Source organism: Mesorhizobium sp. B2-4-12 (assembly GCF_006441575.1).
GTDB lineage: Bacteria > Pseudomonadota > Alphaproteobacteria > Rhizobiales > Rhizobiaceae > Mesorhizobium.
Window position 1 is genome coordinate 57,672 of the sequence record NZ_VFVC01000011.1, and the last position, 55,331, is coordinate 113,002.

General features: G+C 63.4%; 58 protein-coding genes, 2 pseudogenes and 1 riboswitch (2 of these 61 cut by a window edge). Of the genes and pseudogenes, 14 read left to right on the plus strand and 46 right to left on the minus strand.

All coding sequences use genetic code 11. From position 1 onward, the window contains the following. A protein-coding gene (locus FJ934_RS09340) for an MFS transporter (RefSeq protein ID WP_140608998.1) crosses the window boundary here: on the minus strand, positions 1 to 777 show its 5' portion. 453 nt of this gene lie to the left of the window's left edge; only the first 777 of its 1,230 coding nucleotides appear in the window; it begins with the start codon at positions 775 to 777; its stop codon lies beyond the left edge, outside the window. A 160-nt stretch (positions 778 to 937) separates the two neighbouring features. On the opposite strand from FJ934_RS09340, the gene FJ934_RS09345 reads away from it, so the two are divergent. Further along, entirely contained in the window at positions 938 to 1,228 is a 291-nt protein-coding gene (locus FJ934_RS09345) for a DUF3175 domain-containing protein (protein ID WP_140609000.1), read from the plus strand. Positions 1,229 to 1,242: 14 nt separating this feature from the next. Here the strand turns inward: FJ934_RS09345 and FJ934_RS09350 are convergent, their stop codons facing one another. Further along, on the minus strand, positions 1,243 to 2,019 hold the full coding sequence (locus FJ934_RS09350; protein WP_140609002.1) for a FadR/GntR family transcriptional regulator: 777 nt from the start codon (positions 2,017 to 2,019) through the stop codon (positions 1,243 to 1,245). A 102-nt stretch (positions 2,020 to 2,121) separates the two neighbouring features. Further along, positions 2,122 to 3,018: an NAD(P)-dependent oxidoreductase gene (locus tag FJ934_RS09355; RefSeq protein ID WP_140609004.1), complete on the minus strand. Its 897-nt coding sequence runs from the start codon at positions 3,016 to 3,018 to the stop codon at positions 2,122 to 2,124. Between the two features lie 118 nt (positions 3,019 to 3,136). On the opposite strand from FJ934_RS09355, the gene FJ934_RS09360 reads away from it, so the two are divergent. Next, the gene (locus tag FJ934_RS09360) at positions 3,137 to 4,075 is read left to right on the plus strand and encodes an NAD(P)-dependent oxidoreductase (RefSeq protein WP_140609006.1); all 939 of its coding nucleotides are present in this window, start codon (positions 3,137 to 3,139) and stop codon (positions 4,073 to 4,075) included. A 230-nt stretch (positions 4,076 to 4,305) separates the two neighbouring features. Here FJ934_RS09360 and FJ934_RS09370 read toward each other — a convergent pair whose 3' ends face one another. Both FJ934_RS09370 and FJ934_RS09375 read right to left on the minus strand, forming a co-directional pair. Then, positions 4,306 to 5,088 carry a FadR/GntR family transcriptional regulator gene (locus FJ934_RS09370; protein ID WP_140609008.1) on the minus strand — a complete coding sequence of 261 codons (783 nt, stop codon included), beginning with the start codon at positions 5,086 to 5,088 and terminating at the stop codon, positions 4,306 to 4,308. Between the two features lie 189 nt (positions 5,089 to 5,277). Beyond that, a complete protein-coding gene (locus FJ934_RS09375) occupies positions 5,278 to 6,267 on the minus strand; it encodes a sugar-binding protein (RefSeq protein ID WP_140609010.1) in 990 nt (329 codons plus the stop codon). Positions 6,268 to 6,721: 454 nt separating this feature from the next. Here FJ934_RS09375 and FJ934_RS09380 point away from each other — a divergent pair, with 454 nt between their 5' ends. The 4 genes and pseudogenes from FJ934_RS09380 (at position 6,722) to FJ934_RS28330 (ending at position 9,007) form a co-directional block, all read left to right on the plus strand. Then, positions 6,722 to 7,465 carry an ATP-binding cassette domain-containing protein gene (locus tag FJ934_RS09380; protein ID WP_140609134.1) on the plus strand — a complete coding sequence of 248 codons (744 nt, stop codon included), beginning with the start codon at positions 6,722 to 6,724 and terminating at the stop codon, positions 7,463 to 7,465. 60 nt (positions 7,466 to 7,525) lie between these two features. Further along, complete coding sequence (locus FJ934_RS09385; protein WP_140609012.1) at positions 7,526 to 8,524, plus strand: ABC transporter permease; 999 nt, start codon at positions 7,526 to 7,528, stop codon at positions 8,522 to 8,524. Positions 8,525 to 8,610: 86 nt separating this feature from the next. Beyond that, positions 8,611 to 8,661: pseudogene (locus tag FJ934_RS28745) on the plus strand (hypothetical protein); the annotation flags it as partial. Positions 8,662 to 8,773: 112 nt separating this feature from the next. After that, a complete protein-coding gene (locus FJ934_RS28330; protein WP_246671471.1) occupies positions 8,774 to 9,007 on the plus strand; it encodes an amidohydrolase family protein in 234 nt (77 codons plus the stop codon). A 56-nt stretch (positions 9,008 to 9,063) separates the two neighbouring features. On the opposite strand, the gene FJ934_RS09395 is transcribed toward FJ934_RS28330, so the two are convergent. From FJ934_RS09395 to FJ934_RS09425, 7 genes and pseudogenes are all read right to left on the minus strand, one after another. Next, positions 9,064 to 10,329: an ABC transporter substrate-binding protein gene (locus FJ934_RS09395; protein WP_140609014.1), complete on the minus strand. Its 1,266-nt coding sequence runs from the start codon at positions 10,327 to 10,329 to the stop codon at positions 9,064 to 9,066. Positions 10,330 to 10,353: 24 nt separating this feature from the next. Then, a complete protein-coding gene (locus tag FJ934_RS09400; protein ID WP_140609015.1) occupies positions 10,354 to 11,190 on the minus strand; it encodes a carbohydrate ABC transporter permease in 837 nt (278 codons plus the stop codon). Then, positions 11,187 to 12,110 (minus strand): sugar ABC transporter permease, encoded by a 924-nt coding sequence (locus FJ934_RS09405; RefSeq protein ID WP_140609017.1) that lies wholly within the window; start codon positions 12,108 to 12,110, stop codon positions 11,187 to 11,189. Before FJ934_RS09405 ends, FJ934_RS09400 begins: the two co-directional genes overlap by 4 nt. After that, complete coding sequence (locus FJ934_RS09410) at positions 12,103 to 13,260, minus strand: ABC transporter ATP-binding protein (RefSeq protein ID WP_140609019.1); 1,158 nt, start codon at positions 13,258 to 13,260, stop codon at positions 12,103 to 12,105. The genes FJ934_RS09405 and FJ934_RS09410 overlap by 8 nt, the downstream gene beginning before the upstream one ends. Then, positions 13,257 to 14,093 carry a metallophosphoesterase gene (locus FJ934_RS09415; protein ID WP_140609021.1) on the minus strand — a complete coding sequence of 279 codons (837 nt, stop codon included), beginning with the start codon at positions 14,091 to 14,093 and terminating at the stop codon, positions 13,257 to 13,259. Before FJ934_RS09415 ends, FJ934_RS09410 begins: the two co-directional genes overlap by 4 nt. Positions 14,094 to 14,278: 185 nt before the next feature. Continuing rightward, a pseudogene (locus FJ934_RS09420) lies at positions 14,279 to 14,520 on the minus strand (carboxymuconolactone decarboxylase family protein); the annotation flags it as partial. Positions 14,521 to 14,596: 76 nt separating this feature from the next. Further along, positions 14,597 to 16,042 carry a DHA2 family efflux MFS transporter permease subunit gene (locus tag FJ934_RS09425; RefSeq protein ID WP_140609023.1) on the minus strand — a complete coding sequence of 482 codons (1,446 nt, stop codon included), beginning with the start codon at positions 16,040 to 16,042 and terminating at the stop codon, positions 14,597 to 14,599. 117 nt (positions 16,043 to 16,159) lie between these two features. Here FJ934_RS09425 and FJ934_RS09430 point away from each other — a divergent pair, with 117 nt between their 5' ends. Then, positions 16,160 to 17,161 carry an ornithine cyclodeaminase family protein gene (locus tag FJ934_RS09430; RefSeq protein WP_140609025.1) on the plus strand — a complete coding sequence of 334 codons (1,002 nt, stop codon included), beginning with the start codon at positions 16,160 to 16,162 and terminating at the stop codon, positions 17,159 to 17,161. Further along, positions 17,158 to 18,669, plus strand: a complete 1,512-nt coding sequence (gene hutH, locus FJ934_RS09435) for a histidine ammonia-lyase (RefSeq protein WP_140609027.1) — start codon at positions 17,158 to 17,160, stop codon at positions 18,667 to 18,669. Before FJ934_RS09430 ends, hutH begins: the two co-directional genes overlap by 4 nt. Here the strand turns inward: hutH and FJ934_RS09440 are convergent. The 16 genes from FJ934_RS09440 to FJ934_RS09515 all read right to left on the minus strand — a co-directional run bounded on the left by FJ934_RS09440 (position 18,634) and on the right by FJ934_RS09515 (position 33,467). Next, entirely contained in the window at positions 18,634 to 19,434 is an 801-nt protein-coding gene (locus FJ934_RS09440) for a 3-methyl-2-oxobutanoate hydroxymethyltransferase (protein WP_140609029.1), read from the minus strand. The two genes, hutH and FJ934_RS09440, sit on opposite strands and share 36 nt — an antisense overlap. 45 nt (positions 19,435 to 19,479) lie before the next feature. Next, positions 19,480 to 19,794: a MocE family 2Fe-2S type ferredoxin gene (locus FJ934_RS09445; protein ID WP_140609031.1), complete on the minus strand. Its 315-nt coding sequence runs from the start codon at positions 19,792 to 19,794 to the stop codon at positions 19,480 to 19,482. Positions 19,795 to 19,822: 28 nt separating this feature from the next. Then, positions 19,823 to 20,902: a fatty acid desaturase family protein gene (locus FJ934_RS09450; RefSeq protein WP_140609033.1), complete on the minus strand. Its 1,080-nt coding sequence runs from the start codon at positions 20,900 to 20,902 to the stop codon at positions 19,823 to 19,825. 18 nt (positions 20,903 to 20,920) lie between these two features. Continuing rightward, on the minus strand, positions 20,921 to 21,835 hold the full coding sequence (locus FJ934_RS09455) for a sugar phosphate isomerase/epimerase (RefSeq protein WP_140609035.1): 915 nt from the start codon (positions 21,833 to 21,835) through the stop codon (positions 20,921 to 20,923). Between the two features lie 57 nt (positions 21,836 to 21,892). Further along, a complete protein-coding gene (locus FJ934_RS09460; protein WP_140609037.1) occupies positions 21,893 to 22,981 on the minus strand; it encodes a Gfo/Idh/MocA family oxidoreductase in 1,089 nt (362 codons plus the stop codon). A gap of 160 nt (positions 22,982 to 23,141) precedes the next feature. Then, positions 23,142 to 23,591, minus strand: coding sequence for a DUF126 domain-containing protein (locus FJ934_RS09465; protein ID WP_140609039.1), 450 nt, complete (start codon positions 23,589 to 23,591; stop codon positions 23,142 to 23,144). Then, complete coding sequence (locus FJ934_RS09470) at positions 23,588 to 24,838, minus strand: aconitase X (RefSeq protein ID WP_140609041.1); 1,251 nt, start codon at positions 24,836 to 24,838, stop codon at positions 23,588 to 23,590. The genes FJ934_RS09465 and FJ934_RS09470 overlap by 4 nt, the downstream gene beginning before the upstream one ends. Positions 24,839 to 25,070: 232 nt before the next feature. Then, positions 25,071 to 26,138, minus strand: coding sequence for an ABC transporter ATP-binding protein (locus FJ934_RS09475; RefSeq protein ID WP_140609043.1), 1,068 nt, complete (start codon positions 26,136 to 26,138; stop codon positions 25,071 to 25,073). Beyond that, on the minus strand, positions 26,138 to 26,926 hold the full coding sequence (locus tag FJ934_RS09480) for an ABC transporter permease (RefSeq protein ID WP_140609136.1): 789 nt from the start codon (positions 26,924 to 26,926) through the stop codon (positions 26,138 to 26,140). The genes FJ934_RS09475 and FJ934_RS09480 overlap by 1 nt, the downstream gene beginning before the upstream one ends. Then, positions 26,926 to 27,795 (minus strand): ABC transporter permease, encoded by an 870-nt coding sequence (locus tag FJ934_RS09485; RefSeq protein WP_181165567.1) that lies wholly within the window; start codon positions 27,793 to 27,795, stop codon positions 26,926 to 26,928. Before FJ934_RS09485 ends, FJ934_RS09480 begins: the two co-directional genes overlap by 1 nt. Before the next feature lie 67 nt (positions 27,796 to 27,862). Continuing rightward, positions 27,863 to 28,924, minus strand: coding sequence for an ABC transporter substrate-binding protein (locus FJ934_RS09490; RefSeq protein WP_140609045.1), 1,062 nt, complete (start codon positions 28,922 to 28,924; stop codon positions 27,863 to 27,865). 40 nt (positions 28,925 to 28,964) lie between these two features. Then, a complete protein-coding gene (locus FJ934_RS09495) occupies positions 28,965 to 29,939 on the minus strand; it encodes a PfkB family carbohydrate kinase (RefSeq protein WP_140609047.1) in 975 nt (324 codons plus the stop codon). Beyond that, the gene (locus FJ934_RS09500) at positions 29,936 to 30,976 is read right to left on the minus strand and encodes an ADP-ribosylglycohydrolase family protein (RefSeq protein WP_140609049.1); all 1,041 of its coding nucleotides are present in this window, start codon (positions 30,974 to 30,976) and stop codon (positions 29,936 to 29,938) included. The genes FJ934_RS09495 and FJ934_RS09500 overlap by 4 nt, the downstream gene beginning before the upstream one ends. A gap of 3 nt (positions 30,977 to 30,979) precedes the next feature. Beyond that, positions 30,980 to 31,705: a GntR family transcriptional regulator gene (locus tag FJ934_RS09505; protein WP_140609051.1), complete on the minus strand. Its 726-nt coding sequence runs from the start codon at positions 31,703 to 31,705 to the stop codon at positions 30,980 to 30,982. Positions 31,706 to 32,120: 415 nt separating this feature from the next. After that, a complete protein-coding gene (locus tag FJ934_RS09510; protein WP_140609053.1) occupies positions 32,121 to 32,285 on the minus strand; it encodes a DUF3309 family protein in 165 nt (54 codons plus the stop codon). Positions 32,286 to 32,831: 546 nt separating this feature from the next. Next, a complete protein-coding gene (locus FJ934_RS09515) occupies positions 32,832 to 33,467 on the minus strand; it encodes an isoprenylcysteine carboxylmethyltransferase family protein (protein ID WP_246671472.1) in 636 nt (211 codons plus the stop codon). Between the two features lie 378 nt (positions 33,468 to 33,845). Here FJ934_RS09515 and FJ934_RS09525 point away from each other — a divergent pair, with 378 nt between their 5' ends. Further along, a complete protein-coding gene (locus FJ934_RS09525) occupies positions 33,846 to 34,685 on the plus strand; it encodes a hypothetical protein (protein WP_181165568.1) in 840 nt (279 codons plus the stop codon). Between the two features lie 153 nt (positions 34,686 to 34,838). Here FJ934_RS09525 and FJ934_RS09530 read toward each other — a convergent pair whose 3' ends face one another. The 4 genes from FJ934_RS09530 to FJ934_RS09545 all read right to left on the minus strand — a co-directional run bounded on the left by FJ934_RS09530 (position 34,839) and on the right by FJ934_RS09545 (position 38,363). Beyond that, a complete protein-coding gene (locus FJ934_RS09530; protein ID WP_140609057.1) occupies positions 34,839 to 35,864 on the minus strand; it encodes an ABC transporter substrate-binding protein in 1,026 nt (341 codons plus the stop codon). Between the two features lie 27 nt (positions 35,865 to 35,891). Further along, positions 35,892 to 36,656 carry an ABC transporter ATP-binding protein gene (locus FJ934_RS09535; RefSeq protein WP_140609059.1) on the minus strand — a complete coding sequence of 255 codons (765 nt, stop codon included), beginning with the start codon at positions 36,654 to 36,656 and terminating at the stop codon, positions 35,892 to 35,894. Next, a complete protein-coding gene (locus tag FJ934_RS09540; RefSeq protein ID WP_140609061.1) occupies positions 36,653 to 37,489 on the minus strand; it encodes an ABC transporter permease in 837 nt (278 codons plus the stop codon). The genes FJ934_RS09535 and FJ934_RS09540 overlap by 4 nt, the downstream gene beginning before the upstream one ends. Positions 37,490 to 37,754: 265 nt before the next feature. Next, positions 37,755 to 38,363 (minus strand): YkoF family thiamine/hydroxymethylpyrimidine-binding protein, encoded by a 609-nt coding sequence (locus FJ934_RS09545; protein ID WP_140609063.1) that lies wholly within the window; start codon positions 38,361 to 38,363, stop codon positions 37,755 to 37,757. Further along, positions 38,354 to 38,467: riboswitch (TPP riboswitch) on the minus strand. It overlaps the preceding gene by 10 nt. A gap of 183 nt (positions 38,468 to 38,650) precedes the next feature. Here FJ934_RS09545 and FJ934_RS09550 point away from each other — a divergent pair. Beyond that, positions 38,651 to 38,959, plus strand: a complete 309-nt coding sequence (locus FJ934_RS09550; protein WP_140609065.1) for a hypothetical protein — start codon at positions 38,651 to 38,653, stop codon at positions 38,957 to 38,959. Between the two features lie 172 nt (positions 38,960 to 39,131). On the opposite strand, the gene msrA is transcribed toward FJ934_RS09550, so the two are convergent. Both msrA and FJ934_RS09560 read right to left on the minus strand, forming a co-directional pair. Next, positions 39,132 to 39,650 (minus strand): peptide-methionine (S)-S-oxide reductase MsrA, encoded by a 519-nt coding sequence (gene msrA, locus FJ934_RS09555; RefSeq protein ID WP_140609067.1) that lies wholly within the window; start codon positions 39,648 to 39,650, stop codon positions 39,132 to 39,134. Between the two features lie 156 nt (positions 39,651 to 39,806). After that, the gene (locus FJ934_RS09560) at positions 39,807 to 41,321 is read right to left on the minus strand and encodes a glycosyltransferase family 39 protein (RefSeq protein ID WP_140609069.1); all 1,515 of its coding nucleotides are present in this window, start codon (positions 41,319 to 41,321) and stop codon (positions 39,807 to 39,809) included. A gap of 196 nt (positions 41,322 to 41,517) precedes the next feature. Here FJ934_RS09560 and FJ934_RS09565 point away from each other — a divergent pair, with 196 nt between their 5' ends. Beyond that, positions 41,518 to 42,225 carry a hypothetical protein gene (locus FJ934_RS09565; RefSeq protein ID WP_140609071.1) on the plus strand — a complete coding sequence of 236 codons (708 nt, stop codon included), beginning with the start codon at positions 41,518 to 41,520 and terminating at the stop codon, positions 42,223 to 42,225. Between the two features lie 158 nt (positions 42,226 to 42,383). Here the strand turns inward: FJ934_RS09565 and FJ934_RS09570 are convergent, their stop codons facing one another. The 5 genes from FJ934_RS09570 to FJ934_RS09590 form a co-directional block, all read right to left on the minus strand. Continuing rightward, complete coding sequence (locus FJ934_RS09570; protein ID WP_140609140.1) at positions 42,384 to 42,701, minus strand: hypothetical protein; 318 nt, start codon at positions 42,699 to 42,701, stop codon at positions 42,384 to 42,386. Positions 42,702 to 42,803: 102 nt separating this feature from the next. Further along, a complete protein-coding gene (locus tag FJ934_RS09575; RefSeq protein ID WP_140609073.1) occupies positions 42,804 to 42,998 on the minus strand; it encodes a hypothetical protein in 195 nt (64 codons plus the stop codon). Continuing rightward, complete coding sequence (locus FJ934_RS09580) at positions 42,983 to 43,222, minus strand: ABC transporter permease (RefSeq protein WP_140609075.1); 240 nt, start codon at positions 43,220 to 43,222, stop codon at positions 42,983 to 42,985. The genes FJ934_RS09575 and FJ934_RS09580 overlap by 16 nt, the downstream gene beginning before the upstream one ends. Next, entirely contained in the window at positions 43,219 to 43,419 is a 201-nt protein-coding gene (locus FJ934_RS09585; RefSeq protein WP_140609077.1) for a hypothetical protein, read from the minus strand. The genes FJ934_RS09580 and FJ934_RS09585 overlap by 4 nt, the downstream gene beginning before the upstream one ends. A 2-nt stretch (positions 43,420 to 43,421) precedes the next feature. Continuing rightward, entirely contained in the window at positions 43,422 to 44,174 is a 753-nt protein-coding gene (locus FJ934_RS09590) for a glycosyl hydrolase 108 family protein (RefSeq protein WP_246671473.1), read from the minus strand. A gap of 313 nt (positions 44,175 to 44,487) precedes the next feature. Here FJ934_RS09590 and FJ934_RS27940 point away from each other — a divergent pair, with 313 nt between their 5' ends. Both FJ934_RS27940 and FJ934_RS09595 read left to right on the plus strand, forming a co-directional pair. After that, positions 44,488 to 44,625, plus strand: coding sequence for a hypothetical protein (locus FJ934_RS27940; protein ID WP_181165570.1), 138 nt, complete (start codon positions 44,488 to 44,490; stop codon positions 44,623 to 44,625). Continuing rightward, positions 44,615 to 44,857 (plus strand): hypothetical protein, encoded by a 243-nt coding sequence (locus tag FJ934_RS09595; RefSeq protein ID WP_140609079.1) that lies wholly within the window; start codon positions 44,615 to 44,617, stop codon positions 44,855 to 44,857. Before FJ934_RS27940 ends, FJ934_RS09595 begins: the two co-directional genes overlap by 11 nt. Here FJ934_RS09595 and FJ934_RS09600 read toward each other — a convergent pair. Together FJ934_RS09600 and FJ934_RS09605 are read right to left on the minus strand one after the other, a co-directional pair. Continuing rightward, positions 44,854 to 45,576 carry a hypothetical protein gene (locus FJ934_RS09600; RefSeq protein WP_140609081.1) on the minus strand — a complete coding sequence of 241 codons (723 nt, stop codon included), beginning with the start codon at positions 45,574 to 45,576 and terminating at the stop codon, positions 44,854 to 44,856. The genes FJ934_RS09595 and FJ934_RS09600 overlap by 4 nt on opposite strands. Before the next feature lie 25 nt (positions 45,577 to 45,601). Beyond that, positions 45,602 to 47,899, minus strand: coding sequence for a hypothetical protein (locus FJ934_RS09605; RefSeq protein WP_140609084.1), 2,298 nt, complete (start codon positions 47,897 to 47,899; stop codon positions 45,602 to 45,604). Between the two features lie 49 nt (positions 47,900 to 47,948). Between FJ934_RS09605 and FJ934_RS09610 the strand changes: the two genes are divergently transcribed. Beyond that, positions 47,949 to 48,353, plus strand: a complete 405-nt coding sequence (locus FJ934_RS09610) for a hypothetical protein (RefSeq protein ID WP_140609086.1) — start codon at positions 47,949 to 47,951, stop codon at positions 48,351 to 48,353. Positions 48,354 to 48,621: 268 nt separating this feature from the next. Here the strand turns inward: FJ934_RS09610 and FJ934_RS09615 are convergent, their stop codons facing one another. The 5 genes from FJ934_RS09615 to FJ934_RS09635 form a co-directional block, all read right to left on the minus strand. Further along, positions 48,622 to 49,242, minus strand: coding sequence for a T6SS immunity protein Tdi1 domain-containing protein (locus FJ934_RS09615; RefSeq protein WP_140609088.1), 621 nt, complete (start codon positions 49,240 to 49,242; stop codon positions 48,622 to 48,624). Next, the gene (locus FJ934_RS27945; RefSeq protein WP_181165571.1) at positions 49,242 to 51,872 is read right to left on the minus strand and encodes a hypothetical protein; all 2,631 of its coding nucleotides are present in this window, start codon (positions 51,870 to 51,872) and stop codon (positions 49,242 to 49,244) included. Before FJ934_RS27945 ends, FJ934_RS09615 begins: the two co-directional genes overlap by 1 nt. A 1-nt stretch (position 51,873) precedes the next feature. Continuing rightward, on the minus strand, positions 51,874 to 52,386 hold the full coding sequence (locus tag FJ934_RS09625; protein WP_246671474.1) for a hypothetical protein: 513 nt from the start codon (positions 52,384 to 52,386) through the stop codon (positions 51,874 to 51,876). 2 nt (positions 52,387 to 52,388) lie between these two features. Continuing rightward, positions 52,389 to 53,048, minus strand: a complete 660-nt coding sequence (locus FJ934_RS09630) for a hypothetical protein (protein WP_140609090.1) — start codon at positions 53,046 to 53,048, stop codon at positions 52,389 to 52,391. A 311-nt stretch (positions 53,049 to 53,359) separates the two neighbouring features. Continuing rightward, positions 53,360 to 55,331, minus strand: partial view of a hypothetical protein gene (locus FJ934_RS09635; RefSeq protein WP_140609092.1) — the 3' portion only. The gene runs 497 nt beyond the window's last position; 1,972 of the gene's 2,469 nt are visible here — the last part of the coding sequence; its start codon lies beyond the right edge, outside the window — the gene reads right to left on this strand; its stop codon occupies positions 53,360 to 53,362.

Sequence of the window (55,331 nt, forward strand, 5' to 3'; positions counted from 1 at the left end):
GCCGTGCGCCACGCCGTAGCCGAGATCCATGCAATAGGCGACGATGTGCACCTGCGGCATCGACATCGCCACGCAGCAGCCCAGGCCGGCGACGACCAGCAGCACCTGCAGCGCCGCGGGCGACAGGGAGATCGGCTGCACCAGCCGGCTTCCTGGCGAACCGGCGGCGGCCGCTTCCGGAGCGCCGCGCCGCAGCATCAGCACCAGTGGCACCATGGTCACCAGGCAAACGATACCGATCGCCGCATAGGTGAAACGCCAGCCTTCCGCCTTCATCAGCGTGGGCATGATGGTCGGCCAGATCGTCCCGGCAAGATAGTTGCCGGCCGCGGCCGCGGTCACCGCGACACCGCGCCGACGGTTGAACCAGTGCGAGATGTCGGCAATCAGCGGGCCGAAGATCGCTGACGTACCGACACCGATCAGCAACCCCTGGGCAAGGGTGAATTGCAGGATCGATGTCGACAGCGCCGCGAGCAGGAAGCCGGCGGCGAGCGCGACAGACGAGAGCAGTGCCGGCATCCAGTAGCCCATGCGGTCGATGGCCCGACCGACCAGCACGTTGCCGGCGGCGAAGCCGACCATGGTCGCGGTGTAGGGCATGGATGCCGCGGCGCGGTCGATGCCGAACTCGGCCTGCACGGCGGGCAGCACCACGACAACGGCCCACATGCCGACGCCGCCGATCGTCGCCAGCAGCATCGAGATGGCGAGCCGCATCCAGGCATAGGAGCTGTCGATACCGGGGAGTGGCCGGCTCAAGTCGGTTCGGGTCAAGGCGTTTCCTGTCGGCTGCCGTTGCCGCCACTATCGGCGCATTCTGGGTCTACAGCAGCGCCACGGCGGGCAAATCGGTGGCTCCAGAGCAGGCGGGACGCGGGAACCGACGCCAATCCATGGAGTTTTGCGACCAGCAACCCTGCAAAGGAGCCCCGTCATGACCGCAACCAAGAAGAAATGGTCGGCCGAAGTGACCGAGCACAGCAACGCGATGGATCTCGAGGATCACATCTTCGAATCCGACGATGCCAAGAAGATCGCCGCCTCGCTCAAGCGCTCGGCCGAACACAGTCATCGCCGCAAGGCCGAACCATTCCAGTCCGCCATGTCGATGCTGAATTTCTACATCAACCGCGCCGGCAAGAACCTGCCCGCCGCACGCAGACAAGTGCTCGAGCGCGCCAAGGACGAACTTCGCGTAGCCTTCGGCCGCGAAAAAGAGGATTAGCGGTCAGCTCGGGCTTAGCGTGATTTGATCACGTGGTCGGTGTTGGCGAGCAGTTTCCGCACCGCGGCGCGCGCCGCGTCCGGCCGCTGCAGGCGGATGTTCTTCTCGATCGCCTCATGCAGTTTCTGCGCGTAGTTCAGGTCGTCGACCGCCCGCGTCGTATAGGTGAACAGATGGTCGAAGGCAGATTCGATCAGCACACCGAGCGGCACCAAAAGGTCGTTGCCGGAGGCCCGCAGAATGGCGAGGTGGAAGCGCGTGTCGGCACGCGTGCGCTCCTGCAGGCTGGCTGCCTCCCCCATCTCGCGGCAGGCCTGGCTGATCTCGGCCATCTGCTCGTCGGTCCGCCGCATGGCGGCGAATGCCGTCGCTTCCGGCTCGATGATGTGGCGGAACTCCTGTACCGTCTTCAGGAACACTTCGCGGTCCGGCGAGGTCGCGTACCAGGCGAGCACGTCGCGATCGAGCAGGTTCCAGCGCTCCTTGGGCTCGACCCAACTGCCGATCTTGGGGCGTGAGGCAAGCAGGCTTTTGGCCATCAGCATCTTGATCGCCTCGCGCACCGCCGAGCGGCTGACGCTGAAAGTCTCCGACCACTTCGCCTCGTTGGGCAGGATGGTGCCGGGCGGATAGTCGCCGCGCACGATCCTTAGGCCAATTTCGCTCGCCAGCGACGTGTGCACGCTGGCGCCAGGAATACGCGCCGCGTCGGGCCGGCGAACACCGGAGGACCGTTCGGCGGCTGTCGGCTTTTTCGGCGATTTTTCCTTGTTCGGCTTTGCGTCCCGCATACACTTCAGAAAGGCCGGTTTGCGGAAGCTGTCAAGCACCCGCGGGCGGTTGGGCCGCAAAGCCCGCCGCTATGCACAACCCAGCCCCGCCTGCTCGCTCGCTCAGGCCGTTTTCACATATTTGCGCCAGCTGTGCTCCGGGCGAAAGCCGAGCATGTCGCGGGCCTTGCGGTTCGACAGCAGCGTCTCGTATTCGCCAAGCTCGCCCTTGACCGGCACGCCGGGATAAAAGCGCTTGAGTAGCTCCGCCGTCGGCAAGTCCGACGAGGTGTCGTCATTGGCGGCGTTGAACACCTGGTAGCCGAGCCCATCCTTCTCGATGGCGCACAGCGTGATCTGGCCAAGGTCGCGCGCATCGATATAGCTCCAGGCAATGCGCTTGCGGAAACCCGGATCGGCGAACCATTTCGGGAATAGAGAATACTCATGCGGCTCGATGACATTGCCGATGCGCAAGGCATAGATATCGCTGCCGCTGCGCAGCGCGAAGGCACGCGCCGTCTTCTCGTTGACGATCTTGGATAGCGCGTAGCTGTCCATCGGGTCGACGTCATACTCCTCGTCGAGCGGGAAATGCGTTGGATTGCGCGGCTCGTTGGCGAAAACCAGCCCGTAGGTCGTCTCTGAAGAGGCGATGATGACCTTGCGGATGCCAAGCTTCACCGCGGCCTCGATGACGTTATAGGTGCCCATCGCGTTGATGCGGAACACCTCATTGTCGGGCGTGATCATGATGCGCGGGATGGCGGCGAAATGCACCACGGCGTCGACCGGCTGGGGACGCAGCGACGGATCGAATTCATGCAGACCCATATAGCTCGACAGCGCGTTGAAAACCTGCCCGCTCTCGGTGATGTCGGTGATCAGCGTGCGGACCTTGGGATTGTCGAGCGGCCTGGTGTCGATGTTGAGCACCTGGCAGCCCTGCTCGACAAGATATTGCACGACATGGCGTCCAGCCTTGCCGCTGCCGCCGGTGAACATGATGCGCTTCGTCATTCTGGTCTCCATCACAGGCTCTGGAATTCCCGTCTATTGTCAGACAATATTGCATTTCGCAACCACTCAAGGCTAAAACGACAGCGCAATTATCGATAATCCCAACAGGACGGATGACATGAACACCACCGCCGCGCGCGAAAAGATCGGCTTCATCGGCCTTGGCCTGATGGGACACGGCATCGCCAAGAACATCGTCGACAAGGGCTATCCCCTGACATTCCTTGGTCGCAAGAACCGCAAGCCGGCGGAAGACCTTTTGGGCCGAGGTGCCGAGGAAGCGACGTCGTCGCGCGGCGTAGCGGCGGCGTCCGATATCGTGTTCATCTGCGTCACCGGTTCGCGCGAAGTGGAAGCCATCATCCGCGGCCCCGGCGGCCTCAAGGAAGGTTTGAAGAAAGGCTCGGTCGTCGTTGATTGCTCGACCTCGGACCCGGTCTCCACCGTGGCCCTTGCGGCCGAACTCAAGGCGCTTGGTATCGACTATGTCGACGCGCCGTTGAGCCGCACGCCGAAGGAAGCCTGGGAAGGCACGCTCGATGCCATGGTCGGCGCGCCCGACGCCGTCTTCGCCAGGGTGCAGCCGGTGATCGAAACCTGGGCTGGCCGCATCGTCCATATCGGCGACACCGGCGATGGCCATCGCATGAAGCTGCTCAACAATTTCATCTCGCTCGGCTACGCCGCCATCTATTCCGAGGCCTTGGCACTGGCCGAGAAGGTCGGTATCTCGCCGCCGCGCTTCGACAGCGTCATCCGCAACGGCCGCATGGACTGCCCCTTCTACCAGACCTTCATGCGCTGGACGCTGGAAGGCGACCGCGACGCCCATAGATTCACCGTCGCCAACGCCTTCAAGGACCTGACCTATCTGGAGTCCATGGCGGGTGCGGCCGGCATCGCCAACCCGCTCGGCAACGCCACCAAGAATTCCTTCGCCGGCGCTCACGCCACAGGTCCGGCCGAGCAGTTCGTGCCGATGCTGGCGACCCATATCGGCAAGGTCAACGGCGTCGACCTGATGCCGACGAAGGATGGCAAGAAACAGACGATTTGAGGCGGGCCTGGCAGGCTGTTTTCCATCAATGTTGGCGCCGCCCCTCATCGCCCTGCCGGGCACTTCTCCCCGTATAGTGACGGGGAGAAGGACACCCGCTGCCGATGATTTCGCAAATCACAAACTTTGCAGGAAATGAGCCACGTTGCGGACAGCCCCCTCTCCCCGTCGCTATACGGGGAGAGGATGCCGGCAGGCAGATGAGGGGCTGCGCCGGCTTTGGCAATTGATCACCGCCGCCCTCTTCCAATCCTCTCATCGGTGTCGGCGAGCAGCTTGTGCACGGCATTACGGGCCGCCGCCGGACGCTGCAGGCGGATGTTCTTCTCGATGGCCTCGTGCAGCTTCTGCGCCCGCCCCTGGTCGCCGACCTGTCGCGTCGTGAAGACGAAAAGATGGTCGAGCGCGGATTCGATCAGCACGCCGAGCGGGACCAGAAGATCGTTGCCGGAGGCCCGCAGGATGGCGAGGTGGAAGCGGGTGTCGGCGCGGATGCGCTCCGGCAGGCTCGACGCCTCGCCCATCTCGCGGCAGGCCAGGCTGATCTCGGCCATCTGCTCGTCGCTGCGCCGCATGGCCGCGAAGGCGGACGCTTCCGGCTCGATGATGTGGCGGAACTCCTGCACGGTGCGCAGGAACGCTTCGCGATCGGGCGCCGTGGCGTACCAGGCAAGCACGTCGCGGTCGAGCAGGTTCCAGCGTTCCCTCGGTTCGACCCAGCTGCCGATCTTCGGCCTTGATGCCAGAAGGCTCTTGGCCATCAGCATCTTGATCGCCTCGCGCACCGCCGAGCGGCTGACATTGAAGGTCTCGGCCCATCTGGCCTCGTTGGGCAGGATGCTGCCGGGCGGATAGTCGCCGCGCACGATCCGGAGACCAATCTCGCTGGCGAGCGAAGCATGAACACTGAACCCGGGAAAGTGCGCCGCATCCGCCCTGCGCACGGCAAGCTGGTCGCGACCCGCTGGCGCCTTGGCACGGCTGGCTTTTCCCTTCGCCTTCTCGTGCGGCATCCACGTTCCAATAGTCGGCCGGCTGTCGTCCGGATTGATCCGAACCTACGCAGGCGCGCCGATCCTGTAGCCGAAAATCCAAATTGTGGACGCGTCGAAGCCGGAGCCAGAGGCTCCAAACCACAGCGTCTTCTTGAAGACTTCGATAGAATGGGGGCGCTCGCTGCCGAGCACCCCCGGAGTCGAAACCTACCTCTGGATGCAGGTGTCGACTGTGTCCTTGGTGCATTCGTCGAGGCCGGTGAACACCGGATCCGCGACCTTGGTGCCCTTGATGAGATCGATCATCACCGACGGGGCCTTGTAGCCCATCTCGAACGGCCGCTGGCCGACCAGCGCGGTGACGAGGCCGTCCCTGGCGATCGCCACCTCGTCGCCGATCGTGTCGGCGGCGCCTATGACGAAGTCGTTCTTGGCGATCCGGTCCTTCAACGGCCCGAACAGGTCGCGGTAGGGCTGCGGCGCCCCAAACAGCGGCCAGCCGCCCATGATGCCGAATGCGTCGAGCTTGGGATTGGCGGCAAGGATATCGGTCATTGCCTGCACGCCCTTGGCGCCGTCGTCATTGGTGAACACCGGGCAACCGGCGACTTCGGTCCAGCCGCCTTCACCGGCAAGTGCTGCAAGACCATCCTTGCCGGACAACGCATCGCGCATGCCTTGCGCGCGGCGCAGGATGTTGTCGGCAGCCGGATTGCCCTCGATGGTGCAGATCGTGCCGCCCTTCGGCTTGGCCTTCTTGATGTATTCGCCGATCTTCTTGCCCATCAGATAATTGTCGGTGCCGAGATAGGTCTTGCGAAGGGCAGCGTCCTCTTTGGTCAGGTCGGCGTCGACGGTCATGATCGGGATCGTCGGGTTGGCGCTCTTGATCGTCTGCGCGATCAGCGGCGCGTTGGACGGCGAAATCGCCATCGCCGCCGTATCGGGCTTGCTCAGCATGTCCTGCACGATCTGCGCCTCGCCTGCCTCATCCGAAGTCGACGCCGGACCGGTGTAGAAGCATTCATATTCTGCGCTGGCGTTTTCCTTGTTCCATTTCTCGCAGCCCTGATGGATGGCCTCGAAGAACGGATTGTCGAGACCTTTCACCACGATGACGACCTGCTTCTTGGCCAGAGCCGGCCCGGCGCCAAGCGCCATGGCGGCGACGGCGGCGAGCAAAACTGTTTTCCTCATGTCAGTCCTCCCTTGGAAACAGACGGACACGGCGTGCCCGCCACACGAACCAGCCCGGATACGAGATGACAGAGGCGCGAGCGCTCGTGCCACCAAGCCAGGCCGATATTCATTTTCAGATGCGAGCGGACCGGCAATCGCCAGCACGATCGATAATCTTCAGCCGCTCCCGCCGGCAATGATGGCGTCAGGCAGACGGCATGTCTTCCTCCGGCGCCAAGCTAATAACGGCGAAGCGTCAACGTCAATTGCAATTTGTCCTACAAAACGGATTTTTCAAAACAGCATCGCACTATTCATCTGACAATTGCCGTTCCTATTCATCCGACAATTGACGCCCGCGCGGCCATTTGCGTAAATGACGGCATCGCTGTTCCAGGGAGGAGCTGGAGGAGAGCGATGCGAGGCTGCGCCGGCCATGGGCATGCGGCAAGGCACGGGGAGGCAAAGGCTGGTGGCGGTTCTCGAACTCACCAACATCTCGAAGCATTTCGGCGCCATCCAGGCGGTCAATGACGTGTCGCTGTCGATCGAGCCCGGACAGGTCGTCGGCCTGATGGGCGACAACGGCGCCGGCAAGTCGACGCTGGTCAAGATGATCGCCGGCAATTTCCGGCCGAGCCACGGCGTCATGCGCATGGACGACAGGGAACTGATCCTGCACAAGCCGGCGGAAGCCCGCCAGCACGGTATCGAGATCGTCCATCAGGACCTCGCGCTGTGCAACAATCTGACGGCCGCCGCCAATGTGTATCTCGGCCGCGAGCTGCGGCGCGGCGTCGGTCCGTTCCGCATCCTCGACTATGCCGCCATGTACAAGCGCGCCGGCCAGCTCTTCGCCGAACTGAAATCGGAGACGCGGCCGCGTGACCTAGTCAAGCAGATGTCGGGCGGCCAGCGCCAGGCGGTGGCGATCGCCCGCACCATGCTGTCGCAAGCCAAGATCGTGCTGATGGACGAGCCCACGGCGGCGATCTCGGTCAGGCAGGTCGCCGAAGTGCTGAACCTGATCCGCCATCTGCGCGATCAGGGCATTGCCGTTGTGCTGATCAGTCACCGCATGCCCGATGTCTTCGATGTCGCCGACCGTGTCATCGTCATGCGGCGCGGCCGCAAGGTCGCTGACAAGACGATCGCGTCCAGTTCGCCCGAGGAAGTCACTGGGCTGATCACCGGCGCCATTGAGCAGGTGGCATGATGGTTAAAAACCACATTTCACCACGCCGGCACGCATCGGCGCTGGCAGGAAAGAACGATAATGGCAGTCACCCTTGACCAGACGATAGCGCAGAAGCAGCACACTTTCCTGTCGCGTCTGTTCTCCAGCCAGACCTTCTGGGTGGTCATTGCCGTTATCCTGGCCTGCGTCTTCCTGTCGTTCGCCACCGATGCCTTCGCCACCTCGAAGAACCTCTACAACATCACCCGCAACATCACCTTCGTCGCCATTGTCGCGCTCGGCATGACCTTCGTCATCATCACCGGCGGCATCGACCTGTCGGTCGGGTCCGTGCTGTGCCTGTGTTCGATGGTGCTGGCCGTGACCATGCACGCCGGCTATTCGATCGAGGTCGGCATCCTGGCCTCGATCGCCACCGCGCTCGCCATCGGTGCCTTCAATGGCCTCCTGATCGCCTATCTCGGCTTCCCGCCCTTCGTGGTCACGCTCGGCATGCTGTCCATTGCCCGCAGCCTGGCCATGGTCGCCTCCAACAACACGGTCGTCTTCCAGTTCGGCCCGGACCACAACAAGCTCCTGGCGCTGGGCGGCGGCGCCTGGATGTTCGGCATCGCCAATCCGGTGCTCTATATGATCCTCCTGGCGCTGATCACCGGCTTCATCCTGCGCTGGACCAAGTTCGGCCGGCATATCTTCGCCATTGGCGGCAATGAGCACGCGGCGACGCTGACCGGCGTCCCGGTGAAGCAGATCAAGGTCGCCGTCTATATGATCTCGGCGCTGTCGGCCGGCATTGCCGGTATCATCCAGACCGGGTGGCTGGGCGCCGTCACCACCAATCTCGGCACCGGCATGGAGCTGCAGGTGATCGCCGCCACCGTCATCGGAGGCGCCAACCTGGCCGGCGGCGTCGGCACCGCCTTCGGCGCCATCGTCGGCGCTGCCCTCATCGAGGTGATCCGCAACAGCCTTGGGCTGCTCGGCATCAACGCCTTCTGGCAAGGCACCTTCATCGGCGGCGCCATCCTGCTGGCGGTGCTGTTCGACCGCATCCGCAATTTCAGGCGCAGCGACTAACAGTCTGTCGCAGTGCAAGCGTTATTCGTTCCGGTCCTATCGCTCAGTCTGGCCTGTCCTTCGGCCTGCAGCTTTTCTCGGCCCAGATGAAGGACGGGCTGACATTGGTCGGGGAAAATCCCGAAACCAATTTCATCCTCATCCATGCCGGTATGCTGACCGGCATGGACAAGGAAACCACCGAGGCCTGGAAAGGCGGCCTGCGCACGTTGTCGGCGGCACCCAATCTCTACGCGAAGCTCTCAGGTCTTGGCACGTTCGTCCACCGCAACGACCCGCCTGATCGCTTATATCGTCGACAACGCAATCGACATTCTGGGCTCGGACCATCTGATGTTCGGCTCGAACTTCCCGATCGAGAAGCTGTGGACCAGCCACGCCGAGCTGATCAACGCGCACCGAGCCGCGGTGGCGAAGCATGACGCGACGGCGCAAGCTGATATCTTCTGGAACACGGCGGAGCGAGTTTATAAGCCGGTGTGAGCGCCGGACCTCGCCTTCTCCCACAAAGGGGAGAAGGCGAAAGCCAGCCGCAATCCTTACTGCGTTGGCAGCATGCCTTCGACGTCGCCCGCCGCGTCGGCGAGCGCGTCCTTGGGCGACGCCGACTGGTCGACGATCCGCGACAAATTGTCGACGATCGTCTGCGTGACCTTCACACCGTTGGTGCCGGGGAAGGCGTACCACGGAACCATCAGTGGCATCTGGCTGAGCCCGGCCTGGAAGAGCGGGTTCTTCTTGTAGAAATCGCCGAGATAGTCGGAGGATTTCGCCGCAAGCTCGTTGTTGGGGACGTAGCCCGTGCCCGGCACGACGACCGAGGCGCCATAGGGACCGGCGGCGAATTTGGCGAACTTCCAGGCGGCGTCCTGCTTGGCCGTATCCTTGGTCAGGATCACCACGGCATTGCCGCCGGTCGGCAGACGGCCATTGACCGGATCGATCAGCGGAATCTTGGCGGTCCGCAACGTGAACTTGTCGCCGACATTCTTGATCGTGTTGACAAGGGCGCCGGTGGTCTGGAACTCGAAGCCGACCTTGCCGGCCGCGAAAGCCTGTTCGCCAGCCGGCTTGGTGAAGACCGGCATGCCGCCCTCCTTCACCATCCGCTCGAGGATCTCCACCGCCTTCTCGCCTTCCGGCCCGTTGAAGGCGACCTTGCTTCCGTCGTCGTTCAGCATCTTGCCGCCGGCGCCGAACAGCAGCGCCGAGAACATCCAGTCATCGCCCTGCCAGCGGAAATCGATGCCGTCGACGCCGTTGCCGAGCGCCTTGATCTTGCCGCCGAGCGCGATCACCTCGTCCCAGGTCTTGGGCGGATTGTCCGGATCGCCGCCGGCCGCCTTCACCAGGTCGGCATTGTAATACATGATCGGATTGGAGGTGGCGAAGGCGAGGCCAACCTGCTTGCCGTTGACCTGGGCCAGCTTCAGGATCGTGTCGGAGAAGCCGAGCTCCGCCATGTTGCCTTCCTTCTTGACCATCGGGCCGAGATCGACGGCGACGTTGCGCTCGTTGAGCATGCGCAGGCGGTTGAGGCCGATGAAGGTGATGTCGGGCATTTCGTCGGTGCCAGCCTGACGAAGAATGGTCTGGATGCCCTCTTCATAAGTCGCCGACGGGCTGGCGAACTGAATCTTGATGTCGGGATTTTCTTCCATGAACTTCTTCGAGATCGTGTCCATCACGTTCTTGAAGAAGCCTGGCATCGGGTAGTGAACCGTCAGCGTCGTTTCGGCATAGGCCGGAAGGGCCGCCGCCAGCGACAGCGCCGTTGCGGCAAAGATCCTTGAGAAATGCTTCATTGCTCGTGCTCCTTGTTGGTCCGGTCAGCCTTTGAGACCGGTCATGGTGATGCCCTCGACGAACCGCTTCTGCGCGAGCAGGAAGGCGGCGACGAGAGGAAGGGTGATGATCAGCGTGGCGGCCATCAGCGCGCCATAGTCGTCGCCCGCCTCGGCGGCCCGGAAATACATCAGGCCGAGCGGCGGCGTGGCGTAGGCCTGCTTGCTGACGACGATCAGCGGCCAGTAGAGATCGTTCCAGTGCGCAACGACGGAAAAGATCGCGAATGCGGTGACGGCCGGCCATGCATTGGGCACGATGACGCGCGCGACGATGCCGAGCTCGGACATTCCGTCGAGCCGTGCCGCGTGCAGCAGGTCGTCGGGCATGGCGCGGAAGAACTGCAGGAACATGAAGATCGCGAACACCGATATGGTGAACGGCGCCACCAGCGCGGTGTAGCTGTTGAGCAGGGACAGTCTGTCGAAGGCGACGTAAAGCGGCAGCGCCGTCGCATGGATCGGCACCAGCAGGCCGAGCATGACCAGCACCATCATCAGCCGCGCGGCCCGGAACTTCAGCTTGGCCATGGCGTAGGCGCAAGGAATCGCGACCGCGACCTGGAAGAAGAAGATCAGGCCGCACACCACCACGCCGTTCCACAAAAGCGTTGCCATCGGCACCTTGTTGAGCGCCTTGGCAAAATTCTCGGCGAAATAGAAATGCTGGGGGATGAGCGACAGCGACGAGGTGAAGATGTCGCTCTGCGTCTTGCCCGCCGTCGAGATCATGAAGATGTAGGGCGCGAGGATCATCAGCGCGCCAAGCGAAAGCAGCGCGAAGCGGATGATGCGGCCTGCGGGGATGGGGGTGCTTGTCATGTGTAGTGCACCCGCCGATCGAGCACGCGGTATTGCAGAAGCATCAGCACGACCAGGATCGCCAGGAAGACGACGGTCATCGCCGAGGCGTAGCCGACGCGCAGATAGACGAAACCCTCCTGGTAGATGGTGAAGAGCAGCACTTCGGAGGCCTTGTTGGGGCCGCCATCGGTCAGCATCTTCACCGTTTCGAAAACCTTCACCGCATTGGTGATGCTGATGGTGACGACGAACAGCATCGTCGGTCCGAGCATCGGCCAGGTGACCAGGAAGAACCGGTCGAGCGCCGATCTCGCGCCGTCGACGTGAGCAGCGGCGTAGAGCTCGCGCGGGATCGCCGTCAGGCCGGCCAGGAACAGCACCATGTTGAAGCCGACCGACTGCCAGATTCCGATGATCGACAGGCTGTAGAGGACAGTATTCGACGCGCCGAGCCAGTTCGGGCCGGGAATGCCGGCCAGCGAAAGCAGCGCGTTGAGCGGCCCGATCGTCGGGTGGAAGATATATTGCCAGACAGTCGCCATGGCGACGATCAGCGAGGCGACGGGCAGGAAGTAAACGGTGCGGAAGAAGCCGCGCGCCCGCTCCTCGCCTTCGATCAGCAGGGCGACGCCCAGGCCAAGCACGATCGAGACCGGCGCGACGATCGCCGTATAGACCGATGTGTTCCACAGCGATCGACGAAAGGTGCGGTCGCCCAGCAGATGTGCGTAATTCTCGAAGCCGACCAGGCGAAACTTGCCATAGCCGAGCTCGAAATCGGTGAAGCCGAGGAAGATGACGGCAGCCACGGGCAAGAGCACGAACAACAGCAACAGCGCGATGGCAGGCAATGCCAGCAGCCAGGCGGTCCGGTCTTCGCTGCGCTGCCGAAGCGCGGCGGCACTCGGGACCCTGCCCGCCACCGCAACGCTAGACATAGGCCGGCTCCTGCCGCGCGCCCGTCGTGCCGGCGATGCGCAGGCGCCTTCCCTCCGGTCCAAAGACCATGGCCTGTTCGATGGACACAAGGACGCCCACCGGCATTCCCGCGATCAGTTCCCTCGCCTCGTGCGGCACGAGCTTGGCGATGACGGTCTCGCCGGAGGCGTCGAGCCGGCAATGGGCAATGACTTCCGACCCGAGGAATTCGAGACGCTCGATCCGCCCGGCAATGCCGCTCCGACCGCTTGGAGACAATTTCACGAATTCGGGCCGAATGCCGAGGCTGACCGGGCCGGTCGCCACTTTCTCCAGCAGGGCCAGCCGGATGCCCTCGAAGCCGACGCGGCCGCTTTCGGCCTGCGCCTGGACGATGTTGATCCTCGGCTGGCCGACGAAACGCGCGACCTCGATATGGGCGGGATCGTTGTAGATCACATCGGGCGCGGCCAGCTGCAGCAGATTGCCGCCGATCATCACCGCCACACGGTCGGCCATCGAAAGTGCCTCGGCCTGGTCGTGCGTCACATAGAGCGTCGGCACGCCAGCGCGGCGGTGCAGTTCGACGATCTCGCCGCGCGCATGGACGCGCAGATTCGCGTCGAGGTTGGAAAGCGGCTCGTCCATCAGGAAGATGCTGGGCTGCCGCACCATGGCGCGCGCCAGCGCCACGCGCTGCCGCTGGCCACCCGACATCTGCCCCGGCTTGCGGTCGAGCAGATGATCGATCTTCAAGACAGTCGCCATTTCGCGCACGTCGCGTGAAATACCGGCGCGAATATCCTTCTGGCCGGGCAGCAATGAGCCGATCACCGGCAAGCGCTGCCCCCCGCTCAGCCGCTTCATGGCCAAGGGAACCGCGATGTTCTGGCCGGCGGTGAGATGCGGATAGAGCGCGTAGGACTGGAACACCATGGCGATATTGCGGTCGGCCGCGGCGACCGGAGACATGTCCTTGCCGCCGACGACGATTTCGCCGCTGTCGGCATGGTCGAGCCCTGCCAGGATACGCAGCAAGGTGCTCTTGCCGCACCCCGAAGGACCGACGAGAGCGATGAACTCGCCGGGTTCCACATCGAGGCTGATTCCATTCAGGATGGCGTTGCCGCCAAACGACTTTTTCAGGCCGCGAAGCGAGAGCGCGCTCATGATACGACCTTCTTGCGAACCTTGTGCGCCTCGTGCGGATAGACCTCCTCGACCACATCGTCGAGGACGTGAATGGTCATGCCTGGAATAGCGACGATCTCGCTGGAGACCGTGTCGCCGAAATCATGCATGACGGCGCCGAGCAGCCGCTCGCCCGGCATATCGCGTTCCATGTCGCCGACGACGAAGGCCGCCGACGGGCCCCACACCAGCGACGTGTTATCGTATTTGCCTTGCCACGCCCGGTGCAGGTGACCGCTTGCAAACAGCGCGACATCGTGAGCGGCGATCAGATCGTAGAGGCGTTGGCGGTGTGCCGGGCGGACGCTCCAGTAGCCGGTATCGCCCTCACCCGGTTCGTCGATAAAGAGCGGCTTGTGGGCGAAGAGCGCGACGCGCCGGCCGCCGCGGCTTTCCAGCATGGTCCGCAGCCATTCGAACTGCGCCTCTTCCTCAGCGTCGTCGAAACCCATCAGCAGGCTGTCGATCCCGACGAGCCGCCAGCTTCCGGCGTCCTCCATCCAGTAGTCGGGGCCGACCAGCCGGCGCCAGCGATCGAGCCGCCCGGCATTGACCGGCTGCAGCGATCCGGGCAGATGGCCAACATCGTGATTGCCGGGCACGATCAGCATCGGTTTCGAGATTTCCTGCATCAGATCCATGCAGAAGGCGATGTCATCGTCCCTGTCGGCGCCGTCGACACTGAGGTCGCCGGTGTGGACGACAAGATCGGCGCCGCTCTGCTCGATCCAGGCGGCCAGCGGCTGCCAATTGCCATTGAAGTGTGGCTTGGTCGGGCTGAAATGGGTGTCGGTGATCTGAACGATTTTCATGACGGCTCCACTGCGGGGCCGACGCTGGAGAACCCCAGGCGACCACTTCGCGTGAGGCTTCCATAGTGCCGTTACATGTCACTTCCTTAACAGCATGGGGACAAAAGTTCTCGCCGTGCATATCGGCTGGCTGCCGGCGTGGATGCTGATCCCCTTTTCCCTTGTGGGAGATGGGAAGCCTCATCTCACTTCATTTCGAATTGCGGATCGACCGCAATCTGCATCGCCGTAACCAGATGATTGGTCTGGGCGGCCAGCCCGATGATCGAAACCAGCTCGCCATGCCGCGCCTCGGTCATGCCCATGGCCCGCGCCGCCGCCGTGTGCGAGTAGACACAGTACGTGTGCGAGTGGACACGTAGGAGCAATCATTCGCCGTCGACACCGGATCGTTGGCCAGCCTGCGCCGGAAATTGTTGACGAGATCGGGATGCGCGAAAGCACCGCATCAAGGCGAACGGTCGGTGCGGAATTCACCTCCGCGTCGGCTGGAAAATTCGATTTCAATTCCTCGCCGCGTGACCGGAAACCTCGGCACCTGCCCCTTGCGGCAGCACGAGGAAACGGAGCGCCGCCACCAGCCCGATGGCGCCGATCGCGAGGAAGGCGATTCGAAAATCGACGAGGTCGAGTGCCGGCCCATCCCTGGCGATCTGGGACAGGTTGAGGATCGCCGCCGCCACGGCGACGCCGAACAGCATCGCCACCTGCTGCAGCATCGACGACAGCGTCGCCGCCGAACTGCGCTGCGCCGCGGCGATATCGGCAAAGGCCAGCGTGTTGAGCGCGGTGAACTGCATCGAACGCGACAGACCGGCGATCAGCATCAGCACGACAACCAGGGCCTGCGGTGTCTGCGGCGAGATCGCCGCGCAGGCCATGATCGAGGCCGAGGCGGTGATGCCGTTGACGACCATCACCGAGCGAAAACCGAAACGCCGCAGCGTCGGCGTCGTCACCGTCTTCATGCCGAGATTGCCGAGAAAATAGGCCAGGATCATCATGCCGGCATCGACGGGCGAGAGGCCGAAGCCGACCTGGAACAAAAGCGGCAGCAGGAACGGCGTCGCGTTGATCGCCACCCGGAAGATGGTGCCGGCGGCCAGCGTCGAGATGGCGAAGGTCTGCACCTTGAACGAGGACAGGTCGAGCAATGGGTGCGGGGCGCGCCGGAGATGCCGCACCGCCAGCCAGCCGACGACGATCCCCGCCGCGATCAGCAGCACCGTCGGCAGCATGCCATCCTCGGGATGCGCGAAGCGCTCGAGGCCATAGAGCAGGCAGGCGAGCCCGAGCGAGGTCAGGAAAAACCCCGGCCAATCGAGCGGCTTGGGATCGGCCTCACGGTCGCCGGGGATGAAGCGGGCGACAAGCCCCAGCCCGACCAGCCCAAGCGGGATGTTGATGAAGAAATTCCAGTGCCAGGACAGATAGGTGGTGATGAAGCCGCCAAGCACAGGCCCGACCACGGGCGCGAACAGCGCCGGCCAGGTGATCAGCGCGGTGGCGTTGAGCAGTTCGGGTTTCGACGCATTGCGCAAGACAAGAATGCGCCCGACCGGCGTCATCAGCGCGCTGCCCAGGCCCTGCACGGCGCGTGCGGCGACGAATTCTGTCAGGTCCCGGGAGAAGCCGCAGGCGAGCGAGGCCAGCGTGAACAGCGCGATCGCGACGAGGAAAATGTTGCGCGCGCCGAACCGGTCGGCGAGCCAGCCCGATAGCGGCACGAACACCGCCATGGTCAGCATGTAGACGGTGATGCCGATGCTCATCGCCACTGCCGGCACGCCGAAGGAGGCGCCCATCTGCGGCAGCGACGTCGAGATGATCGTCGAATCCAGCAGTTGCATGAAGAAGGCGATGGCAACGATCAGCGCCACGCGCCGCGCGTTTGTTGCTGCTGTCGTCGTGGGTTGAGGTGGGGCTTCGTCTTGGGAAAGAGCAGTCATGACGACCCGGTTTGAACAGCATCCGGCTGGCTCAGTCCATAGGTTATCCAACAAACTTTCGTATCGCCTGTTTGCCTGTTATGGAGGGAGTGGGGGCTCCCGAGGAACAGTGCGCGCATGAAGCCCATCTATATCGACTATCTCAATGCCTTCGACATCGACGCCCTTGCCATGACCGATGCGGAAATCATCGGCGCGGTCGAGGCCGGGCTCGTGGCGCAGGGCAAGGGCCAGACGGTGATCGAGCCGCGCGTCCACCTGGAGCCCGACCCGTCCTTCCACGGCCATTTCAACGTGCTGCGCGGCTATGTGGCGCCGCTCGATGCGGCGGGCGTGAAGATTGTCGGCGATTATGTCGACAACTATCTGCACGGACTGCCGTCCGAGTTCGGCATCCTCAATCTGTTGGATCCGCGCACCGGCACGCCGCGCGCCATTCTCGACGCCACCGTCATCACCGACATGCGCACCGGCGCGGTCACCGCCATCGGCGCCAAGCATATGGCGCGCAGGAATTCCAAGGTGCTGGCCCATATCGGCGCGCGCGGCACTGCCTATTGGAACGTGCGGCTGCTCGACCATCTCTGCGACTTCGACGAGATCCGCGTCCATTCGCGCCGCCCGGAAAGCCGCGACGGCTTTGCCGCCAAACTGTCGGCCGATCTCGGCAAGACGGTAACGGCGGTGGCCGACTGGGAAGGCTGCGTCAAGGGAGCGGACATCGTCGTCGAGGCCTCGCGTCTGCCGGAGCCGCAGCCGCTACTCAAGACCGAATGGATCAAGCCCGGCGCGCTTGTGGTACCCTATGGCACGATGAGCGCGGTGGAACTGTCGCTGACCGACATCATGCAGAAGATGGTCGTCGACGATTGGGGCCAGTGCAAGGGCGGCAAGTTCGGCTCGCTGCGGGCCCATGTCGAGACCGGGCGGCTCAGCGAAAAGACGCTGCATGCCGAGCTTGGCCAGATCGCCGCCGGTCTAAAGCCGGGTCGCGAAAGCGACGACGAAACAATCCTGTTCTGGCATCGCGGCCTGTCGCTCTCCGACATTGCGCTCGGAAAGGCGATGCTGTCCAAGGCGCAAGCCCAAGGCATCGGCCAGAGGCTGCGCTTCGCATGAGCGCGCTGGTCCTCACCGGAGCCCGCATCGGCACAGGCGATGTCGCCGCGGTCGCCCGTGAAGCGCGCAAGGTGGAAATCGGACCCGATGTCATCGGCAGGTTGGAAAAGGCGCGAAAAGTGCTCGATCATGCCGCCGCCTCTGGCCAGCATATCTATGGCCTGAACACCGGACTTGGCGCCAATCTCGGCACGACGGTCGAAGGCGACGCCAGCGCTTTCCAGCGCCAATTGCTGGAAGGGCGCAGCGGAGCGGTCGGCGAAACGCTGCCGACCGAGACTGTCCGCGCCACCATGGTCGCGCGCGCATCGATGCTTTCGGCCGGTGGCTCCGGCCTTTCGCCTGCCGTGTTCGTCGCTTTGGTCGACGCCCTCAATGCCGGTGTCCATCCGGTGATGCCGTCGCTCGGTTCCATCGGCGCCGGCGACCTCGTGCTGATGACCGCGCTCGCCCGCCTGCTGATCGGTGAAGGCGAGGCCGATTATCAGGGACGACGAATGCCGGCGGCAAAGGCGCTGATGATGGCCCGCCTTGCCCCGATCCGCCTGGCGCCCAAGGACGGGCTGTCGCTCGTCAACGCCTCGGCGGTCTCCGCCGGCAGCGGCGCGCTCGTGGTGACGGATACGCTGTCGGCCCTTGTCCAGCAGCAGCAGGCCGGCGCGCTGACCATGGAAGGCATCGGCGCCAACCGCACCATCCTTGATCCGCGCCTGCACATGGCACGCCCGGCGGCCGGCCAGCAGGAAGCCGCCAAGGCGCTGCATGATCTTCTCGCCCGCGACGAGGCACCGGCGCCGACAACCCTGCAGGACCCGCTCTCGATCCGCTGCATGCCATCGATCCACGGTGCGCTGATCGACGCAATCGCCCAGGCAAAGCGGGCCGTCGAGATCGAGCTCAATGCCGCGGCCGACAACCCGCTGGTGGTCGGCGACGACGGCGTGGTGATGTCGACAGGCAATTTCCACACGGCTGCCCTGTCGCTCGCCTTCGAGACGCTCAGTCTGGCGATCGCGCAATGCGCCGCGGCGAGTGCGGCCCGCTTCATCCAGCTCACCGGTTCCGGTCGTAACGGCCTGCCAAAATATCTCTCCCCGGTCGGCGGCGCGTCGGCTGGTTTCGTGCCGCTGCAAAAGACGGTGACCTCGATCCTGGCCGCCATCCGCCACAAGGCCAATCCGGTGATGCTCGATTTCCTGCCCATCTCGGAAGGCGTCGAGGACCACGCGACCCAGTCGCCGCTCGCCGTTGCGAAATGCGCCGGGATGATCATGCTGTGGCGGCGGTTGATCGCCTTCGAACTGATGGCCGCCGCCCAGGCCGTCGACCTGCGTGAAGGGCTGGTGCTGGCACCACGTATATCGGCCGTCCACGCGGGGATCCGTGCGCTCGTCCCGGTGCTGAAGGAGGACAGGCCGCTCGGCATCGACGCCGAAGCGCTCCATGCCGCGCTTGCCAGCGGGAATTGGACCTTACATCAGGCTGACCTTGTCCAGGAACAGGCGTAGCTCGGCCGGATCCATGTGCACGATGTGCCTGTCCTCGGGATAGGCGCCGCTGTTGACGTCGGCGACATATTCGGAGAATGCGGCGACCCGCTCCGCTTGCAGCCGGTCACACTCGGCGGCGAAGTTGCGATAGACTTTGGAATGGCGGGGCATGTGACCACGGTTCTGGCCAAGAATATCCTCGGCGAACAGATATTGCGCGTCGCAGCCCGTGCCCGCCCCCATCGACAGCATGATGAGCGGAGTACGCTCCGAGATCGCCTTCGCCACCTCGACCGGCACCACTTCGATCTCGGCGCCGATGGCGCCGGCCGCCTCCAGTTGCTTCACCGCCTCGAAAACCTGCATGGCGGCGTCGGCGGTCTTGCCGACGGCCTTGAAGCCACCGGTCCAGGTCGCGCGCGATGGAATGAGGCCGACATGGCCGATAACGGGGATAGCATCGTCGGCCATCCGCTTGATGGTGGCGTAGCCGGCGCTGCAATAGACCGCGTCGGCGCCGGCCTTGTAGAGGCGGAAGGCCCAGCGGACGAAATCATCCGCCGTGCCGATCTCGAAGAAATTCTCGCCCGGCATGGTGAACAGGCTGGGGGCTGCATCGCGGTATTGCGGGTTGAGCACCAGTTCGGGCGGCACCGAGACGATGTCGACCCCTGCCCGTTCGGCGGCCTCGGCCTCGTCCAGGGTCAGAACACGCAGCATGGTCAGTTGGCGCTTACCCTTCATCGCGCGCAGATCGGCGACGGTCGGTCTCTTTCGGCTCATCGAACTTTGTTCCTTCATTGTGTTGGGGGAGGCCATGTCGGCCGATCAGTCGATCTCGATCATCACCTTACCGGCCTCGACCTTGACCGGATAGGTCTTGAGATTGACGCAGACCGGCGCGCCCTTGGCCTGGCCGGTCTTGTAGTTGAAACGGCCATTGTGTTTCGGGCATTCGATGATGTCGTCCATCACCAGCCCGTCGGCCAGATGCGCCTTCTCATGCGTGCAATAGCCGTCGGTGGCGAAGAACTCGTCATCCGGCGAACGGTAGACCGCGAAGGTGCGGCCGCCACGATCGAAGCGAATGACATCCTCTTCCTCGACGTCGTCCACCGCGCACGCTTCAACCCAATTGGCCATCTCGGGCTCCTCACGACATTGGCGATCGCTACTCGGCCGCCGCCGACATATCGGCCCCATGGAACTCGCCGCGATAGGGTCTGGCCGTCGGCGGCAGTTCACGCTTGAGGTAATAGTCCTCGTATCTCAGTTGCCTGAGCAGCACCGGCCAGACCTCGCGATAGGCATGCCACATCGACGGGTTCGGCTCCGGCAAATCGTGCTTGATCAGTTCGTGCAGCCTTGGCAGCGCGTGATAGGGCACCATCGGGAACATGTGGTGTTCGACATGGTAGTTCATGTTCCAGTAGATGAACCGGCTGATCGGGTTCATGTAGACGGTGCGGGTGTTGAGCCGGTGATCGACGACATTGTCGGCAAGGCCGATATGCTGCAGCAGGCCGGTCGTCACCATATGCCAGGTGCCGTAGAGGCGCGGCACACCGATCAGCACCAGCGGCACCCATGATCTAAGCCCGATCGCGAGAGCGATCGTCGCGACATAGATGGCGACATGCCAGCGGGCCGCGACCACGGCCTTGTGCTGTTCCATCTCCGGGATGTAGCTCTTCTCGTCGTCAGACAGCGTGCCGAAAGCCTGGCGCACAAGCGTCGGCAGCGAATAGCGGAAGTCGAGAATGCCGGTGAAGGCCAGCGCCGCCTTCAACAGGTCCGGCGGACGCATGACGGCAATCTCGGCATCGCGGCCGACGATGATGGTGTCGGTGTGGTGGCGGGCATGGCTCCAGCGCCATTGCACGGGATTGCGCATCAGCATGAAGGAGGCGATGTGGTAAACCACGTCGTTCATCCAGCGCGTGCGGAACGCCGTGCCGTGGCCGCATTCATGCCAGCGCGAGTCGCTGGACGAGCCGTAGAGCACGCCGTAGACGAACAGGAACGGCACCACCCACCCCGAACCCCAGAACCAGACGATCCCGGCGGCCGAGCCCAGGATCGCCGCGAGCCAGATCGCCGTGTCGCGGATCGCCGGGCCGTCGCAGCGCCGCATCAACTCCTTCATCGCCTTGCGCGGCACGTCGGTGTGATACCACTCGGCCGAGGCCAGGCCGGTCTCGATCGCGATCCGTGTGCTTTCGCCGACCAGGCTGTAGTCGCGCTTCGCCATCGTCTTCTCCCGCTGGCCTCAAAGGCCGTTGGCGCGGAATTTCCCGTCCAGAAATGTCTTGGCGCGCGGCACGTCGTCCTCGGTCAGATGCTCGATGATGACAGGGATGTTCGGGTGCTTCTCGCTGAGCCGTCTGAGATAGAGATCGTAGTTGAGCGAGCCGAGACCAGGAGCGGGCAGTTCGATCTCGCCGACGCCACGGAATGTCAGCCCCTCATGGGCGTTCTCGTCGCCGATGTCCGCATGCTTTTCCGACTTGTCGCCGCCCGAGCGCTTGACGTCCTTGGCGTGCGCGATCCTGATCTTTTCGGCCAGCGTGTCGAACACCTGGTTCAGCACCTGGTCCATGCGATCGATGTTGTGGGCCTCGAAATAATTGGTCGGGTCCATCAACAGGCCGAGCCCGGGGTGATCGACCTGCGCGAACATTTTCACCGTCTCCTCGACCGAGCCGACGACATTGTTGACATAGGTTTCGAGCAGGAACACCGCGCCGTGGTCATAGGCCGTCCGGGCAAGGTCGGAGATCACCTTGCGGCATTCCTCGAAACCCTCTTCGGTCTTGTTCCTGGGATGATGCACCCAGTCGGATTCGGTGTTGTAGGTGCCGGTTTCGGAGATCACATAGGGCGAGCCGAAATCGCGCGCGTTGCGGATGATCTCCTTGAGATAGCCGACGCGCCTTTCGCGCTCGGCTTTGTCGGGATGGATGATGTTGGTGTAGCCTGAAATGCAGCAGACCGGCAGATTGTGGTCGCGGAATGTATCGCGGACCTTTTTTGCCTTATCCCTGGTGATCTGTCCCGCCGACAGGTCGATATCCCTGAAATGCAGGTCGAGCTGCACGGTGTTGAAACCGAGCCCGCGGATGCGCCTGGCGGCCTCATCCAGCTCGTAAGGAAAATAGCCCGTAAAGATACCTGCCTGCATCATGGGGTGAAGTCCTCCCGGTAAGCGATTCAGTGGCCATACTAATCCGTGGCCGGATGTTCAGTCGGTCGAGATTTCGGAGAGCCTGACGGTGCGGCCTTTTGCCATCGAGCGATAGCCGGCTTCGACCAGCGCCATGGTCTTGACGTTGTCGGCGACCGACAGCGCCGGCGGCGTGCCGGTCTTTACGGCATATTGAAGCTGCTCCATCACGCCGATGAAGGCGTGCGGGAACCACATCGTGTCCCAGCTCGGACTGACCCATTCTCCGCCGGTCGTCTCGGTCGAGGCATAGGTCAAGGTCGATGCCACGCCTGTCGGCCAGCCGATCGTGCCCTTGGCGACACCCTTGGTGCCGTCGACGCGCCAGTTGATGTGCTGATCGTCTCGATAGCCCTGCTGACGGGGCCCGGACCACACATCCTCCAGCGACACAGCGAGCACGCCGGAAGGGAACCGCAAGGTCGACACCGTGATGCCATCGGAATGCTCGAACGTCGTGCGCGGATCCTTGCGCGTTAACGTGGTGATCTCCAGGGGATCACCGAACAGGAAGCGCAGCACGTCGAGATGATGCACGCTCATATTGGCAAGTGTGAGCCGGTCGTAATCGGCGAGGAAGGCTTGCCAGTGCGGGATCGCGTGCATGTCGATCTGCGCGAAGACGATGTCGCCGAGCGCGCCACTGTGGATGATCTGCTTCAGCACGCGCATCGACTGGTCGTAGCGCATGTTCTGGTTGACCGAGAGGATCTTGCCTGAAATCGCCGCCTCGTCGCGCAGCTTGACGGCTTCCTCGACTGACAGCGCCAACGGCTTCTGCGCCAGGATCGCCTTGATGTGCTTCTGCTTGAGCGCGTGGCGGATCAACGCCGGCTGCTGGTCGGGAGGAAAGGCAAGGTCGACGATCTCGACATTGTTGTCTTCGATCAGCTGCTCCGGCGTGTCATGCACGGTCGGGATGTCCCAGCGTGTGGCGACCTTCTCGGCGCTGGCCTTCGTCCGCGACGCGATCGCCACCACTGGAAATTCGGCCTGGGCGTAAGCGCCCAGGTGGCACTCGGCCATGATCATACCGGCGCCGACGCAGCCGATCCGGTATTCCCTGGCGCGCACCTTGACGTCCGGCTCGAAACCCATGCTCGCCATCCAATCCTCCCCGAGAAACTGGATATAACGCCATGGCCCCGGCATCGGCCAAGGCCTGCACCATCATTTCCCATCAGCACAATGGAGGTGAGAGCCGCGAAGGTTCAAATGCAAAAAGGACGGCTCAGTTGGGCGCGGCGTCGAAGAGTGATGTTCTATCTTATTGAACCTCAGCGACCGCGGCATCGACAAAGCTGACGACCGCCCCGCCATCCTCGCCAGCACCGATCGCAATGCGCCCGCCGGAGGCGATGCCCGCAATGTCGCAAACCACGAGCGGCATACTGATCCCGTAAAGAAACTCGGCGACGATGGCGCCGACGGCGAGGATCGGGTCCGGCCTCTCCAGAAGGATACCTGCGGGCGCCGTGCCCCGGCGGATCGCCTCGGCCAGGACAGAGGACGAGGAAGACGACCCACGCCCGCTCGGCATGACGAGGATCTTGCCGGCGACGTTCTGGCCGAGGCCGGGGTGCGAATGATCTGTTATGTCGCCGGTTTCGGCATCTATGCCACCCCAGAAGCTGAGCGGCTGCGAAAACACCAAGCTGTGTCCCTCTGCTGCGCCGATCAGTTGGAAGCTGCCTGCTCGTTCGATCAGCTTGCTCATGACGTACCTCGCACGACATGCCCGACAGCGGCGGAACGGATGCAATCCCTCATCTCGGCGAAAGCGACAGTCACGCCGATATTGCCCGGCGCGTAATGTGCCCATTTGCCGGAATTAGTCATAACCACGCCGTCGAGCCGTTCGAGGATCGCGGTGACATAGGTGCAGGTGTCGGCGACGGGGATCAGGCCGAACGCCTCCATGCCGTCAAGCGCGCCCTCCTCCTGCAGCCGCGTCAGCGTCGCCCGCCCGGTGCTGACATAGATCGGAATGCCCTTGCCAGGCGCGACCTCGCGCAGCATGGGCAACAGGCGCATCCATTCTTCGTGGGAAAAGTGCGGCGTGCCCAGCGACACGGCCGAGAGCGGCGCACCGTCGGCCACTCCAGACAGCCTGGCCAACGCATGATCGACGTCGGCACGGCTGATACGGATAGTCTCCTCGGGCGCCATGCCCTGGAATGCGTCATCAAGCGTTTCCGCTTCCGGCGTGATGCCGACCGCATGAAACAGCGCCACGGCGCCGGTCGTTGCGGCCGCGGCACCCAGCGCCTTCAACTGGTCCTCGTCGCGCGGTTGCGGCAGGCCAGTGACAACCGGGACACGATCGCCGCTTGCTTGCCCGATGATCAGCCCGACGCCGACAAACAGGCTGTCGCTCGGTTCCGGATCGGCAACCGCCAGTTCGAACAGGATGCGCCCGCGCCGGTTTTCGCTGAGATGCAAGCCCCAGGCCGGCGCGCGTCCGGTCATGGCGCAGCACAGATCGATGAAGTCGCCATAGCGGTTGGTACGCGCGCCGATGACCGAATTGGCGAAGACGATGGCGTTGGATTCGCCCCAGGCTATCTGCTGCCCGAATTCGGGCCGGAACCGCGTCTGGTAGGGCGCGCAGGTGAAGGTCGCCTGGCAGCCAAGCTCCAGATGCGCCTTCATCAGCCGTCGCGCTGGCACTTCCTCCGCTGCCGCCATCTTCACCATGCCTGGATGGATGAGGTCGAACGAGCCGACATTGAGCGTCGTCGGTACCAGCACGCGGCCGCCGCCCTCGACCAGCCGTTCGACGAAATCGAGCCCTGCCTTGCCGTGATAGAGACAGCCATCGATATGGGCGCCGGTGATGTCGAGCAGGCTGCCTGCTCCGACGGCTTTGGAGAAGGCGACGAGGGTTTTCATGGCGGCTGCGGCCGATGGACCTTGCTCGCCGTCGAGCATGGATTGATCTCCGACAGTCAATTCCAAAGTCATCGGTACTCCAGAAGCTTACTCGACAGTATGGCGGGACAGCGCCCCCCTCTGCCCTACCGGACATCTCCCCCACGAGGGGGGAGATTGGCAGCTTCGGCCTTATTGCACTTTTTGCAACGTGGAATTCCGCGAAACCGGCGATAACAGCCGATCTCCCCCCTCGTGGGGGAGATGTCCGGCAGGACAGAGGGGGGCGCGAAGGAACGCCAGCGGCCCATCTATCGACAGCGACCTAATCCCCCGCGATCAGCACCGTGCTCTCCGGCGACCAGCGCAGCACCACGTCCTGCCCTTCCGCCAGCCGGTCCACGCCGGTGTTCTGCACGATGACCTTCAGCGTCTGGCCGGCACGCTCGACGAAATAGGTGCTGTTGTTGCCGGCGAAGATGCGCTTCGACACCTGCCCCTTGAGCATGTTGGCATTGGCGGCATCCATGGCCTCGGCATCGGTGTCGATGCGGATGCGTTCGGGCCGCACGGCACAACTCGCCTTGGTCCCGGCGGCAAGCGTCGCACCCGCGCCGGCCGCGATGGCCGTACCGTCCGGCAGGCGGATACCGTTGCCGGTCGCGTCGCCGCGAAAGATGTTGGCGTCGCCGAGGAAGGTGGCGGCGAATTCGCTCTTTGGCCGGTCGTAGATTTCCTCCGGCGGTCCTTCCTGCACCAGCCTGCCGTCGCGCAGAATGCCGATGCGGTCGCTCATCGTCAGCGCTTCTTCCTGGTCGTGGGTGACGAAGATGGTGGTAATGCCGATCTCGCGCTGGATGCGCTTCAACTCGATCTGCATGTCGACGCGCAGCGCCTTGTCGAGCGCGCCCAGCGGCTCGTCGAGCAAAAGCACGCGCGGCTTGGTGACGATCGCGCGCGCCAGCGCCACGCGCTGGCGCTGGCCGCCGGAGAGCTGGTGCGGGCGCCGGGCGCCAAGCTTGCCGAGTTGCACGAGGTCGAGCGCGCGCTGCACTTCCGTGGCGATCACAGCCTTCGCCGCGCCGCGCACCGACAGGCCGAAGGCGATATTGTCGGCGACACTCATATTGGGAAACAGCGCATAATTCTGGAACACCATGCCGATGCGCCGCTTTTCCACCGGCACCCGCTCGACGCTCTCGCCGCCGATGGAAATACGGCCCGAGTCGGGAAAGTCGAAACCGGCGATCTGCCGCAGCAGCGTGGTCTTGCCACTGCCGGACGGGCCAAGCAGGGCATAGAAGCCGCCATCGGCGAAATCGATGGAGACATCGTCCAACGCCTTGTGCGCGCCGAAGCTGCGCGAGACGTTCGATACCTGCACGCCGGCCATTATTTCTCTCCGCCGAATTTGAAGAAGCGCGCCGTGAGCAGCATCAGCGCCATCGACACGACAATGATGATGGTCGAGACCGCATTGATCTCGGGCGTAAAACCCTTGCGGATCGCGGCATAGATTTCGACCGGCAGCGTCGTCTGTCCCGGCGTCGACAGGAAGTAGGAGACGACGAACTGGTCGAACGAAACCGCAAAGGCGAACAGCCCGCCGGCGATGACGCCCGGCATGATCCAGGGCAGCGTGACGCGATTGGTCACCTGCCACTGATTGGCGCCAAGCGAGCGCGCCGCCTCTTCCAGCTCCGGCGCGAAGGTCTGCAGCCGGGCCGAGACGACGACGATGACATAGGGCAACGCCAGCGCGACATGGCCGAGCAGGATGGCGAACAGGCCGCGCCCGATGCCGACGCCGAAGAAGAAGATCAGCATCGCCGTGCCGGTGATCAGCCACGGAATGGCGATCGGCGGGAACAGCAGCGCCTGCAGCAATTTCTTGCCGCGAAACTCGTAACGAAAGAGCGCCAGCGACGCAGCCGTGCCAAGAACCACACAGATGACCGTAGTGATGACGGCGATCTCGAGGCTGTTCCAGGTGGCCGCGATCAGCTGGTCGTTCTGCCACAGCGAAGCGTACCACTCGGTCGTCCATTCGAACGGCAATTGGTAGAAGGGCGAGGCGTTGAACGACATCAGCGCCATGATGATGATGGGCAGATAGAGGAAGGCCAGCAGCAGCAAGATATAGAGCCGGCCGAGCCATTCGAGGATACGTGTCGTCGCCATCATGTCGTCCTCCGCAGCACCGGCGACGCGATCGCCAGGATGACCAGCACGACGGCCAGCAGGATGAAGGACAGCGCCGCCCCAAGCGGCCAGTTGAACACGGCGACGAACTGGTCCTCGATGACGGTGCCGTAGAAGGTGCCGGTTCGACCGCCGAGGATACGCGGCTCCATGAAGGAGCCGACGACCGGCACGAAGATGAGCGCGGCGCCCGCCACAAGACCGGGCATCGACAGCGGGATGATGACCCGCTTAAGCACCTGCAGCCGCGAGGCGCCGAGCGAGCGCCCGGCCTCGATCAGCGAGTCGTCGATGGCTTGCAGCGTGAGATAACAGGTCAGCACCATATAGGGCACGTAGGAGTGCACCAGTCCGATGATGACCGCCGGATAGGAATACATGAGGTCGATGTTGATCTTGAACGGCAGCACGGCGTTGAGCGCCGTGTCGAGGATGCCGCCCTCGCGTAAAACCATCGCCCAGGAGAAGATGCGCACCAGCCCGTTCGACCAGAACGGCAGGATGACGAGCAGGAAGATCGCCTCGCGGCTGCGTCCCTTCAGCACCTTGGCCAGCACGTAAGCGGCGGGATAGCCGATGACGATGCACCACAGCGTTACTTCAAGGCCGAGGCGCAGCGAGGCCAGGAGCAATGTCAGGTAAAGGCTCTGCGAGAAGAATGCGGCATAGTTGCCAAGCGTGAATGCCCATGGCTTTCCCGACAAAGGCAAGTCGGTCATGAAGGAGAAAAAGACCATGGCGGAAAGAGGCAGGAAGATCGCCACCGTCAGCCAGAGATAGGCCGGCGCCAGCAATGGCAGCGCCGATCTCAGCCCGCCGCGTGACGCAACTGCCCCCTGCACTGCCATGATAACCCTCCTCCCCAGGATTGAAGGACCAGCCGGCGCGAGCCGCCGGCTGGTCCGGATGTGGGTGTTACTTCACGTCGACCTTGAGTTGCTGCCAGAGCGCAAGGTAGGCCTCGCGCTGGGCGTCGGTGATCGGCGCCTGGAACTGGATGCGCTTGGCCACCGCAGGGTCGCCCATCACCTTGCGGTTGAAGGCATCTTCGGGCAGCGCTTCCACCGCCTTGGTATTGGCGGAGACGGGAGCACCGACCTTGGTGACCCATTCGACGTAGAATTTCGGGTCGATCATGTAGTTGATGAAGGCCTCGGCGCCGGCGACGTTCTTCGAACCGACCGGAATGGAAAAGGCGTCGAGCCAGGCGACGGCGCCTTCCTGCGGGATGACCAGCGAGACCGGCAGTTTGAAGTGGGTCTTGGCGCGGTCGGCCGAGCCGCTCCAGTAGGTGCCGATATCGATCTGGTTGGAGGCGACCATCTGGTTCCAGTCGTTCTCCGAGCTCCAGAAGGTCTTGATCTGCGGCATCAGCGAGGTGAGCTTGGTCTTGACCGCACCCATATCCTTGATGTCGTTGATGTTCTGGCCGGTGGCGATGGCGCCGAACTGCACCGCCTCGACAGCATCGTCGCGGATGATGACGCGGCCCTTGTGCGCCGGATTCCATATCTCGGCGATCGACGTCGGCGGCTTGTCGAAGGATTTTTCGTTGATGGCGAGCGCCGTCAGGCCCCAGACCCACGGCACGCCATAGACCTTGCCGTCATGGTCGAGCATCGGCGACCCGGCCTTGTCCTTGCTGATGTCGGCATAGTTCGGCAGTTTTGAGGTATCGATCGGCTGGATCAGCTTTTCCGCCATCGCCTGGTCGTTGAAGGCGGCATTGATCATGACGACGTCGTAGAGACCCGGATTGGTGCGGATCTTGGTCAGCATTTCCTGTTCGGAATTGAAGAAGTCGTTGACGACCTTGTTGCCGGTCGCCTTTTCGAACGCCTCGATGGCCCAGGGTTCGTCGGCGCCATAACCCTTCCAGTTGAGCACATGCACTTCACCAGCGTTGGCGGCGAAGGCGAGTGCGGAGGTGACGACGGCGGTCGCCGTCAGCAAAGCAGTCAAATTGAGCATGCGCATGGTTCGTTCCTCTCTTTGGTTTGCCCGGTTCCCGGGCTTGTCAGGCTGTCTGATGGGCCTTCTGTGCCTGGCCGGGCGCGCCGGCCGCGCCCTCGCCCAGGAAAGTCTGGATTTCGGCGTCCGTCGGCGCCGACGAACCGCCATAACGGGTGACTGAAATGGCGGCCGCCGCATTGGCGTAGCGCGCCGCCTCGAACGGCGGAACACCATTCGACAGCGCGCTGACGAAGGCGCCGATATGGGTGTCGCCGGCGCCATTGGTGTCCACCGCCGCTACCTCGAATCCCGGAATACTCTGGGCGGAACCATTTGCCAGCCGCACATGACAGCCCTTGGCGCCGCTGCGGATGATGATGCCATCGGCTTTTGGGCAATGGTCCGCAAGCAGTCGCCCCGCGAGTGCCTCGACGTCACCAGGGCCGGCAATCTCGGCGGCCTCCGTCGCGTTGCAGCTTAGCCAGGTCGTACGAGCAAGCACTCGCGACAGGATGGCACGCGGAATATGCGAGATGACCGGCGTCGGGTCAAAGACGAAAGGGGTCTGCGCAGGCAGCGCCTCGATCCATTCGGTGAGCGCCTCGCGGCTTCCGGGATAGCTCAGCGTATAGCCCGAGGTGAACACCCAGTCGCCCGGCGAGACAACCACGGGCGCCATCATGTCGAGGCTAAGAATGCTCTCCGCACCAGGCCAGGACACGAAGGTGCGTTCGGCATCGCTTGAGATCATCGCGACGCAATTGCCGCTGTCCATGGCAGGCGATGGCGGCGTCAGCGTTTCGATGCCGTCGGCGGCAAAGGCGGAGCGCAGGAAATCGCCATTCGGCCCGCTGCCGAGCTGGCCGCCAAACGCCACTGTCATGCCGGTCCGGCTGGCCGCGACCATCATGTTGAAGCCGCCGCCAGCGACCTGGTCATAGCTCGACGCCGTCTTCTCCGTGCCCGGCGCCGGCAAGGCATCGATGCGGTAGACGTAGTCGACCACCGCGCTGCCGATATGGACGAGCCGCCCACTCATGCCGCCGCATCCTTGCCGGAGCCGGTTTTCGCCAATCGCGCCGCGACGAGGTCGCCGGCGAGTTCGCGAACTTGCTCGACGTCGATGCCAAGGAGGCGCGCGACGTGCTGTCGCGGCAACTTCGAAAGACCAGTGCAGGCGCCCCCCATGCCGGCCGCAATAGCGCCGATCGTGTCGGTGTCGCCGCCGAGATTGGCGCTGATGACCGCCGCTTGCCAGGGATCGCCGCCGGTGACTTCCAGCACCGCGAAGGCGGCCGGAACGGACTCCTGGCTGGCGACGCCGGTGCCGACCAGGTCGGTGATCAGCCGGATCGCGTCCCTCGTCGCTTTGCCACGCACCAGATCCTGCGCCCAGACGATACGCGCGGCGATATCGCCGCCGGTCACCCAGTAGCCGAGCGTCGCTCCTCGCCCCGCCGCCACGACGGCACTGTCGGAGGCGGCGCGCCAGTCACCGCCGGAAACGCCGCAGCTGACAGCGGCCGCGACGGCAGCAGCCGAGGCAATAGCGATCGAGGTGTTGTGTGTCGCCCGGCAGGTCTCGGCCACCTTGGCGACCAAAGCCTCCAGCGCTTCGACCGGCATCATGATGCCGACCGGCGCGATGCGCATGGCTGCACCATTGGTGTCCCCGCCACGCCCCGCGTCCTCGGCTGGCACACCATTGTTGATGGCGTCGATGGCGCGCTTGGTGGACGGCCCGAGCAGATCGTAGCTGCCGCGCGCCTTGACGTCACGCTCCCAGTCGAGCAGCGCATTGACCCAGCGCGTGTGGTCGAAGCGGCCGCCCGATTCGATGAGGATGCGGCCAAGCAGCAGCGCCTGTTCGGTATCGTCGGTGATGGTGCCGGCCGCCAGCCCCTTCGACACCGGATGGTCGGCAACGGGCGCTACGAAATCCTCGACATGACCGTACAGCTCGGCGATCCGCGCCGGCGACAGAAGCTGGGTCGGCATGCCGAGCGCATCTCCCAGCGCCCCGCCGATGAGAGCGCCCATGGCGCGGTCGATCATGTCCGTCGCTTTGTCCGACATCGCTCAGAACCTCATATGCAGCGCGAAATGCGCTGGGTTGAGCAGACTGGTGACATATTCGATCGGCCGGTCATCAGCGGCACGGGTCAACCGGCGGCCACGCAGGAATGGCGTGCCCTCAGGGCAGCCGAGGATGGCCGCGTCCTCGGCATTCAGCATCTCGATCCCGATCCACTCCTCGCCATGGTCGGGCACGAGCCCGGCGGCGCGCAGCGTCTGGTGCAGCGATCCCTCGCGCAGGCCGCGCAGCGGAACGTCTTCGAGTTCCGGCGACAGCGGCAGGCGGCTGCGCTCGATGGAGATCGCATGACCGTCTCTGGCATTGGTGCGTACACGATCGACGGCGATGAAGAACGGGCTTTCGATCTCAAGCAGCGCGGCAAGCCCCGCATCTTCGATCACCTCGAGCCGCAGCGTCCTTGTCTCGGCATTGGCGCCGGCATTGGCCAGCGCCCGCGACCAGCCGATCGCGTCGTCGACCGGCTTGCCGTCGAAAGTGACGAAGGAGCCGATACCGACCTTGGTGGTGATCAGCCCGCGGCTGGACAGTTCCTCAAGGCCCTTGCGGACCGTGTTGCGGCTGACGGAGAAGCGCTGGACGAGTTCATTCTCGCTTTGCAGGCGATCGCCGAAGCCGAGCACGCCGGAGCGGATTTCATGCTCCAGAACGGTGGCGATCTGCTCGGGCTTGCCCGTACCGGGAGAGAGCTGAATCGCGCCGCGCTTCATATGGGCACCTGTCCAGTGAACCTGTATAATCCTGTTCACTACTCTGACGCGGCAGCTCTGTCAACGATCAAGCGATGAATGCCCCCCGCATCAACGCAGGCAAGCTGAGAGCACGGACTGGCAGGCAGCCACCGCCAAGCAGGCAACGCTCGACATCCACGGCGCCAAGGTCGGCAAGGCGTCGACACCGTGTCCGGAGAAAAAGAAAGCCCGCTCCGGGAAGCCGGGGCGGGCCTTGGAGGAGGATAAGGGGTGGGACCCTCTCCTCTTGTTTCCACGGGGGGTGTGGACCGCCACCACCATACCTGAATCTCGCGCGATACCGGATCACAAGCTGGCTTTTTCCATCACAATCCGGTGCGCAACATATCGATACGGTCACGAAATCGCGATCACCATGGATCGAATCGTGCCTCTAGATGCGTCCGAGCACGACAAGGATGATGACGATCAGCAGCACAAGTCCGAGTCCGCCGCCCCCATAATAGCCGGTTCCGTAGAACGGCCCGCCGCCGAGTCCGCTGAAGCCGCCAAGTAACGCAAGGACTAGAAGGATGATGAGTATGGTGCCTAAGCTCATGATTCCCGCTCCTTTGTGCGCTCGTGCGCCGGTTAGACATCGCTTGCTGCGATGTTCGAAGATGAGAACGCTCGAGCGGCCTTACCGTTCCGCCCCCGCGAGGATCGCCAAGCAAGAAGGGTTCGTCAAATGAGTTAGCTCCACCCTCTTGGCGCCGTGATAGGTTGCGGATCCAAGGCGAGGAGCGATCATTCGGGGCGACCTGAGAAGACCCAATGACGCGGAAAGCCCGCCAGGAGCGACGGACTTTCCGACCGGCCGGAGGCTAGGAGAGTGCGCTTGAAAGCCTCGCGGCTGGTTCCGCACTGCTCATCCTGAGGGCTCAGCGGCGGGCGATCAACAGGCAGAGTTGGCGCAGGTCGCGATCGTAAGCGCCCTCGTTGCTCAGCACGTCGACACAGCGTTTCTTCATGCGGCCGACGGCTTCGCGGCGCGGATAGCGCGAAAAATCGCCTGTCGGTCACTGGAAGGCGACCAATCAATCCATTTCGGGCAGGGTGGGGAAGCGCTGGCCAATCCGACCCGAACAGGTCGGCTAACTTACCTTCAGAATATCCGGTGGAACAGCCTGTAGCGCACACGTTCCATATAGGCGCGATACTCCGGCTCGGCGGCCAGCAGGGCCTCCTCGCGTAGTATCCGATACAACTGCATGTAGGTGATGACCGCATAGACCGCGAGATTGTGGAAGGAAAAGGCCGACAGCAGGTAGAGCACGTGTCCGGCAAGATAGCCGGCGTAAATCGGGTGCCGCACAAGCCGGTAGGCGCCGCCCGTCATCACGCCGCGATTGGCAGGCAGGATGGCAAAGGAGCGGCCCAGCGATATCTTGCCCCAGATGACAAACAACAACGCGATCACCTGCAGCGGTGCGGCGATGTAGACTGGAACAAGCGCCATGCCAGGTTTGAGGCTGATCAACGCTACTCCAAAACTTGCGGTCACGGAGACGATGACCGCAAGCGGATTCCAGTCACGCGTCACCGGACGCCGCGACAAAAGCAGCCAGGTGAAGGTGAGTATCTCGGAAATCGCAACCAGCGCGACGTTGAGCCGGGTCGGATCCTCCAGCAGTTGATAGACGCCGCGATAGACGAACAGTCCCGCGCAGGCCAGGGCGCAGGCGCGAAAGAAGCCTTCGCGCAGGTCGGTCAGGATCTCGCGCTTGCGCGCTTCGGACAAAACCCCGTCCCGGTTGGCACGCGAGAGCGCTTCACTTTTTGGCATAAGCAAGGCAAACACCCCGATGATCCCTCGCGGCGACCTTTGCACGCAACCATTGCCGGGCGGTTAACCGGCAAGGTCAGATCGGGATTGAACGGGAAGCAACGCCCTCAACCAGCGAGCGGGCTGCGGGAACCGCGATGCAAACTGTGTCTGCTATATTGCAATTTATGCTTGCATTGCGGAACAAATAAAGAACAATAGGCGGATTACCGCTGAAGTGGACCAGGGTTTTCGGGGGAGGACCAGCCAAATGGCGAGTTGGAAGGGTGCGGGGCTAGTCGCCGCTGCTATCATATCATTCGTGCAGGCGAAGACCTCCTCAAACGGCGGCAATTGGCTGGGCTTGCGGTTATCCTTGCGCTGAACGCACCGGCCCTCGCGTCAGAGAAGGACTATGCAGCCTGCATTGGCGAGAGTGTCGAGCCGGACAAGCGCATAGCCGCCTGCACGGCGATTGCCGAGGACACCGCGGAGCCGCCGAGCATCCGCGCCACCGCATACATCTATCGGGCCGTCGCCCGGGACGACAAGCAGGATTACGATCGGTCGATCGCCGATTACAGCGAGGCGATTGCGTCGATAACAAGCAGGCTTCGGCATACTTCAGATCTCTACGAGACGGTGGCGAGGCCGCCCCAGCCGAGGACCACCGCCGACGTCGATGCCGAGATCCGGAAGCAGGGCCTCCAGATATTCAAGGCGATCGCCCGGGAATTTCCGGACGATTACGATGCGATGCTGCGCAAGATCACTGCCGCGGCCCAGACCGGAAGTGGAACAGAAGTGCGCAATGTCAGCAGACAGGCGGTCGCCGATCTGAGGCAAAGATATACACCGCTCCTGACTTCAGCGCCGGACAGCGAGGTCTCGCAAGCGCTTTCCGCGCAGCTCGACATGCTCAATCATGTCATGGCACGAGAAACGCCTGCCACGTGCAACAATTACCTGCGCAATGGGCCGGACGCGATCAGCGCGCCCGGCCACGATTTCCTGGCTCACCCGGACAAGATTGGTGCCACGCTGTTCAACGCCTTCGGCGCAGCCAAAAAGAAGCGGTTTGCCGGCGGCCATGCCCAGCGATCAGGACTGGTCGCTGGTCGCCGACGCCTTCATCAGAAGCGGCGGCACGCCGGTCGAGATGGACGCCATCGCGAACGTAGACCAGGACTTTGAGGGTCTCTGCCCCGCCGTCGCGAAGTTCTACGCCGCCGCCCTGTCGCTGCAAGGCGAGCCTGGGTGGCACATCAAAACCGCCCTGCTCTACGCCATCGCGAAGAATTAGGCGCGGCGGCTGACGTGTCTTGACCGGACGCCGCGTTCCTTCGCTCAGGCGCCTACAAACTCGTTGGTGAAATACCCCTCGAAATCCGGCTTTTGCTTCAGCGCCTTGCCATTGCCATCGAGCAGTATTCCCGACGAGAACAAATACCCGCCCATCGCCTCGACCTTGGCCTTGTCGATGGTGCCGATAGCGCCGGCGGCACTCTTCAGGAAATGACCGTCGTTCAGCGCCTTCAGCGAGGCTTGGATCAAAGCCGGATTGGTGAGCGTATCCTTGTTCGCGGTAATCAAGAGGTCGCCGGCCTCTTGCGGCTGGTCGACGGCGAACTCGTAGCCGCGCCGTGTCGCCTGCACGAAGGCGGCGGCCGCCTTTGGATTAGCCGACAGGAACGCATTGCTGGAAGCGATGAAGGTGGTGTGCTCGTCCGGCACGCCGTAGTCGGCGTAGCGGAAGCTGCGCTGCTTCAGGCCCTTGAGCCCGGCCTCCACGCCTTCCCAGGTCGAGACTTCCAGCGTGAAATCCACGGCGCTGCTCGCCAGCGCATCATAAGTCGAGGTACCGAGCGTCACTGTCTTGAAATCGCCCTTGCCGCCGTCGTGGCGGATGATGGTCGAGATCAGCGCGTTCTCCCAGGCGCTGCCGAAACCGCCATAGGTCAGGCCGTCAAGATCCTTCGGGCTCTTGATAGCGGCGCGGTCGGCGTTGAAGACGACGCGGCCGGTCTCCGACTGGACGACGGCATAGACCGCCTTGAGATCCGCGCCCGCGCTCTTCTGCGTGAACAGGCCGAGCGCGCCGGAAATGCCGAAATCAGCGACGCGGTTGGCGACCAGCGTGCCCGAGCCGGTATCGCCATAGGGCAGGATTTCGACATCGAGCCCGGCATCGCGGTAGAAATCCTTGTCGCGAGCGACGAACAGACCGATGTGGTTGGTGTTGACAGTCCAGTCGAGCGCGACGGTGATTTTTTGCGCTTCCGCCCTGGCGCGTGCGGCCCCGGCGAGCGAAGCCAGCGGCAGGCCGGCGGCCAAAGCCAGGAGCAGCGCCTGGCGGCGGTTGAGTTCAGTCATTTTTCTCTCCATCAAACAATCGGGCCATCAAACGATCGGGAATTCGGTTCGGCCTGCCCCCAGCAGCGTGTCGAGGATGCTGGCCTCGATTGCCGCCGCCTCGCGGGCGAGCGCTGCACTTTCGGTGCGCGGGCGCGGTAGCGGCACGGCCACTTCGGCAACGACACGCGCAGGCCGCTCCGACAGCACATAGATGCGGTCGGACAGAAGCACCGCCTCGCGCACGTCATGGGTGATGAGCAGCGCCGTCCAGCGATGGCTCGCCCACATCTTCTCCAGCCAGCGCTGCATGGCCGTGCGGGTGAGCGCGTCGAGCGCGCCGAAAGGCTCGTCGAGCAGAAGCATGTCGCGCTGCTGCACCACGGTGCGCAGCAAGGCGGCGCGCTGGCGCATGCCGCCGGACAGTTCGGCCGGCCAGGCGCGCTCGAAGCCGGCAAGGCCGAACTCGGCGAACAGGGGCGCGACCCGCTCGCGCGCGGCCCGGCGCCTCATGCCCTGCACCTCCAGTCCAAGCGCGGCGTTGTCGATGACGCGCCGCCATGGCATCAGCGCGTCGCGCTGCGGCATGAAAGCGAAATGGCGGCCGTGATCGTCCAGCGGCGCGCCGTCGAAGCGCATCTCGCCCTCGCCCGCAATCGCACCGGTCAGCAACTGGAGGAGCGTCGACTTGCCGGCGCCGGACGGCCCGAGGATAGAGACGAACTCGCCATCGTCCACGGTCATCGAGATGCCGGAGAGCACCTCGAGCGCGCCGAAGTTCTTGCGCACGTCGCGGAGTTCCAGCCGGGTCATGGCCGGTCCTCCTCGGTCGGCTCCGGCTTTGCATCGCACCCAGCCCTTTCCCACGGCATGGCAAGGCGCTGGATAAGCACCGCCAGTCCGAACAAGGCAAGCGTCAGCGCCGAGCTGACGGCGACCGCGGCGAGCACCAGGTCGGGCCGAAAATTGTTCTTGGCGCTGAGCATGTAGATGCCCAGCCCCTTCGCCGCGCCGGCATATTCGGCGAAGATCGCGCCGACCACGGCATAGGTGATGGAAATGCGCAGGCCGGCAAAGAAATAGGGCAGCGCCGAAGGCAGGCGAGCCAGCCAGAAAATGCGCCAGCGCCTCGCCCCCATGGCGGCGAGCATCTGGGCAATCTCTTTGCTGGTCGACGCATAGCCTTCGACCAGTGCCACCATCATCGGGAAGAAGGTGACCAGCGCGACGAGCAGGATCTTTGGCAGCAGCCCGAAGCCGAACCACAGCACCACCAAGGGCGCGATCGCCACCAGCGGCAAGGTCTGGCTGGCGATCAGGATCGGGAACAGCGCACGCCGCAGCCTCGGCAGGAAATCGACCACCGTTGAAAGCACGAAAGCGGCGGCGAGCGAGCAGGCAAAGCCGGCCAGCGTGGCGCGAATGGTGGGCAGCGTGTTGTCGGCCAGCGCTGCGCGGTTCTCCCACGCCTGCGCCAGCACGCGCGACGGCGCCGGCAGCACGGTGGGCGCGATGCCGCCGAAGCGGGCGTAGAGCTCCCAGGCGGCAAGCAGCAGGGCGAAAGCGAGGGCCGCGGGGGCTGCTCTGGCGAAAGCGGCGGTGACAGCCGATCTCCCCCCTTGTGGGGGAGATGTCCGGCAGGACAAAGGGGGGCGCGAAGGAACGCCATCCTTCGAGACTTGTGCTGAAGGTGCTGAGCGTAACCACCTGATAGGTCGGCGGGACAGCGCCCCCCTCTGCCTTGCCAGGCATCTCCCCCACAAGGGGGGAGATCGGCTGTCATCGCCGCCTTCGCCAATCACCAACGGCTTCGCTGCTCCCTGTGGCAGACGCCTGGGCGTAGGAGCACCTTTCCCAGGCGGATCAAACGAACCAACCACGACAATATCCTCGACGGCGGCCAAGCGCCGCTCAAACCCCGGTCGGGCTGTTGGCCGAAATGGTGATGTCGAGGGTCACGTGGCCGGCGCCCGGGCCGAAGCGGCAGAAAGCTTCGTTGAGCGTGGCGAAGATCGCGCCGGCATCGCCGCGCAGCTTGGTGCAGAAATGCTTGGAGCGCTCGAAGACGCCCGACTGCTTCAGGAAGTCGATGCAGCCATAGATCTCGTCCATGTGGTCGCCGGTGCCCATCACATAGAGCGAGAATTGCGCGGCCGCCGGCTGGTCGGTCGAAGCTGTCGACTGCACGGCGCGGATCGCGGCCAGCTTGCGCTCGTCGAGCGGGATCGTCGGGCCGCCGATCTCGTCGGAGCGGCAGATCGGATCGTCCGGCTCGCCCGGGCAGCCGCGTGAGACGGCGGCGGACAGTACGCAATGCTTGCCGCTTCTCGCCGCCGCCACGAACAGATCGCGCATGGCCGGAAACAGCACTTCGGGCGGCCCGACCAGCAGCGTCGCGATGTCGTCGGTCTCGATCCGCAGCCTGTCCCGGTAGGGATCGAGCGCGTCGAGCGCGCCCAGGATGACGCCGACGAAATCGTCGGCCATGGGATATAGGGAAATCTGTGCGCCTGAAAACATCGCCCGCCTCGCTCCGCTGGTATTACCCAGATCAGCTTCTAGGGTCTGTGGGCTTGCCGCCCCCGTCTCAGCCCCGACCGTACGGAGCACCCCTGTGGATGAGCGCGTTAAAGCACCATTCGATCGATTGGGGAAGCGGTTTTTTTCGGCGAGCTGCGCCAAAAGCGTTGCGCCAGAGCAGTGGCAGTGGGCTGCGCCGGCGCGAAATTTTCCGGGAACCTTCACCAGGTCGAGAGGTTGTCCCGCCAGTCGCTACGCGACAAGTTCACGGAAAATGGAGACCAGCCATGTTCATGAAAATCCTCGCAGCTTCGGCGCTCACTGTCGCTCTTGCCAGTTCCGCGATGGCGCAAAGCAATAGCGCGAGCGGCACCGATGGCTCTGGCGGCAGCGGCAAGTCGGTCACTGTAGAACCGAGTACGCCAGCTTCGCCTGATACGCTCGATCCGGCAATGACCAACAGCACGACCATCGCGCCGGGCGACATGAACTCCAATGCGGACCGGAATTGCCCGACCAACCCGCAAGGTGCGCAGTCCGATGCCAGTGGCAACGCCACGGCGCCGACCTTGAACGACAAGAACTGCGGCAAATAAGTCATTGCCCAAACAGAGAAAGCCGCCGGGCGGATGCCTGGCGGCTTTCTCTGTTTCGATATCGTTCCCAACGCTCCCGAAAGGGATTTGCACCGGATCAGGGATCCCGCTCGGTATCGACCGAAGCGTCCTTCTGGACGTAACTAAGGTTCGATGCCTTGTGCCCGAAACGTTAGGATGCTGCCTTTTCGCGAACCGGCAGCTTCCAGCCGGGCCTGACGAAATGGCAGGTATAGCCGCTGGGATACTTCTCCAGATAGTCCTGATGCTCGGGTTCGGCCTCCCAGAACGCACCGGCCGGCGCGACTTCGGTGACGACCTTGCCCGGCCACAGGCCGGAAGCATCGACGTCGGCGATGGTGTCTTCAGCGACGCGCTTCTGCTCGTCGCTGGTATAGTAGATCGCCGAACGGTAGCTCATCCCGACATCGTTGCCCTGCCGGTTGCGCGTCGTCGGATCGTGGATCTGGAAGAAGAATTCCAGCAAGGTGCGGTAGCTGATCCTGGCCGGATCGAAATTGATCTCGATTGCCTCGGCGTGGGTACCATGATTGCGATAGGTGGCATTCGGCACATCGCCGCCACTGTAGCCAACCCGGGTGGAAAGGACACCCGGGAAGCGCCGGATCAGATCCTGCATGCCCCAGAAGCAGCCGCCGGCAAGTACCGCTCGTTCGCTCGAAGTCGCCATGTTTCGTCTCCCAAAAAGCAATTCCGGCTGTTTGACGTCCCGTCAGGAATTGCGCAAAGAAAATTGAGTTGCCCCATAAATGGGCATTGCCGCCCGTTTCGTCCAGTCGCCTGGGAATGGGCGGCGGCCTCGGCCAGTGGAACCGGACGACAGGCTTCAGCCGCGCGGATACTGCGTGCCGGGCGGAATGACAGCAAAGTTGATGGCTATTGGCGGCGCCCCGCGCGACCAGTTGAAAAGAACGGTCTTGACCGGGATGTTGCCCAGCCATGCCTGCAGCGGCAACGGTACGCCGCGACCAGACCAGACCATCAGCATGCCGTGGTCATGCAGCCGCTGGCTTGTGATCCAGGGCGCGAACTTCATATTCAGGTCGGTGAAGATCGACGGCTTGTCATACGCATTGAGGCCGGCCAGCATGGCCAGATTGGTATCGCCGCCGACAATGTCGAGCCGGCCAGGTGCCGCTGCGTGCCAGATCGTCTCCGCCTCGTCAGAGATGGGCTGCGCCGGCCAGCAGACAGCATCCATGCGCCCCCTTATGTTGCAATTCGTCCAGCGAATGGCCGCATAGGCGCCTGACATGGTGAGGATGCAGATGAAGGCGCAGATCGCCAGCCTTCGCATCTCGACGGCGCCAAGCCGATGGCCAAGGAAAGCGAGCACCACGACGCCAATGAGATTGTACATCGGCGCGCCCCAGGACTCGCCGGTGCCGGTGAACAACGAGGCGACCATGATCAGCATCGCCGGCCCGAGCCCCATCCACACGAGATAGGCGAGCTTGCCGCGCTCGACGGGCTCTTGTGGAGCTGGCGTGCGCCGCAGCAGCCCCGATATGGCCAGCACCAGGAGGAAGCCTGAGAGCCCGGCCAGTTGGACACCGATATAATAGAGGCGCGCACGGTGTTCGGTCACCCACGCGTCGCGGTAGGCGAAATAGGTCAGCGGCAAGAAATCGATGCGATAGAGCTCAATGGCCAGCGGCGCGGCCACGGCGAGAAAAACGGCAAGACCAAGCCATGGCCAAGGCGTGGCCAACCGGCTGCGCGCACGTGCGTCGCACAGCAGCCAGAGTGCACCGAAGGCAAGCAGCAGGCCGGTGGAGAACTTGGCATAGAGCCCGACGCCCGACACCAGTCCGAGCGCCAGCCACCAGCCCGGCCCGCCGCCGCGGCCGGCGCGCCAGAGCAGCCAGCAGATAGCCGCCCAGAACGGCATCTGCGCGTAGTCATGATTGAATTGCGGGGTTGGCCAGCCGAAGAAATAGACCGACGGCAGCAGCAAGACGGCAGCCAGCGCACGGTTTCGCCCCAGCATGTCGCGGGCCAGCAGATAGACCAGGACGAAAGTCGTGGAGATCGTCAGCTGGGCAAGCAGATATTGCGGCCAGCGGAACGATCCGGTCAGAAGATGGCTGGTCTCGAGCAGCCAGGCGGGAAGCTGCGGATGCTTGTAGGTCAAAAGCACCCATTCGCGGCCCCACATGAAGCCTTCCACGACGTCGCCAGGCGGCGCGGGATTGACCAGCGATGGCACCACCGTCCAGCACAGGATCTGCGCCAGGCACAAAAGCGCCAGCAAATACCAGGGATGACGAAGCAGGCCACGCCAGACCGATGACAAGTCCAGGCCCGTGCCGGGCAGTCCTGCCGGCACCCAACGATCCATGGAGTCATCTATTCCCACCATGCGGCGCTTAAACCACATCGCCCAGTTTGCCGAACAGCCCTAACATCAAAGCTTACAAAAAAGTATACCTGCGTGCCATTGCGACACCAAGATTGAGCAGGAATTTCGGCGTAACACCGCCTCCCCGAGCAACCAGCCCGCACACCCGATCCCCTCCGAACTTCCCGGACACTCGATGCGTCACCAGCATGCCGTCATCCACCATCGCGCGCTCGACTTCTGGCTGGCGCGTGCCGCGGTGCTTGTCATCATCTGCCTGCAGCTTCTGGTCATCAACGATCTTTCCTTCGGCCCGCGCTGGCTGGCGCCGGCCCTGGAAGCTGCCCTGCTGGTGCCCCTGTCGGTTGCTACTGCCTGGACGCAGGTCGCCACCCAGAAGGCGGTCGAGGAGGAGCACTGGTATCTGGTCGGCCGGTTTCGCGTCATGATCCGCAGGACAGCCCTGGTGATGACCGGCGTCATCAGCGTCATGAATTGCGGTTCACTGGTGTTCCTGGTGCGCGCGCTGCTGGCGGGCCATGCCGGCTCGAGCGGGCAGACGCTGTTGGTCGATGCGCTCAACATCTGGGTCACAAATGTCATCGTCTTTGCCTTGTGGTTCTGGAGCACCGACCGCGGCGGGCCGCCGACCTGCGGCCTTGTCACACGCGCGCATTCCGATTTCCTGTTCCCGCAAATGACCCTGAGCGACCGCGAGATCCGCGACTGGCTGCCGGGCTTCGTCGACTATTTCTTCCTGGCCTTCACCAACGCGACGGCGTTTTCGCCGACCGACACCTTGCCGCTCTCGCAACGCGCCAAGCTGCTGATGATGGCGGAGGCGATGATCTCGCTGCTGACGATCGCGCTGGTCGCGGCCCGCGCCGTCAACATCCTCGCCTGATGCAACTCCAGCCGGATGCGGGCGGGGCCCTCAGCGCCGGGATATGGCAGCGGCCGATCAGGAGCCACAAACGCAAAAAAGCCCGCCCCGGCGAACCGAGGCGGGCTTCCAATCGACCGGGCCATCAGGCACGGTTGTCGACGCTGGTAGAACGGGGGCTATTCCTCCGGGGCTGGCCTGAATTTCCGAACGATCACCTCGAACAGAATATCCGAGATCCACATGGCGCAGACGCCGATGAGAAAAGCCGCCGCCAGCGTGGTCGTGTCGTCATTGGCCAGCGGCAGGCCCGTGGCGCGGGAATACTGGACCAAGGGCAGCGTCAGATAGGCGGCGGCGAGCGCGCCGCAGATCGGCGACGCCACCATCTCGCGCAGCTTGTACCGATGCCGCGACAGCGCGCGCAGCACGCCCCCGGCAAGACCGGCGGCGACGACCGGTCCCTTGATGCCGAGCAGATCGAAGAAGTCATGCATCATTTCATCGTCCTCGCGATGAGGAAGTCGAAGGTCGATCCGGCGCCGAAAAAGCCAATACGCCGAGCAGCATGGCTGGATCCAGGGGAAGTGCCACGACCGTCATGGCTTCCACCCGCACAGTTTCTCGCCCTTGCGGTTGTGCGCCAGCAGCGCCTTGACCTCGGCGTCCGACAGCGCATCGACGGCGTCCGCCGACAGGCGCAGCGGGCTGGATACCGCGCAGAACCCGCCCTTGACGGTTGTGCAGCCGGCCATCACGGCCAGGACCGACACCAGCATCAATCCCTTGCCCATGATTTGAGCTCCTTTCGCGCTGTGGCGGCCGGCAGCGCGCCGATATCGTTCTGGACCTGGTCGGCGATTTCGCGCGCAGCGGCCTCGGCGGCGGCCTGCCGGGCAAGCTCGCTGCGTTCGCCGGCCAGCCGCTGGCGAACGCCCCAACCGAGTGCCGCGAGGACGGCCGCTCCGATGCCCAGAATGGTTGGACTGCCGAGCAGGAAAGCGAGGAGCGCGCTCATTGGTTCGGTGCGTCCTTGACCAGATAGCCGACGGCAAAGACGGCGATCGGCAGAAGCGTGGCCCACGTCTCGGCGTCATACCAGGCTGGCCAGATGTTGCGCACGAAGACGCCGGAAACCGAGACTGCCGCGGCGGCGATGGTCGCGGCCGTCAGCTTGTTGGTCGGACGGATGGTCGGCTGGATGACGGTGGCCATGATCAGAATATCCCTTGCAGGGCGACGGTGATGTGGTGCCAGGCGGCATAGGCAAGCAGCAGGCAGGCGGCGACGAACCCACCTGTCTTTGCGGCAAGCGGGATGCCGGGGCGGTGAGGTTCCGGCGATACCGGTTCGGCCGCGGGCGCCTCGCCAGCGGGTGTTTCGACTCGAGGCGATCGCTGGACCGGTTCAGGCGCGGGCGCCGGCTTTGCAGGCTGCACCGGCGCGGGCACTGTCGCGGGGGCCGACATCAGCAGGGCCTGGGCCCGCACCGACCTGACGCGATCGGACCAGCCGCGCCCGAATGTCGCCCATGTCGGCAATCGCCTGAGAAACGCCAGTCGCGCATCGCAGAGTTGGTCAATGACGACGCCGGCCGGCTTTGCCCTGACTGCCGCGAGCGTCGCCGGCCCGATGCGTCCGTCCTGGGAGACGCCTATGGTTGCCTGAAAGTATTTGGCCGCCCTGCCCGGCCCACTGTTCACCGCGAAATCGAACACGGCGTAGTCGACGCCATCAGGCAGCTCGGCACCGAGCACAGCGTCCCAATAGAACCGCCGATACACCGTGGCGATCTGGGTATCGTTGATCTTCTTCAGATCGGCCTTGCTGGCATCAGCCTTCACGTAGCGGCGGAAGTTCGCCAGCGTCACGCCCTTCATGGTGGCGCCACCCGGATCGGCCGGATTATCCGACCAGCCACCTTCGGATTTCAAGACGAGCGCAAGCGCCCGCGCGAAGTTGCGGTCCATGGGGGTTCCTTCTATTTTCGGGAAATGGGGAATTTCATAGTTGAGCAGGTGCGCGACGGCGTGCCCGTGAAGCGCGCCGAGGTTCAGGCAGGCAGCGATGTTGAGGCGGCGAAGACGTGGGGACCGGTTGAGATGCCACTAGGCCTTGAGCCGACCGCCGGGCAATGGATCCGCGTCGCGGCATGTTGCGAGTGGTAGGACGATCTGGTTTCAGGTGGTGTAGCTGTGCGGGTGAGTTGCTTCGATATGCGCCGCAGCTTACAATGGCCACCGAAAGCGAGGCATGATGTTTGCTCGGATGTTGAACTGGCTGGTGAGTAGGAAACGCGTTCTCGTCTACCACGGCGATGGCAGGCGCAGCGACCGCAAGGTGTTTCAGGCTTTTCAGAACGGCGCGCCCGTCGAGTTCGATGGCGAGGTGCTGATTGTGGAGCGCGGCGATGGCCGATAGATTTTCAGGCCAACAGCGCCAGATTTACAACAACACGATTGACGCTCTGCCAAGCGACAGCGGATTCTTGTTCACCAACGGTCGGTCGAATCCTAACGATCTCGTTGAAGAAATCGCTGAGTTATTGAGGGCTAGGGAATTGGCTGAAGAAAGTGGCGTTGCCGAGTGGGACAACGCATTGACCTATGAGGCCGCGGCGATGTTCCTGATCGCCAAAATAAAATCTCGCTAGGCCTCGAAGAAGCCGGCCCACCTGGTCGTAGCGAAATGTGCGGCCAGCTCGGCGAAGTTCTCAACCGCCTCCGAACGGCTCCACGTCCGCTGACGCTGGAACGGGCTCCTGGTCTCGGCCGGCGGCAGTCCAAGGAAATCGAACACCTGCGGAAGGCTTTCCTTGATCTGCTCATAGGTCACATGAAACGCCGGTAGACCCGCCACTGCTGCGGCTGTCTCTGCGTTTTCCTGTTCCCATTGGACAAAGCGGCGTTTGGCGTCATCGGGATCAGCGACAAAGCTGCGCGCCTTGAACTCACCGAGGTCAGATCGCCAGGCATTGTTTATCTGCGCCAGTCGCATCGAAATGAACTGGTCGAGCAGGTTTTCGCGAGTGACAAGCAAGACCTTGTAGCCGAAGGCCTTCAACGCCGGCACTATGTCCGGATGCTGCTGCATTGAATAGAGCGGCAGCTTGAAGCCGACCGCTTGCCCTGACAACCGATGGATGCGCCGTTCAAGGTAGCGGCTGATGTCGGGTTCGCCACTGTGGATGAAGGGCTGCGGCTCCTTTCGGAAGAACGCCTTAATGCCTCGACGCGACGCAGACGGCGAGAATAACTCGCCGAGGCAAGTCGCATCGGGGTGAGAGTTGAGCAGACCTTGAAGGAAGCTAGATCCTTGCCGGCCGACAAAAGCGATCACGAAAAGTTGTTGCATCGTAATTGCGTTTAACAACGAGACGATCGAGTCGTCAAAGGGTTTAGTTGATCAGCCCGTGGTTTCGAAGCGCATCTTCGATAGCTTTGATACGTTGAGAGGCATCGCGCGCGGCATTATCGAGCGCCTGCACAGTAGCCTGCACGTAAGCGCCGGTATGCGCCTGGCCGGCATAGGCTGCAAACGCCCCTTTCAGGGCCGTGCCAGTGCCTGCCGTCCAGCCAATTTCCCTTGCTTTAAGGACCTGGTTGCCGCTGATCTTGATGACGTTGTCGAAGGAATAACCGTTCGCTGCGCCAGCAAAGGCCAATGCATCGACTGAATGGGTAATGGTGACATCACCATTGGCGTAGTTGATGACACCGCCCGAGGCGAGGAAAAGATCGGACCAGGACTTGGTCGCCGATCCGATTGCGCCGCCATCATTGGCCTGCGGTACATGGCCTGCGTCCCAAGTGTACCCGCCGGACAGCTTGCCGATCGTGCTAGGCCCGTTGTCGGTGACGGTCAGCGCGGAGTCGTACTTGTTGCGCGCGCCGATGAACGTTCGGTCGGCCCCAGCCGCCGTCCGGATATGGTCGACGCCGCCCTTGTAGATCGAGTTTTCGTCGATGATGGTGTCGTCACTGTTGCCGGCGCAGAAGATTGCCGAGTTGGCCGGCACGAAGCCGCCCCCGACACTCGCCAGCGGCTGGATCGTGTTGCGCTTGACGACGGCTCCGCTCGAGTTTTCCAGATAAAGCAGCGCCTGGCCGGCGCCCGTGTAGTTTCCGAGATAGGAAGGCGTCTCCATCCAATTCTCAATGATGTGTGCGTCGCCATTGATGCCTGACAGATACACGCATTCAGCCCGATGCGTGATGTTGTTGTTCCGGAGAACGAATTGCCGAGCGCCACCCACGAGTGTTGCGTAGATACCGATGCCGGTGCCATGGATTGTGTTGCGCAGGATGCTAAGGCTGTCGCCACCTTTTTCGATCAGCACGCCGTTCTCTATCCAGCTGTCCTGGATGGTGCCGCGGAATAGGCCGTTTGCATTTCCAATCGAGTTGTTGAGACGAATACCGTCCGTTCCGAACGGGCCAATATAGAGCCGCTCCATCACCCAGTTGCTCAGGAATTCGGCGGCATCATTGAGAGCAACCTCAATGCCATACGTGCCACCGTTCGCGGCAGAGGGAGAAACCCCGAAGTCTCGCCAGACCCTGAAAGTGTTGTCATCGGCAACGCCTGTTTGGGGAGCGATCATCACCGCCGATTGTCCCGCGAGCGTCGAGACGATGCGCGAAAGATACTGGCCGTCGCCGGTGACGGATCGCGCCTTGAGCTGCACCGGGCCGTCGCAGACATAAACACCAGCTGGAATATGCATGTTCTCGCCACGGTTCTGGGCGTAGAGCATCGCGTCATTGAGCTTCGCGGTATTGTCAGAAACGTTCGGATGCGCGCCAAACAGCCTGATATGCGCCCTGTTCTCGGTCAGTTTTGCCCATTTTGAAATGTTGGGCATGGCAAAGCTGCCCTTTTCGGCAGGGTCAGCTCCGACCACCTGGTACAAGCCCCCGCCGCCATCGCCAGCGCTGCCAAACCCTGCGGTCCGAACGAAGGCTGGCACCGTCGTAAGAGTGTATGCCGCGGCTTCGGTGACGCTGGTGAACTCTTTTGGAGCCGCAATTGCCGCGCTTGCAGCGGCGGCCGTCGCCGAACCTGCCGCCGCCGTCGCAGAATTCCCGGCGTTAGTTGCCGAGGTGGAAGCGCCCGACGCTGACCCGGCGGCTGCGGTCGCTGAGTTCCCGGCATTGGTGGCGCTTGTCCCGGCGAAACTCGCCGAGCCGGATGCCGCCGTGGCCGAATTGCTGGCATTCGTCGCCGATGTCGCGGCATTGGTCGCGCTGGTTGAAGCTGCTGTAGAGCTTGTCGCGGCGGCACTCGCCGATCCGGCGGCGGCCGTCGCTGCGGTCTGTGCATCGGTCACAGCGGTATCGGAAAAGTAGAAGCCGATAGAAATGGCCGTGTCGCCGATCACCGGGTCGAGCATGTTGAAAACGAACGTCTTCCCGCCGTTGGCCGTGCCTTCGGCGACGTGCACCGTCGTGCCCTTCTGCATCGTCCGCGCGGTGCGCGCGTCGGCGGCGCGGAACCACTGGCCTTCGCTCGCCGTATAAATGCCGTTCTGGCTTGCATCGGCCTGGTTCTTCACCAGCACCCGGTCGCCCACTTCGGCGGCCACGCCATCGATGGCTTGCAGCCCATAGAGGGCAATGTTGGCCGTGGTCGCCAGGCGCACGGGTTCGCGTTCGCCGGTCAACAGGCGAACGGCGGCAGTTGCAGGTCGGGCCATAAGGCAATCTCCATGAAAGAAGCCTCGCGGAAGCGAGGTTTGGAAAGTTGTGGGTAAGGTGGCGCGCGCCGGCTATTTGTTAGAATCGAACGAGCGCGTTCATGGCCGAATTGTTGGATTTTCGGTTGGACGCTTGGATGGCATCGTTGAGGTCGCTCATCCTCGCGGTGATGACGGTGTTCACGTTGCCATTTGGTCCGGCCCGGTCGGACGGCCTGGATCAGGCGAGATCTGCCCCAAAGGTGTGCTCTTCAAATCACTTGAGTCCGGGGCAATCGCAACCGTTACCCGACATGGCTTCGGCTACGCCTACTTCACGATGGAACGCGATCACTTGCAGCCAGCCGTGGCGGCGGAGATCCTGACGAAGGAAGGCGAGCATGGATTCATCTATGGGCCGATGCGCTCTTATATGTTTGTGGTGGACCCGGAAACCCTCAAAGACTTCACCTGAGATCTGAAGACGGAGGCGATCCCAATGCTTTCTACACAATCAGGGCCGATGACGGCGAGGAAACGCTATTCACTCTCAGCTATAACGGCTGCGCCCCTTAGTTCAGAGGTGATGAATGGTTCATCACCCTCGACGCAAGCCAAAGATGGGCTCGAGGGCAGCGCTCGGCAGCGCCCGCATTAAATTGCGGATCCTGACCCAACGTCTTCCAGCGCCCCGCTAGGAGAGAAACTCGCCACATGTTCGAGTTAGCCCTTAAGGAACCCTATCAGCCACCCCTGAGGTTTACCGAAGCCCCGGGCGGAAGTCCCTTTACCTTGGCTATGACCTGCCCCATTATGTGCCAATAAACTTCCAAATCCGACAGTTCCTGGTTTGAGATGTCGTCTTCTCCACCGAGGAAAAGTGGCCTCTTATAGCCAATGCACTGGTCATAGCCAGGTTGCGTACCGCCGGCCGCCAGCCAATCCTCCAAATATATGTTGGCGGACAGCGCCGCGTCAGGATTTTCCACGACCAACACGTCATGGAAAGTCACGATATTGTTGGGAATTTCAAGCGCTTCGGCTGTACCTGGCTCAAACAGAACCACTCCAGGCTGTCCTTCCTCGAGTCTCTGAGAGTCGAGTGCAAACGCAGAGCCCTGCCAATCGTAGCCAAAGCAGGTGACGCGTCCATTGGTTTCTGGGAAGGCGAGATTGATCCTCGCATTCCACACTGGCACGTCCTGTGGGCGGATGATCCGGTACAAACCTTGCTGGAAAGATGCGCCTCCAAAACTATCTAGCAGTTCGTTCAGGCCAGGGATCCCAGTATCCACAACAGGCGTACCCGGGTCCGTTGCAACCCTGCCTTCGACGGGAAAATTCTGCCGGAATGTCTCGAACACTATCGCTCTCCAATCGTGACTTTATTGATGGCCGTTCCAATGGGTAGATGCTTAATCTGATTCCATATCTGCGCGCCCACACTTCGATTTACGCTCGAATCCAATATGGCAAAGTTGGACAGCTGATGAAGCCCTCCCAATTGCAGGTCGATGACGTGATCAATATCGTGGCCGAATGGAATTAGAAATCCGGCAGCTTTGAAAATTTTCCGCGCGGATCTCCCTTTGCGAACAGCTTGGCTAACCACGGTTACGGCTTCCGTTAACATCTTCACCTTGAGGTCCGCGGCCGCCCGCTGCGCGGCGTTCCAATGAGGCATGTAGGTTACATGTAGGTCTTGGCCAACCGAGGCCGGGCCGATTGGAACCGCATGTTGGGCAGGCGGAGGGGCCTCCGCGATCGCTGTATCTGAAGCAACTTCTGCCGCTGCGGGCTCGACAATATGTTCGGAAGAGGATGCTCGCCGCCTGAACCACTGTGCCGTCTGGCGCTGGACCGCGCCAAGGCCTTCGCCAGCGATGGTGCTTCCAGCGCCCCCAAAGAAGCCGGCAGTTGCCCCGCTGCCAACGGGCTGGTCGCGACCGGTGGCCTCCACTGCGCCGTACCCAGCACCTTCAACGCCCATAAGGCCGGCGCGAGCGAGAAGGCCGGACAAGCCCTCCATCGAGGCTGTGCCAAACCTGCCGGTGAGTGTAATGCCCGCCTTTCCAAGGCCGTTGCCACTCAGATACGCGCCAAGCATTCCCGCAGCGGTTCCTGCGGAGCCAGCCCGATCTCTCGCATCCTGTGTTCCGGCACGTTCAGCGGCGAGTTGGTCCTCGTAGCTGCTACCAGAGATCAGCGAATTCATGGTGGCCGCGAATTTGTCCGCGTACCCAAATGTCGCACCATCGGCCATCAGACGGACGGTGTCATTGAGCGCCACGAGCGGCTTAAGATAAATCGGCAGTGCGTCGAACGCCGCCAGATTCCGGTTCACGCGTTCCTCTGCGGATACGGGAACTGCGTTGTTCGCAATGCTTCGCGCAATCCGGGACTGGTTCTCGTCGCTCAGTTGCAGCGCCGTGGCTGCCAAAACACCCGTATCAGACGTACCCGCGAACAGATCTCGCAGCACTGCGTCCCGGTCGCGTTGCGGCACGCTCTCATCGTTCAAGGTGTCGACGAGGTCTTTAACGACAGACGGCGGAAGCGGCTGGACTTGCTTGATTCCAAGCTGCAGCTGCACCGCGACAGAGCGGGCGATCGCCTTCTGATAGGCAGCCGGATCGTAGCTGTCCTGGCTCGATACCGCGTTCCAGTATGTGTCCGCTGTCGAGTCGATTTTGCGAACAAAGTCGGCTGGGCCGGCTGCTCGAGCCTGCAAAACCTGACTGGCCGCAGCCGCCGTTATGTCAAATTCCGCTTGATCCTGTTCCGGAGTGGGGCTGCCCGGCTTGGGCTTGGCCGCGAGCACTTTTGCATCGATGGCATCTTTCGGCATTCTGACCATGCCGAATGCCTGATGACCGACCTGGAACGTCCGTTCGAGATCCAGAGATTGGTTGCCGCCCTCCTCGGCGCCATAGACCGCGGCGAAGTCTGCATCTTCCGGTCTCTTTCCGGAATAAGAGCCGGTGTACATGAGGGCGTCTGGCGCATTCTGGTGGGCGAGTTGGACATTGGTGCGCGCATCGAAGAGCTGCGTAGTGATGGCGACTTGCGCCTTCTGACCAAGGTCCTGCAGATCGTTCTGCGGCAGGTCAGCAATCCATGGAACTGCCGCCAAGGCGGCGGTTCTGTCGGCCGCAACTGCCGGTGCTCTGGAGCCGGCGTTCAAAAGAGGCACCGTGCCACTCACAGCGCTGGCCGTCTCGTCCTCGCTACTCGCACCAGCTTCTTGCCTGCCACCAACGGCTTGGGCGGTGTCGTCCTTGGTCCGGCCCTGCGCCGCGCCCAGTATCTCGGCGGCCCGCTTCGGATCCTGGGCGATGATCGCCTGGATCAGCGCCTTGGCCGTGTTGGTGCGCCAGGCGGCTTCCGCCGCTTGCCGGGCAAGCGGGTTGCCGATCTTGGCGATCAGGTCGAACCCGCTCTGCCGGATCGCCTCGAAGTTTGCGGTGTCGTTCGGGTCGCTTTTTGCGATGGCGCTGGTGGACATGGTGTCGACCTTGCTCCACTCGGCCAACTCATAATCGTCGCGCCGCTGAAGCTGCCGCTGCGCCATGCGGTCAGAGCCGGCCTCGCGCAGCGCTTCCTTCTGTTTGGCAAAGTTGGCTCGCTGGCTCTTGGGTATGTTGGGCAAGGCGGCATCGAACAGCGTGTCGAACAGGCCAGTCTTCACCACCCGGCCATTGCGCGGATCGACCTGGCCATACATGGCGTCGTGCAGGCCGGCGCCGTCGGCCGGCGCGTTGGCCGTCACCTCGTCTTCCGCCTGCGCGATCTGGCCATTGAAACGGCGGCGCGCCAGCTCGGCGTCGAACGCCTCCTGCCGCTCCGTCATCTGCCGGTAGTGCTCGGCGAGAGCGGAAAGGCCGTCGCCAAAACCTTGCATGGCGGCGCCGAGAGGCGATCCCTGGGGGTATTGCGGCGCGTTGCCGGTATCGAGCCGGCGCTGGCCAACGGAGAGCGGAATGATGTGCACCATTTCAGTAGAGTCCCGAATAGCCGCCGGCGATGGCCGCGCTCGCCCGGGGCGAAAGTGCCGAACCTCCGAGGGTCACTGCCTTGGCTGGATCGTAGATTTTGGAGAGGCCACCAACGAGCGCACTGCCGGCGTCGACGATCGAACCCGTCATCGCCTGCTTGCCTTGAAAGCGGGAGATGGCGGCCTGACTGTTGAGGTTGTTCTGGCGCAGCTGCGAGCTGTATTGGAGCGCCTTGAGGTCCATCTGGCCTTGCCTGGCATTCGCCGCCAGCACCTCGGTCGGCGAGCCCGCGATGCCGACGCCGGAGGCGCCGGCCTGGGCGCGCGCCTGCGCCTGTAAGAGGCCCTGCTTGTGGCGCTCCTGGCTCTGCTCGAAGGCAGCGCTTTGCGCCTCGGCCTGCGCCTGTTGCTCGTAGGCCTTGGCCTGGTAATCGGCCAATTGCTGCTGCTGGACGCCCTGCATCAGGGCGCCGCCGACCGAAATGGCCGTACCGAGAAGAGCTAATGTGCACATGGTCAGCCTCGTGTGGATGCGGGAACGGGTTTTTTCTTCGCGCCCGCCAGCGGCGCGCGAAGCGACGGGCGCGGGTCGAGCGCGCCGCCGGGGCGGATCAGCGAAAGCAGGATCCGGTCGGCCTGCAGGCCGGCACGGCTGAGCCGCGCCGGGGCCGCGGCGCGCGGGCCGGCCATGGCGGCGCGGCGCGTGGCCGCCAGATTGGCCTTGAGGTCGCAAAGCCCGGCGGCATCGAACAGGCCGTTGGCGGTGGCAATGGTGCGGATCAGCGCATCGGCCTCGAACAGCTCCTGGCGCAGCTCCTCGACCAGCCGGCGGACGGCGGACCAATGCTTGCCGAGCAATGCGGCCCTGGCGCCGGTCTCCCCACCCAGCGCCTCGATGTCGGCGCGCGCCTCGGCGGCGGCGGCGGCACCGCGGCGCTCGTCCGCCGCGGCAATGGTTTTTTCCAGCACCGCGATCGCGTCATTGTTGTCGTCCACGGCCGCGCGTGCCGCGGCAAGGTCGCCGTCGCCAAAGACGGCGCGGTCTTCCGCCTGCCGCAGGCCAGGCCGGTTGGCGATCGCAGCGCTGAGGTCGGTGTCGAGCAGAGCGATGACGGCCGCGAAATCGGCAGCCGTCCGCGCCCTGCCGAGCTGTTCGGCATAGGGAGATGTGGTCACAGGTGGGTTCCTTCGTGAAGTGGGACAGGCGAGGCGGCGGAGAGCTAATCTCCCCCCAAGTGGGGGAGATGTCCGGCAGGACAGAGGGGGGCGCGAAGGATCGCGGCGGCGGCCGGGGAGCCAATCTCGAGACTCTGAATGGCTATCGAAGCGGCTGGTAGAGCAGCGGTCAGGTTTCGGTCCAGCAAGGTGTAGGCATCAACTGGGTAGGCCGGCGGGACAGCGCCCCCCTCTGCCCTGCCGGGCATCTCCCCCACTAGGGGGGAGATTGGCCGTCATCAACGGCTTCGCCAATTCTCCAGCGCCGGCCGTTAGGGCTCCGCGTCAAACACCGGGGTGAAGGCACGGATCGTGCAGGGTGTCGGGTTGACGTGGCGGATCCGCACCTTGCCCTGCCCTTCCCAGCTGTCGTCGATCGGCACCTCGACATTGCCGGTGAACAGCGTCGCCCTGCCATCCGGCGCGACGATCGAGGGCATGCGCACCGGCTCCCAGCGGCCGCGCATGAAGGACTGTACCTGAAGCCCCGTGGTATCGGTTTCGAGCAACGACAGGATTGCCTTGGCCACCTTCTTACGGCGACCGATGATGGAACCGTCGCGACCGCCGACGTCGAGTTCCAGCGTGTCGGCGCCCGCCGCATAGGGCAGGCCGAGCTGCCATTTGGCGGCGGTCGAGCCACCCGGCAGCGTCACGGTGCCGCCGCCGCTAACGGTGAGGCCACGGTAGACCTTGCCATCGGCCAGCACATCGACGGACTGGCCGGCGAGATGCGCCGCACCACCGACCATGGCCACCGCGGCACCCGTATAGGTGAGGCCGCAGTCGACCTCGAAGGCATCGCCGATGGCGCCGTATTCGAACGGCGCGGTCTTGATCTCGATATAGCGTTTCGTCACACCGCCTATGGTGCGCTTGACGACCAGCCAGAGATCGTCATTTCCATCCTGGCCGGGCGTCACGGCGGCACTTTCGACAACCGCCCATCCCGCGCCACTGAAGGCACCGCCGAGCCGATGCCGGTGCATGCCGCGCACCTCCTGGCTGGGCTGGTGGGTGTAGCCGCCAAGCTCGCCATTATCGAGCGGGAACCACAGCAGCGGGTCGGGATCGGTCTGGAAGGCCAGTTCGACCACGCCTTGCTTTGGTATATGCTCGGAAATCTGCCCGACATCGTCCGAAGTGAAACGGCTCTGCGCGGTCTGCGTCAGCTCGGCGATCGATTTGCGCGAGCGCGTGACATAGAGAAACGACTGGCCGGCATCGACCGGGCGGATGCGGGCGCAGCCGAACGTGCGCGAGCGCCGGTTCTTGAACGAGGATGGCGTCAGGGCCTCGTCTATGCCCGAGCCCGACAAAGCGCGCACGCCGCCCGAGGTGCCGATCAGCAGCGCGCCGTCGGAATCGGCGATCCAGACGATGTCGTTGGCCTGTCCGCCGCCGGCCTGGATGAACTCCAGCGCATCGTCATCCTTCTCGCCAAGCGCGAAATTGTCGAAGTCGCCGGTGGCCGAGGCATAGACCGAGAATTTGCGACTGAAGGCCAGGCGTTCTTCATAGAGCGAACCGCTCTCGACATATTTGCCGGGCACGAATGTGCCGAGCCGCCAGCGGGTTATCGGCGAGAGATCTGGAAGCGCGTGGCCATAGAGTCTGATCTTGACCACCGTGGTGCTGGTGCGGCCGGTAATCTTGGCCCAGCGCCACACATTGTCGCCGCCGAGCAGCCGGATGGCGCGGCCGACGTCGGTCGATTGGAATCCTGCGTCGTTATTGATGCCGACGATCGATGACGCGGTCAGGTCGAAAGGTGTCATCGTATCGCCGTTTTCAGCCATGGCCAGTTCGGCCATGCTGGTGACGGTCGCGTCACCGCCGCCGCCACCCGAAAACTTGAACCAATAATACTGGTAGGTGGTCGCGTTCTGGAAATCGAAGAAACGCACTTCCGATCCCGACCAACCGATCTCGCCGGCACGACTATCGAGAGTTGTGTAGTTTATCCCGTCATTCGAGCCTGAGAGCACCCACGCAGTTGCCATGTCGCCATTGCTGGTGACATTGTCGGTGCACGCGATCCAATAGGCGTTGACCGCCTTCCCCCGGCCGGACGGGAATTGGTATTGGACAAAGCCGCTGCTTCCGTCCCCCACCTTCACATATTGGTTGAAGTCGCGATCGAAAATCTTCCAACTGCTCGAGCCGGTTCCATCGTCCGTCACCGTCCCGCTCGGCGCGGTCGAGGCTGTCATCTTCGGGGTCGCGTGACCGGTGTTGGCCGGG

Coding starts and splice junctions, on each gene's coding strand:
- FJ934_RS09345 (WP_140609000.1), top strand. CDS start 938: ATGACCGCAACCAAGAAGAAATGGTCGGCCGAAGTGACCGAGCACAGC.
- FJ934_RS09350 (WP_140609002.1), bottom strand. CDS start 2,019: ATGCGGGACGCAAAGCCGAACAAGGAAAAATCGCCGAAAAAGCCGACA.
- FJ934_RS09355 (WP_140609004.1), bottom strand. CDS start 3,018: ATGACGAAGCGCATCATGTTCACCGGCGGCAGCGGCAAGGCTGGACGC.
- FJ934_RS09360 (WP_140609006.1), top strand. CDS start 3,137: ATGAACACCACCGCCGCGCGCGAAAAGATCGGCTTCATCGGCCTTGGC.
- FJ934_RS09370 (WP_140609008.1), bottom strand. CDS start 5,088: ATGCCGCACGAGAAGGCGAAGGGAAAAGCCAGCCGTGCCAAGGCGCCA.
- FJ934_RS09375 (WP_140609010.1), bottom strand. CDS start 6,267: ATGAGGAAAACAGTTTTGCTCGCCGCCGTCGCCGCCATGGCGCTTGGC.
- FJ934_RS09385 (WP_140609012.1), top strand. CDS start 7,526: ATGGCAGTCACCCTTGACCAGACGATAGCGCAGAAGCAGCACACTTTC.
- FJ934_RS09395 (WP_140609014.1), bottom strand. CDS start 10,329: ATGAAGCATTTCTCAAGGATCTTTGCCGCAACGGCGCTGTCGCTGGCG.
- FJ934_RS09400 (WP_140609015.1), bottom strand. CDS start 11,190: ATGACAAGCACCCCCATCCCCGCAGGCCGCATCATCCGCTTCGCGCTG.
- FJ934_RS09405 (WP_140609017.1), bottom strand. CDS start 12,110: ATGTCTAGCGTTGCGGTGGCGGGCAGGGTCCCGAGTGCCGCCGCGCTT.
- FJ934_RS09410 (WP_140609019.1), bottom strand. CDS start 13,260: ATGAGCGCGCTCTCGCTTCGCGGCCTGAAAAAGTCGTTTGGCGGCAAC.
- FJ934_RS09415 (WP_140609021.1), bottom strand. CDS start 14,093: ATGAAAATCGTTCAGATCACCGACACCCATTTCAGCCCGACCAAGCCA.
- FJ934_RS09425 (WP_140609023.1), bottom strand. CDS start 16,042: ATGACTGCTCTTTCCCAAGACGAAGCCCCACCTCAACCCACGACGACA.
- FJ934_RS09430 (WP_140609025.1), top strand. CDS start 16,160: ATGAAGCCCATCTATATCGACTATCTCAATGCCTTCGACATCGACGCC.
- hutH (WP_140609027.1), top strand. CDS start 17,158: ATGAGCGCGCTGGTCCTCACCGGAGCCCGCATCGGCACAGGCGATGTC.
- FJ934_RS09440 (WP_140609029.1), bottom strand. CDS start 19,434: ATGAGCCGAAAGAGACCGACCGTCGCCGATCTGCGCGCGATGAAGGGT.
- FJ934_RS09445 (WP_140609031.1), bottom strand. CDS start 19,794: ATGGCCAATTGGGTTGAAGCGTGCGCGGTGGACGACGTCGAGGAAGAG.
- FJ934_RS09450 (WP_140609033.1), bottom strand. CDS start 20,902: ATGGCGAAGCGCGACTACAGCCTGGTCGGCGAAAGCACACGGATCGCG.
- FJ934_RS09455 (WP_140609035.1), bottom strand. CDS start 21,835: ATGATGCAGGCAGGTATCTTTACGGGCTATTTTCCTTACGAGCTGGAT.
- FJ934_RS09460 (WP_140609037.1), bottom strand. CDS start 22,981: ATGGCGAGCATGGGTTTCGAGCCGGACGTCAAGGTGCGCGCCAGGGAA.
- FJ934_RS09465 (WP_140609039.1), bottom strand. CDS start 23,591: ATGAGCAAGCTGATCGAACGAGCAGGCAGCTTCCAACTGATCGGCGCA.
- FJ934_RS09470 (WP_140609041.1), bottom strand. CDS start 24,838: ATGACTTTGGAATTGACTGTCGGAGATCAATCCATGCTCGACGGCGAG.
- FJ934_RS09475 (WP_140609043.1), bottom strand. CDS start 26,138: ATGGCCGGCGTGCAGGTATCGAACGTCTCGCGCAGCTTCGGCGCGCAC.
- FJ934_RS09480 (WP_140609136.1), bottom strand. CDS start 26,926: ATGGCGACGACACGTATCCTCGAATGGCTCGGCCGGCTCTATATCTTG.
- FJ934_RS09485 (WP_181165567.1), bottom strand. CDS start 27,795: ATGGCAGTGCAGGGGGCAGTTGCGTCACGCGGCGGGCTGAGATCGGCG.
- FJ934_RS09490 (WP_140609045.1), bottom strand. CDS start 28,924: ATGCGCATGCTCAATTTGACTGCTTTGCTGACGGCGACCGCCGTCGTC.
- FJ934_RS09495 (WP_140609047.1), bottom strand. CDS start 29,939: ATGAGTGGGCGGCTCGTCCATATCGGCAGCGCGGTGGTCGACTACGTC.
- FJ934_RS09500 (WP_140609049.1), bottom strand. CDS start 30,976: ATGTCGGACAAAGCGACGGACATGATCGACCGCGCCATGGGCGCTCTC.
- FJ934_RS09505 (WP_140609051.1), bottom strand. CDS start 31,705: ATGAAGCGCGGCGCGATTCAGCTCTCTCCCGGTACGGGCAAGCCCGAG.
- FJ934_RS09510 (WP_140609053.1), bottom strand. CDS start 32,285: ATGAGCTTAGGCACCATACTCATCATCCTTCTAGTCCTTGCGTTACTT.
- FJ934_RS09530 (WP_140609057.1), bottom strand. CDS start 35,864: ATGACTGAACTCAACCGCCGCCAGGCGCTGCTCCTGGCTTTGGCCGCC.
- FJ934_RS09535 (WP_140609059.1), bottom strand. CDS start 36,656: ATGACCCGGCTGGAACTCCGCGACGTGCGCAAGAACTTCGGCGCGCTC.
- FJ934_RS09545 (WP_140609063.1), bottom strand. CDS start 38,363: ATGTTTTCAGGCGCACAGATTTCCCTATATCCCATGGCCGACGATTTC.
- FJ934_RS09550 (WP_140609065.1), top strand. CDS start 38,651: ATGTTCATGAAAATCCTCGCAGCTTCGGCGCTCACTGTCGCTCTTGCC.
- msrA (WP_140609067.1), bottom strand. CDS start 39,650: ATGGCGACTTCGAGCGAACGAGCGGTACTTGCCGGCGGCTGCTTCTGG.
- FJ934_RS09560 (WP_140609069.1), bottom strand. CDS start 41,321: ATGGATCGTTGGGTGCCGGCAGGACTGCCCGGCACGGGCCTGGACTTG.
- FJ934_RS09565 (WP_140609071.1), top strand. CDS start 41,518: ATGCGTCACCAGCATGCCGTCATCCACCATCGCGCGCTCGACTTCTGG.
- FJ934_RS09570 (WP_140609140.1), bottom strand. CDS start 42,701: ATGCATGACTTCTTCGATCTGCTCGGCATCAAGGGACCGGTCGTCGCC.
- FJ934_RS09575 (WP_140609073.1), bottom strand. CDS start 42,998: ATGGGCAAGGGATTGATGCTGGTGTCGGTCCTGGCCGTGATGGCCGGC.
- FJ934_RS09580 (WP_140609075.1), bottom strand. CDS start 43,222: ATGAGCGCGCTCCTCGCTTTCCTGCTCGGCAGTCCAACCATTCTGGGC.
- FJ934_RS09585 (WP_140609077.1), bottom strand. CDS start 43,419: ATGGCCACCGTCATCCAGCCGACCATCCGTCCGACCAACAAGCTGACG.
- FJ934_RS09590 (WP_246671473.1), bottom strand. CDS start 44,174: ATGGACCGCAACTTCGCGCGGGCGCTTGCGCTCGTCTTGAAATCCGAA.
- FJ934_RS09595 (WP_140609079.1), top strand. CDS start 44,615: ATGGCCGATAGATTTTCAGGCCAACAGCGCCAGATTTACAACAACACG.
- FJ934_RS09605 (WP_140609084.1), bottom strand. CDS start 47,899: ATGGCCCGACCTGCAACTGCCGCCGTTCGCCTGTTGACCGGCGAACGC.
- FJ934_RS27945 (WP_181165571.1), bottom strand. CDS start 51,872: ATGGTGCACATCATTCCGCTCTCCGTTGGCCAGCGCCGGCTCGATACC.
- FJ934_RS09625 (WP_246671474.1), bottom strand. CDS start 52,386: ATGTGCACATTAGCTCTTCTCGGTACGGCCATTTCGGTCGGCGGCGCC.